General features: G+C 40.7%; 44 protein-coding genes, 7 tRNA genes and 1 other annotated feature (1 of these 52 running past the window's edge). Of the genes, 49 read left to right on the forward strand and 2 right to left on the reverse strand.

Features of this window, described 5'->3' with window-relative positions:
* The first annotated feature begins 88 nt into the window (after positions 1 to 88).
* Positions 89 to 299 (forward strand) — a binding site (T-box leader).
* A 182-nt stretch (positions 300 to 481) separates the two neighbouring features.
* The 41 genes from VER_RS05925 (at position 482) to VER_RS06130 (ending at position 45595) form a co-directional block, all read left to right on the forward strand.
* Positions 482 to 1924, forward strand: a complete 1443-nt coding sequence (locus VER_RS05925) for a sodium:solute symporter family protein (protein ID WP_162099956.1) — start codon at positions 482 to 484, stop codon at positions 1922 to 1924.
* A 369-nt stretch (positions 1925 to 2293) separates the two neighbouring features.
* On the forward strand, positions 2294 to 4105 hold the full coding sequence (locus VER_RS05930; RefSeq protein WP_162099957.1) for a radical SAM protein: 1812 nt from the start codon (positions 2294 to 2296) through the stop codon (positions 4103 to 4105).
* Positions 4106 to 4115: 10 nt separating this feature from the next.
* A complete protein-coding gene (pgeF, locus tag VER_RS05935; RefSeq protein ID WP_162099958.1) occupies positions 4116 to 4976 on the forward strand; it encodes a peptidoglycan editing factor PgeF in 861 nt (286 codons plus the stop codon).
* 176 nt (positions 4977 to 5152) lie between these two features.
* Entirely contained in the window at positions 5153 to 5839 is a 687-nt protein-coding gene (locus VER_RS05940) for a YggS family pyridoxal phosphate-dependent enzyme (protein WP_162099959.1), read from the forward strand.
* A gap of 31 nt (positions 5840 to 5870) precedes the next feature.
* Positions 5871 to 6359, forward strand: a complete 489-nt coding sequence (locus VER_RS05945) for a cell division protein SepF (RefSeq protein WP_162099960.1) — start codon at positions 5871 to 5873, stop codon at positions 6357 to 6359.
* 11 nt (positions 6360 to 6370) lie between these two features.
* Positions 6371 to 7171 carry a pyrroline-5-carboxylate reductase gene (gene proC, locus VER_RS05950; RefSeq protein WP_162099961.1) on the forward strand — a complete coding sequence of 267 codons (801 nt, stop codon included), beginning with the start codon at positions 6371 to 6373 and terminating at the stop codon, positions 7169 to 7171.
* A gap of 10 nt (positions 7172 to 7181) precedes the next feature.
* Positions 7182 to 7967 (forward strand): RNA-binding protein, encoded by a 786-nt coding sequence (locus VER_RS05955; protein ID WP_162099962.1) that lies wholly within the window; start codon positions 7182 to 7184, stop codon positions 7965 to 7967.
* Positions 7968 to 7980: 13 nt separating this feature from the next.
* Positions 7981 to 8616 (forward strand): DivIVA domain-containing protein, encoded by a 636-nt coding sequence (locus VER_RS05960; protein WP_162099963.1) that lies wholly within the window; start codon positions 7981 to 7983, stop codon positions 8614 to 8616.
* Between the two features lie 107 nt (positions 8617 to 8723).
* Entirely contained in the window at positions 8724 to 9359 is a 636-nt protein-coding gene (locus VER_RS05965; RefSeq protein WP_162099964.1) for a bifunctional precorrin-2 dehydrogenase/sirohydrochlorin ferrochelatase, read from the forward strand.
* The gene (hemA, locus tag VER_RS05970; protein WP_162099965.1) at positions 9328 to 10614 is read left to right on the forward strand and encodes a glutamyl-tRNA reductase; all 1287 of its coding nucleotides are present in this window, start codon (positions 9328 to 9330) and stop codon (positions 10612 to 10614) included. Before VER_RS05965 ends, hemA begins: the two co-directional genes overlap by 32 nt.
* Complete coding sequence (hemC, locus tag VER_RS05975) at positions 10611 to 11549, forward strand: hydroxymethylbilane synthase (RefSeq protein WP_162099966.1); 939 nt, start codon at positions 10611 to 10613, stop codon at positions 11547 to 11549. The genes hemA and hemC overlap by 4 nt, the downstream gene beginning before the upstream one ends.
* Positions 11546 to 13093 (forward strand): uroporphyrinogen-III C-methyltransferase, encoded by a 1548-nt coding sequence (gene cobA / locus VER_RS05980; protein WP_162099967.1) that lies wholly within the window; start codon positions 11546 to 11548, stop codon positions 13091 to 13093. The genes hemC and cobA overlap by 4 nt, the downstream gene beginning before the upstream one ends.
* A 78-nt stretch (positions 13094 to 13171) precedes the next feature.
* Positions 13172 to 14143 carry a porphobilinogen synthase gene (hemB, locus tag VER_RS05985; RefSeq protein ID WP_162099968.1) on the forward strand — a complete coding sequence of 324 codons (972 nt, stop codon included), beginning with the start codon at positions 13172 to 13174 and terminating at the stop codon, positions 14141 to 14143.
* Between the two features lie 82 nt (positions 14144 to 14225).
* Positions 14226 to 15515: a glutamate-1-semialdehyde 2,1-aminomutase gene (hemL, locus tag VER_RS05990; protein ID WP_162099969.1), complete on the forward strand. Its 1290-nt coding sequence runs from the start codon at positions 14226 to 14228 to the stop codon at positions 15513 to 15515.
* A gap of 21 nt (positions 15516 to 15536) precedes the next feature.
* Positions 15537 to 15884 carry a hypothetical protein gene (locus VER_RS05995; protein WP_162099970.1) on the forward strand — a complete coding sequence of 116 codons (348 nt, stop codon included), beginning with the start codon at positions 15537 to 15539 and terminating at the stop codon, positions 15882 to 15884.
* Between the two features lie 95 nt (positions 15885 to 15979).
* Positions 15980 to 17332: an MATE family efflux transporter gene (locus VER_RS06000; protein WP_162099971.1), complete on the forward strand. Its 1353-nt coding sequence runs from the start codon at positions 15980 to 15982 to the stop codon at positions 17330 to 17332.
* A 53-nt stretch (positions 17333 to 17385) separates the two neighbouring features.
* Positions 17386 to 18249 carry a prephenate dehydrogenase/arogenate dehydrogenase family protein gene (locus VER_RS06005; protein WP_162099972.1) on the forward strand — a complete coding sequence of 288 codons (864 nt, stop codon included), beginning with the start codon at positions 17386 to 17388 and terminating at the stop codon, positions 18247 to 18249.
* 9 nt (positions 18250 to 18258) lie between these two features.
* The gene (gene cobT / locus VER_RS06010) at positions 18259 to 19299 is read left to right on the forward strand and encodes a nicotinate-nucleotide--dimethylbenzimidazole phosphoribosyltransferase (RefSeq protein ID WP_162100012.1); all 1041 of its coding nucleotides are present in this window, start codon (positions 18259 to 18261) and stop codon (positions 19297 to 19299) included.
* Positions 19296 to 20360 (forward strand): nicotinate-nucleotide--dimethylbenzimidazole phosphoribosyltransferase, encoded by a 1065-nt coding sequence (locus VER_RS06015; RefSeq protein WP_162099973.1) that lies wholly within the window; start codon positions 19296 to 19298, stop codon positions 20358 to 20360. The genes cobT and VER_RS06015 overlap by 4 nt, the downstream gene beginning before the upstream one ends.
* A gap of 121 nt (positions 20361 to 20481) precedes the next feature.
* On the forward strand, positions 20482 to 21330 hold the full coding sequence (locus tag VER_RS06020; RefSeq protein WP_162099974.1) for a LarC family nickel insertion protein: 849 nt from the start codon (positions 20482 to 20484) through the stop codon (positions 21328 to 21330).
* A 251-nt stretch (positions 21331 to 21581) separates the two neighbouring features.
* Positions 21582 to 21656, forward strand: a tRNA-Gly gene (locus tag VER_RS06025).
* Positions 21657 to 21663: 7 nt separating this feature from the next.
* Positions 21664 to 21739 (forward strand) — tRNA-Asn (locus VER_RS06030).
* A gap of 34 nt (positions 21740 to 21773) precedes the next feature.
* Positions 21774 to 21848, forward strand: a tRNA-Gln gene (locus tag VER_RS06040).
* Positions 21849 to 21858: 10 nt separating this feature from the next.
* A tRNA-Lys gene (locus VER_RS06045) sits at positions 21859 to 21934 on the forward strand.
* A 5-nt stretch (positions 21935 to 21939) separates the two neighbouring features.
* Positions 21940 to 22014, forward strand: a tRNA-Glu gene (locus VER_RS06050).
* Between the two features lie 6 nt (positions 22015 to 22020).
* Positions 22021 to 22096 (forward strand) — tRNA-Val (locus tag VER_RS06055).
* A 594-nt stretch (positions 22097 to 22690) separates the two neighbouring features.
* Entirely contained in the window at positions 22691 to 34021 is an 11331-nt protein-coding gene (locus tag VER_RS06060) for a YadA-like family protein (RefSeq protein WP_162099975.1), read from the forward strand.
* Between the two features lie 373 nt (positions 34022 to 34394).
* Positions 34395 to 35045: a tRNA (guanosine(46)-N7)-methyltransferase TrmB gene (trmB, locus tag VER_RS06065; protein WP_162099976.1), complete on the forward strand. Its 651-nt coding sequence runs from the start codon at positions 34395 to 34397 to the stop codon at positions 35043 to 35045.
* Between the two features lie 3 nt (positions 35046 to 35048).
* Complete coding sequence (locus VER_RS06070; RefSeq protein WP_162099977.1) at positions 35049 to 36320, forward strand: FtsW/RodA/SpoVE family cell cycle protein; 1272 nt, start codon at positions 35049 to 35051, stop codon at positions 36318 to 36320.
* Between the two features lie 184 nt (positions 36321 to 36504).
* Positions 36505 to 37785 (forward strand): uracil permease, encoded by a 1281-nt coding sequence (gene uraA, locus VER_RS06075; protein ID WP_162099978.1) that lies wholly within the window; start codon positions 36505 to 36507, stop codon positions 37783 to 37785.
* Positions 37786 to 37878: 93 nt separating this feature from the next.
* A tRNA-Arg gene (locus VER_RS06080) sits at positions 37879 to 37953 on the forward strand.
* A 264-nt stretch (positions 37954 to 38217) separates the two neighbouring features.
* Positions 38218 to 38508: a hypothetical protein gene (locus tag VER_RS06085; RefSeq protein ID WP_162099979.1), complete on the forward strand. Its 291-nt coding sequence runs from the start codon at positions 38218 to 38220 to the stop codon at positions 38506 to 38508.
* Positions 38509 to 38539: 31 nt separating this feature from the next.
* Positions 38540 to 39229 carry a Fic family protein gene (locus VER_RS06090; RefSeq protein WP_162099980.1) on the forward strand — a complete coding sequence of 230 codons (690 nt, stop codon included), beginning with the start codon at positions 38540 to 38542 and terminating at the stop codon, positions 39227 to 39229.
* A 170-nt stretch (positions 39230 to 39399) separates the two neighbouring features.
* Positions 39400 to 39990, forward strand: a complete 591-nt coding sequence (locus VER_RS06095; protein ID WP_238390161.1) for a LemA family protein — start codon at positions 39400 to 39402, stop codon at positions 39988 to 39990.
* Positions 39991 to 40146: 156 nt separating this feature from the next.
* Positions 40147 to 41067, forward strand: coding sequence for a M48 family metalloprotease (locus VER_RS06100; RefSeq protein ID WP_162099981.1), 921 nt, complete (start codon positions 40147 to 40149; stop codon positions 41065 to 41067).
* Between the two features lie 96 nt (positions 41068 to 41163).
* Positions 41164 to 41535 (forward strand): type II toxin-antitoxin system RelE/ParE family toxin, encoded by a 372-nt coding sequence (locus VER_RS06105; protein WP_162099982.1) that lies wholly within the window; start codon positions 41164 to 41166, stop codon positions 41533 to 41535.
* Positions 41532 to 41807 (forward strand): helix-turn-helix domain-containing protein, encoded by a 276-nt coding sequence (locus VER_RS06110; RefSeq protein ID WP_162099983.1) that lies wholly within the window; start codon positions 41532 to 41534, stop codon positions 41805 to 41807. Before VER_RS06105 ends, VER_RS06110 begins: the two co-directional genes overlap by 4 nt.
* 249 nt (positions 41808 to 42056) lie before the next feature.
* Positions 42057 to 43352 carry an SLC13 family permease gene (locus VER_RS06115; RefSeq protein WP_238390162.1) on the forward strand — a complete coding sequence of 432 codons (1296 nt, stop codon included), beginning with the start codon at positions 42057 to 42059 and terminating at the stop codon, positions 43350 to 43352.
* Between the two features lie 12 nt (positions 43353 to 43364).
* Positions 43365 to 44174 carry an amidohydrolase gene (locus tag VER_RS06120; protein WP_162099985.1) on the forward strand — a complete coding sequence of 270 codons (810 nt, stop codon included), beginning with the start codon at positions 43365 to 43367 and terminating at the stop codon, positions 44172 to 44174.
* Between the two features lie 306 nt (positions 44175 to 44480).
* Positions 44481 to 44705 carry a hypothetical protein gene (locus VER_RS06125; protein ID WP_162099986.1) on the forward strand — a complete coding sequence of 75 codons (225 nt, stop codon included), beginning with the start codon at positions 44481 to 44483 and terminating at the stop codon, positions 44703 to 44705.
* 218 nt (positions 44706 to 44923) lie between these two features.
* On the forward strand, positions 44924 to 45595 hold the full coding sequence (locus VER_RS06130) for an NAD(P)H-dependent oxidoreductase (protein WP_162099987.1): 672 nt from the start codon (positions 44924 to 44926) through the stop codon (positions 45593 to 45595).
* A gap of 76 nt (positions 45596 to 45671) precedes the next feature.
* Here VER_RS06130 and VER_RS06135 read toward each other — a convergent pair whose 3' ends face one another.
* A complete protein-coding gene (locus tag VER_RS06135) occupies positions 45672 to 46391 on the reverse strand; it encodes a LysE family translocator (RefSeq protein WP_162099988.1) in 720 nt (239 codons plus the stop codon).
* Between the two features lie 309 nt (positions 46392 to 46700).
* Here VER_RS06135 and VER_RS06140 point away from each other — a divergent pair, with 309 nt between their 5' ends.
* Entirely contained in the window at positions 46701 to 47945 is a 1245-nt protein-coding gene (locus tag VER_RS06140) for a M20 family metallopeptidase (protein WP_162099989.1), read from the forward strand.
* A gap of 97 nt (positions 47946 to 48042) precedes the next feature.
* On the opposite strand, the gene VER_RS06145 is transcribed toward VER_RS06140, so the two are convergent.
* Positions 48043 to 48948, reverse strand: coding sequence for a YihY/virulence factor BrkB family protein (locus tag VER_RS06145; RefSeq protein ID WP_162099990.1), 906 nt, complete (start codon positions 48946 to 48948; stop codon positions 48043 to 48045).
* Positions 48949 to 49256: 308 nt separating this feature from the next.
* On the opposite strand from VER_RS06145, the gene VER_RS06150 reads away from it, so the two are divergent.
* The 7 genes from VER_RS06150 to VER_RS06180 all read left to right on the forward strand — a co-directional run.
* The gene (locus VER_RS06150; RefSeq protein WP_162099991.1) at positions 49257 to 49931 is read left to right on the forward strand and encodes a transcriptional regulator; all 675 of its coding nucleotides are present in this window, start codon (positions 49257 to 49259) and stop codon (positions 49929 to 49931) included.
* Between the two features lie 115 nt (positions 49932 to 50046).
* Positions 50047 to 51249: a diaminopropionate ammonia-lyase gene (gene dpaL, locus VER_RS06155; RefSeq protein ID WP_162099992.1), complete on the forward strand. Its 1203-nt coding sequence runs from the start codon at positions 50047 to 50049 to the stop codon at positions 51247 to 51249.
* Between the two features lie 57 nt (positions 51250 to 51306).
* Complete coding sequence (locus tag VER_RS06160; protein WP_162099993.1) at positions 51307 to 52617, forward strand: YgeY family selenium metabolism-linked hydrolase; 1311 nt, start codon at positions 51307 to 51309, stop codon at positions 52615 to 52617.
* A 17-nt stretch (positions 52618 to 52634) separates the two neighbouring features.
* On the forward strand, positions 52635 to 53828 hold the full coding sequence (ygeW, locus tag VER_RS06165; protein ID WP_162099994.1) for a knotted carbamoyltransferase YgeW: 1194 nt from the start codon (positions 52635 to 52637) through the stop codon (positions 53826 to 53828).
* Positions 53829 to 53847: 19 nt separating this feature from the next.
* Positions 53848 to 54783, forward strand: coding sequence for a carbamate kinase (arcC, locus tag VER_RS06170; protein WP_162099995.1), 936 nt, complete (start codon positions 53848 to 53850; stop codon positions 54781 to 54783).
* 15 nt (positions 54784 to 54798) lie between these two features.
* Complete coding sequence (gene ssnA, locus VER_RS06175) at positions 54799 to 56190, forward strand: putative aminohydrolase SsnA (RefSeq protein ID WP_162099996.1); 1392 nt, start codon at positions 54799 to 54801, stop codon at positions 56188 to 56190.
* Positions 56187 to 57671, forward strand: partial view of a selenate reductase gene (locus VER_RS06180; RefSeq protein ID WP_162099997.1) — the 5' portion only. It continues 204 nt past the right edge of the window; 1485 of the gene's 1689 nt are visible here — the first part of the coding sequence; its start codon is at positions 56187 to 56189; the stop codon falls past the right edge of the window. Before ssnA ends, VER_RS06180 begins: the two co-directional genes overlap by 4 nt.

Here is a 57671-nt window from a genome sequence, read left to right on the forward strand (position 1 = left end):
CAAAATAAATTATAGAACCATTTTTCTCTTGACATGGACAAATGTATTTTATATAATGATTTCAATCTTAAAAATGTGCTAAGCACAGATAAAAGTGATGATGAAAGAAAGTAGCCCTATAAGGCACGCGCAGAGAGCCGTTGGTTGGTGTAAAACGGTAGTGATTATAGTGTGAAGTTCCTTTCTGAACTGCAAAGCTGAACAATAGTAGGCTGCGCCGGCGTGGTTGTCGTTAGAAGAACTATGAGTTGGTCGATTCGAGATAATGAGGGTGGTACCGCGGAATTTCCGTCCCTTGGTGCTACGCTCTTTTTTTATTATCCAAAATCGTCAATGAGGGTGGTACCGCGATTCGTCATCGTCCCTTTTTTAGGGGCGATTTTTTATTTCTAACTTTTGAGAGTGAAGAGAGTATGTTAAGTCTAGTTAGGCGGACGGGCCGGTGATATGCCCCAATCACCATAGCGAAAGGAGCGAAAAAATGACTATTTCAACTGTGATTGTAGGGCTGTATGTGGTATTACTCTTTGTGATTTCTTGGGTATCGCGTCGTTTAACAACTGGAAAGGCTGAAAATTATGTATTGGCCGGACGTCGTATGACAACGCCATTGATTACTGTTTCAATTGTAGGCTTAGCCGTAGGTGGGGCTTCTACTATTGGGGTGGCGGAACAGGCTTATATGAAAGGTATCTCCGCCGGCTGGTACACCGCCGCTTGGGGGCTTGGGGCCATTGTTATGGGGCTTACGGTAGCTAAACGGTATCGCCGTTTACAAATTACTACAGTGCCTGAAATGTTAGAACGATATTATGATAAGAAAAGTCGAATTGCAGGCATTGTAATCCAGATCTTGGTGCAACTTTGTGTCATGAGTTTGCAGTATGTAGCGGGTGGTACCATTTTAGCGGCCTTATTACCAGAAGTATTCACCGTAACAACCGGTATGATTATGAGTGCCATCGTATTCATTAGCGTTACTATGATGGGAGGTATGTGGTCTGCCAGTATTTCTAATTTATTAAACGTTACACTTAAATATATTGGTATTGCCGCCGCTGCCTATATGGCTGTTCATTTAATGGGGGGCACTGCCGCTGTAGAGGCGCAAGCACCGATGCCTCATATGTTTGATCTCGTTGAAGGCGTTGGAGGCTTAACGATTTTGACATGGGTGGTGACACTGATTACCGTTAATTTGTCTTTACAAAGTATTATTCAAATTTCCTTAGGTGCTAAAACGGTAAGGGTGGCTCAAAAGGGCTTCATTCTTGGTGGTTTAATTATGTTGCCGATTGGCTTTGTTAGTGCTTATTTAGGCGTTATTGCGGCTGAATTATATCCTAGTTTAGCACCGGCGTTAGCCTTACCTAAGTTAATTGTTTCTTTACATCCTTTATTAGCAGGATTAACTTTAGCTGCTCTTTGGGCCGCTGATGTGAGTACCGCTTGCAATCTATTATTGAGTTCTGGCACTTTATTCTCTCAAGATATTTATAAACGTTTCATCAATCCAAATGTAACCGATGAGCAGTATACGTTGATTACCCGAATTGCTATTGTTGTCATGGGTTTATTAACCTTCACATTTGCTTTGACGATTAGCGGTATTATTGCTACTTTAATGCAAGGCCTAAGTTTAATGGCTGCGTTTGCTGTAATTGTGTTGATGACCTTGTTCGCGCCAAAATATTGCAGTCGAATTGGTGCTTTCTACACGTTGGTGGCCGCTGTGATTACTTTGATTTTATGGAATGTAGCACCAGTTGTACGTATTGTACCGCATGTAATTTATTTAGAATGGATTGTGTGTGCTGTTACATTTGGTGTTTGTACTTTAGTTAGCAAGCGTTCTATCGTTGTTGATGACGCTTTGCAAGGGGAAGCGGCTTCTGAAAAGGGGATGGTTGGTGTAGATATTTAGACTAAGTAATTTTAGTCGATTTTGGGGAATTTAATAGTAAGGGTTAAGATAAAAGCCATTTAATGCAAATCGTTGGGCGTTGAGAAACCACGAATTGTGATTAAATGGCTTTTTATTTTTATATTGTAAGGAATAGGTTTTAAAAACTATGCGGCGAAAAACAAGTGAATTTTTATTTTGTGGCTTAAAATTTTAGAAATAATGGGAGCCGTTAATATAGATAGAAGTAACAATAGAATACGGGCATATCGCGATAATGAAGGAGCGTTCTTACTGATTAGGAGAGCGCTCTTTTACCATGTTTATTTAACGGGATATTTCATGCTATAATAAATAATTAAGATGTTGATTGCTCAAGGAGGTTGTGCCGTGACACGAAACGATATATTAAATGGCTTACAATCGCTTAGAGTGAAGGAAGTAAGTCGAATTGAAAGCAATCCTCACAAACCATTTAAAGTGGGGTTAGTGTATCCAAATACATATTTTGTAGGCATGAGTAATTTAGGTATACAAATTATTTATGAAGAAATAAATAAACGTCCTACCAGCTGTGGGGAGCGATATTTTTTACCACCTAATTCAGAATTGCGGGATTATGAAAAACACCGCTTACCTTTGATGAGTGTGGAAACACAAAGGCCCCTTAATGAGTGCGATGTAATAGGCATTGATATTACGTTTGAAATGGATTATTTTAATATTCCTACCTTGCTTAAATTAGGGCGAGTGCCGGTGAAACGCATTCATCGCATTGAACGGGATCCTATTGTTATTGCAGGTGGTCCCTGTGCTACGTTTAATCCAGAGCCTGTGTCTGACTTTATTGATGCCTTTATTATTGGCGAAGGGGAAGAATTAGTCCCTAGGGTGCTAGATATAATTGAACAAGGACGCAATGAACAGTGGTTGCGTTCAGACATTTTGCAGGCTTTAAGTAAAGAACCTGGGGTATATGTGCCAGCGCTGTATGAACCTCAATTTGATGAAAGTGGGCGGTTTACAGGCTATCGTTTTGTTGAAGATATAAGCAGTAGTACGTTCTCTGTTGCGGTTACAGCGACAGAGAACGTAAAAAATACTAATCCGGCTGTTAGTACAGGTTGTGCTATACCAAAGGTAACACGCCATTGGAAATCTCTGGATACAGTTGGTGAAACAGTCATTGCTACGGACTTTACTGAATTTGGGGCGATGTATATCGTTGAAGTAGCTCGTGGTTGTGGTCGACACTGTCGTTTTTGCATGGCTGGCTATTGCTATCGGACGCCGCGCGTACGTCGTCTTGACTTGTTAAAAGAGGGTGTTGATAGAGCGGCGGCATTAAATAAAAAAGTGGGGCTTATGGGGGCGGCTATTTCTGATTATCCTGACATTGATGAATTAGTGATGTATATCCGCTCTAAAGGGCTTCGTTATTCTTGTGCCTCTTTGCGAGCTGACTCATTGACTCAGGCTGTGGTTGATGGTTTGGCTGCTAGTGGTCAGCAAACGATTACCATTGCCCCAGAAGCGGGGAGTGATCGTTTACGTCGCGTCATTAATAAAGGAATATCTAATGAAGATATGGCTAAGGCGGTGAAACTGGCGGCTAATGCAGGAATCCCTCATATTCGTCTATATATTATGGTTGGCTTGCCAACGGAAACTGAGGACGATATATTGGCGATTGTAAGCATGGCTGAAGATGTGTATCGCTATATGCAAGAGGCTGGCTGTAAAGGGCGTTTGACGTTAAGTGTTAATCCATTTATTCCGAAGCCTTTTACGCCGTTTCAGTGGATGCCGATGGCCCATCAAAAAGAGGTGACTAAAAAGTTAAATACGATTAAGAAAGCGTTGAGTAAGAATCGCCGGATTGAAGTATTGGTAGAGTCGCCTAAAGAAGCGTATATTCAAGGTGTATTGGCTCGGGGCGATCGCCGGCTAGGCGAGATTATCTTGGCAGCGGTTGAAGCCGGTGGGCCTAAGCAGTTTAAAAAGGTTTGTAGTGATTTTGGTTATGATATGGAGGCGGCTCTATATACGGAGCGGGCGCTGACAGACCCTTTACCTTGGGATATGTTAGATATGCAGTTAGCTGATGGCTATTTGGCGGCCGAATGGCAGCGTAGTTTGACAGAAGTGTATACACCGCCTTGTCAGACGGGCTGTAAACGTTGTGGTGTTTGTGTGGGATGAGGTGAAACCTATGGCACGACAGAATAGAACGGTAATTCGTGAAGGTGGCGGTTTTCCTGGTCGACCTTTTGAATTTGAAGCGGCTACCGCATTGACGGGCTTTCCTCTTATGCATGGTGTAACTCGCCGTTTTGGTGGCGTTTCGAAAAAGCCCTTTGATTCTTTTAATCTGGGCTTACATGTAGGTGATGATATAGAGCATGTATGGGAAAATCGTCGGCGCTTGGCTAAGCATTTGCGCGTAGGCCCTGAAATGTTGACTTGTGCACAACAAGTGCATGGGACACAGATTTCAGAAGTGACGAAAGAAAACGTGGGTGCCGGTGCATTTCAGATGGATAAAGCTATTCCTGATAGTGATGCTTTATTCACTAATTTAATAGGCGTTCCTTTATTGTTGTTGGTGGCGGATTGTGTGCCTGTTTTAGTATATGATCCTAGGCATCATGCGATGGCAGTCATTCATGCCGGTTGGCGTGGTACGATTGGTCATGTGTCAGGTCTTACTTTGGAGGCTATGCATAGAGCTTATGGTACAGAGCCCGCAGAATGTCACATTTATTTAGGCCCATCCATTCAATATGCTTCCTTTGAAGTGAGTGAAGAGTTGGCTGATACTTTTAGGAAAGCTTCGCGTATTCCAGATCAAATTGTGGGCTATCGCTATCGTGCTGATAAGGGGATTCAAACGCCTCATGTAAATTTACAACAATTTATTGTTCAGGATTTACGCCAACTTGGTGTGCCTTTACAACAGATTACGGTCTCGCCTACTGATAGCATGACCGCACCTGCTTGTTATTCCTATCGACGGGAGTTTGGCAAGACGGGGCGTATGGCATTGTTTGCGATGTTAACTAAGCGAGAGTAGTCTTATATCTTATTTAGTTAAAAATATGAGAAAACCCTAAAAATAACCTTAATATATATAGTGTTTGTCATATTTTCATTGGCATTTTACTTAAAGTATTATATAATATTATCGCATGAAAGTAATTTTTTGACATGCACTGACAAGAGTTAGCTGGTGCATATAGGGGGTAAGCTATGATAAAAGATGCGTTAGAAGCTGTGCAAAAGCGCATGCAAGAAGCCATGGCACAAGCTGGTCGAACAGACTCAGTGACGCTCATAGCAGTGACTAAGAACCATCCTGTAACAGCGGTGGAAACGGTGGCTCAACTTGGTATTCGGACGGTTGGAGAGAACCGAGTACAAGAAGCAAAGGAAAAGATTTTGACCTATAACGGGCCGGAATTGGAATGGCATTTAATCGGTCATTTGCAAGATAACAAGGTTCGACAAGCAGTGCCACTATTTTCCTTGATACACTCTGTTGATAGCAAGAAGCTACTAGATGAAATAAATAAAGTGGCCGCTAAATGTGATAAAGTACAAGATATTTTATTGCAAGTAAATGTGGCCCGAGAAGAAAGTAAATCGGGGTTGACGGTGGAAGACTTTCCAGAAGTGCGCGATTATGCGAAGACATTGCCAAATGTTAGAGTCAAAGGGTTGATGTGTATGGCGCCTTTTTTCGAAAATCCGGAAGAAGCTCGTCCTATTTTTCGAGTAGCCCATGCACTCTATGAAGATATGAAATCGCAATTCCCAGAAGGACAGATTTCGTATTTGTCAATGGGGATGACCCATGACTTTGAAGTGGCTTTAGGAGAAGGCGCGAATATGATTCGCGTTGGCACCGCAATTTTTGGTAACCGAGTATATTATTAAATAGCTTAGCGCAATGTAGGAGGGTTTATTAATGAGCTTGAATTGGAATACCATCAAAAATATGTTTTTGATAAATGACCGTAACGAATATGATGAAGAAGAATTTGAAGATAATCTAGGTCCTGATTATGATGAGCCGGTGCAACATACACCGCAGACTAATTCTACAAGTTCCGCATTTCGTCCCGCAAAAACAGGAGGATATAATACAGTGGCACAGCGTCCTAATGCAATGAAAGTAGTAATTGTTGAACCAACCGTATTTGAAGATTCTGAAAAAATTACTAACGAACTTCGTGATATGCGTCCCGTGGTTATTAATTTTGAAAAAACAGACCCTCATGAAGCAGCTCGTATTGTCGATTTTGTTAGCGGTGCAACTTTTGCGTTAGATGGCAAATTAGAAAAAATCGGTAAAGATATTTTTATTTGTGTACCTGTTAATGTATCGGTAGATTATAACGATAAGAGTTATAATGATTTATCTGAAAAACTTGCTTGGAAAGATCCACAAATTTAGTAGGTGTTACTATGTTAGGACAGATTCTATTTGTGGGAGCTGGTGCTATGGGAGGCGCTATATTGCGTGGCGCCTTACAGGCCGGCTTAATGGCGCCTAAACAGGTGCAGGTGCTTGTTCGCACAGAAGCAAGCGCCAAAGCGTTGCAAACTGAATTAGGTGTTGTAGCCAGTGTTGAACTACCTGATTTGAGTCAGTTTAACACGATTATTTGGGCTGTGAAACCACAAGTATGGCCACAAGTGGTACCACAATTTCAAAGGATTCCAGTTGGTGTAACATGTTTGTCCGTAGCGGCTGGTATTAATTTAGCTACTTTAGAAGCAGCCTTGCCACAAGCGGATTGGTACCGTGCTATGCCTAATACACCGGTAGCCGTAGGCGCTGGCTTAACAGCATTAGCGGTGGGCACTAAGGGTACGACTGAGGCAACGGAGGCATTTGCTCAGTTATTTGGTGCCATTGGTGAAGCGGTGGTTGTATCAGAAGCCGATTTAGAACGACTGACAGCCGTTTCAGGCTCAGGTCCTGGCTATGCCTTTGTCATTATGGATGCCTTAGCTGATGCAGGCGTGCGCCTTGGTTTAACTCGTCCGTTGGCCATTAAAGCGGCCGCTTATACTTTATTTGGTGCTGGTAAGATGGCCCTTGAAACAGGGACTCATCCTGCGATTTTACGGGATCAAGTAACATCTCCTGGTGGCACGACAATTGCAGGAATTGCAGCTATGGAAAAAGCTGGTATTCGCACAGCTATGCAAGAGGGTGTAGTGGCTTGTTATGAACGCTCCTTTGAGTTAGGTAAAAAATAAAGGAGGATTTGTGAAAGATAAAGAGAAATTAATTCGTTATTTTGAAGCGTCAGGCAATGGTGAAGAAGCTCGTCGTATGCTAGATTTAGCTGAGCAAGTAGTGGGGGGCAAACCATTTCGAGTGACTGAATTTATGTCCCCGGCAGGTCTTGTCATTGCCGATGCAATTAAAGCTAATTTGCCACAGTTACGTGTGGAGTTTGGCGGTGGCTATGAAGGAGCCGAGCGCATACGGGTAGCATTTGTAGCTGCAGATTTTCAGGGCACGGTTGATTTAGGCATTAGTGCATTAAAGGTTTCCTGGGATCCGCGGTTCCGTTTGTTAACGCATCGCGATGTGTTGGGCTCGCTCATGGGGCTGGGCATTGAGCGTACAAGTTTTGGTGATATTATTATGCAAACTGGTGGCGCCCAGTTAATTGTTGATTCAGCGATGGCAGACTATGTGAAACAGAATTTTACCAAGATTGCTATGGTGTCTGTATCGGTTGAAGATATGGATTTAGCTGAAATCCAACCAAAGGAAGAAAAAATTAAAGAAATACGAACTACCGTAGCTTCTTTGCGGTTAGATGCGATTGCATCCTCTGGGTTTAGTGTATCTCGCACTAAAGTGGTGAGCTCTATTAATGCAGGACTCGTTCAAGTGAATTGGCAACCTGCTAAAGGGCCGGCGCAAGAAGTTAAAGAAGGGGACATTATTTCACTTCGCGGTCGTGGACGAATGAAGATTGAGGCCATCACAGGCACATCTCGTAAAGGACGTATTGGGGTATATCTCAAACGTTTCATGTAATAGGAGGTAAGCTATGATTACACCAATGGATATTCACAATAAAGAGTTTGAAAAGGGCTTTCGTGGGTACGATACAGCATCGGTCGATGCATTTATGGCTGAATTAGTTCATGACTATGAAACACTCTATCGCGATAATCGCGAAATGACAGATAAAATTGAGCAATTGGAAAAACGCATTGCTCAATATGAACAAATGGAAGCGACTATGAATAATACGTTAGTATTAGCGCAAGAAACGGGCGAAAATGTTAAAAATGCAGCTCGTAAGGAAGCGGATCTTATTATTCAAGAAGCTGAACAACAACGTAAATTGATTTTAGAAGACGCAGAACGCAGCTTGCGGGAAGGACAAGAAAAATACTCCATTATTCGCAATGAAGTAGCTGTATTTAAAGCGCGTATGGAATCAATTCTTAACTCTCAATTACAATTATTAGACGGCTGTGTGCTAGGGGATAGCTCAGTACCTGTTGAGTCTGTTGATATTGATGAAGTGATTGCAGCGGTAGCAGAAGATAACTCTACCATTCACGAAAATGCTGGTGTTGATGAAGCCGTGCTGGAAGCCAATGCTGCTGGTGAGGCGGCTAATGAAACTAGCGAGCCAGTTAGTGAAGACGCTGATAAAACAGACGCAAATAAATAATTATATACCGCATAAGGTAGTATCAATCGGCTTGATCTTATATCAAGCCGTTTTTGATATAAGGAACATATGAAAAATATTCATAGCTAATAGGAAGAGAGGTCCTTATGATTACGATGGCGGTACGCCTAGCAGGGAAACGCTGTATTGTCATTGGCGGGGGCCCTGTGGCGACTCGACGGATAGGCCTATTTTTAGCAGAACAGGCCAAGGTGACGGTAGTAAGTCCGTCAGTGACCTCTGAAATTTCGACTTGGGCTGCTGAGGGACAATTAACGTGGCTTTCAGAAATGTATTCGGATACAATCGATTTACATGCTGATTTTGTGTTATTAGCTACCAGTGATAGTGTGTTAAATGAAGCGGTAGCCAAAAGGGCGCGGGCTTTAGGAGCTTTAGTTAATCGAGCGGATAATCGGGACGATTGTGATTTTACCTTCCCCGCTAGTGTAACTGTAGGGGATTTACAGTTTGCTATTTTTACAGGCCGAGTGAGTCCTCGTCTTAGTCGCTTGATTAAGGCAGACCTAGCGAAACGGTATGAGCCTGTGGCTCAGATGTTACCCGTTTTAAAAGTGTTACGACGAGAAGTGCGGCAATTGTTACCAAGCCCAGCTGAACGGGAAGCTTTTTGGCAAGCTCAGTTAGGTGAAGAACAGTTGGCGATGATTATAGATGGTGAATGGAAACGTGTGGAGGAGATACTAAACAATGCAATTAGTAGTATTAGGCTTAAACCATAGAAGCGCACCGGTTAATGTGCGTGAAGTGTTTTCCTTTGATAAATCAGAAGTAGGTGATGCATTAAATCATGTGTACGAACATGAGCAAGTAGCTGAATGCGTGCTTTTATCGACTTGCAATCGTACAGAATTATATGCGGTGTTAGATGATGTGGCTAAACCAAAAGAGTTTATGCTTCATTTATTACAACATTTAAAGGGCTGTGAAGACATGACCATCGAAGAGGATTGGTTCTTTGTGTATGAAGGTCGCGACTTGTTGTCTCACTTATTCAATGTAGCCTCTAGTCTTGATTCCTTGGTGCTTGGGGAAGGTCAGATTTTGAGCCAATTAAAAGTAGCTTATATTACAGCCTATAGTCGTGGTTTAACAGGCCCTATTTTCAATATTATTTTCCAGCGGGCTATTAGTGTGGGGAAAAAAGTAAGGACCCAAACGGGGATTGCTAATACTCCTGTATCCGTCAGTTATGCAGCCGTTAATTTAGCGGAAGACTGCTTAACGAAGCCTATGTCCGAAGCGAAGGTGCTTGTGCTAGGTGCTGGTGAAATGAGTGAATTAACAGCCACTCATTTACAATCTAAAGGGGTAAAAAGTATTTTCGTTTCTAATCGTACCTATCATAAAGCGGTAGATTTGGCTAAACGCTTTGGTGGCGAAGCGATTCCGTCTGATAAATTTATTGAGCAATCGAAAGAAGCGGATATTTTAATTACCTCCACTGGGGCCCCTCATTATATCATTGGTCCTGAGGAAGCCACTAAAATTGCGGCTAACCGTAAAGGTAATCCGATTGTTATGATTGACATTGCCGTGCCACGTGATATTGATCCTGATGTATCCGATATTGAAGATGTATATCTCTTTAATATTGATTCCTTGGAGAGCGTGGTAGAAGCTAATAAACATCAACGCGAATTGGAAGCAGAAAAAGCGAAACCAATTATTGCAGAGGCCATTGAAGAATTGGAAGAAAAATTAGGCTATTTATCGGTGCGCCCGATGATGGTCTTATTAAGCGATAAAGCGGAACGAATCCGCAAGCGTGAACTTCATCGTGCCTTGGCGAAATTGCCTGATGCTGATGATCGGTTACGTAAAATTATGGATAATATGAGTCGTATGATTGTCCGCAAATTATTACGGGATCCTATGATTCGTTTTGGTGAAGTAGCGGGTAAAGACGAAGAGAATGAATACTGGAAATTATTCCATGATATGTTTGACCTAGCAAAGGAGAGAAAATCCTTATGAGAGATATAATCCGTATTGGAACACGAAGTAGTGCCTTAGCTTTGTGGCAAGCTGAATTTGTAGGGGCAGAATTACAACGTTTATTTCCTGGTTGTCAGGTTGAACTGGTACATCATAGTACTAAAGGTGATCGGATTTTAGAAAAGCCTTTGGCTGAAATTGGTGGCAAGGGTTTATTTACTGAAGAATTAGAAGCATCCATGCGTGAAGGCTCTATCGATATTGCCGTTCATAGCTTAAAGGATATGCCTACCGATTTGCCAGAAGGCTTGACCTTAGGGGCCATTACGAAACGGGAAGTTCCTTGTGATGCGCTCGTTTCACCAAAATATAAGACCTTAGATAAATTACCTCAAGGTGCTAAAGTGGGGACTAGCAGTTTACGTCGGCAAGCTCAGTTATTACATCATCGCCCCGATTTACAAATTAACGTGTTGCGCGGTAATGTACAGACTCGTTTGCGCAAATTAGAAGAAGAAAACTTTGATGCTATCGTGTTGGCACAGGCCGGTTTGAAACGATTAGGCTTAGCGGATCAAATTACGCAAGTGTTTACGGCGGATGAATTAATTCCTGCCGTAGGGCAAGGCGCTTTGGCTATTGAATGCCGTAGCGATGATGAAGATATGTTGGCTATGTTGGCCAAATTAAATGATGAAGATACCATGTGGTGTACTCGTGGCGAACGGAGTTTCTTGCGTCAATTGCAAGGGGGCTGTCAGGTACCAATGGGGGTACATGGCACAATTCATAAAGGCCAATTAACCTTAAAGGCTATTATTGCGTCTTTGGATGGTAAAAATTGTTACGAAGGGGAAATGACAGGGCCTAAACAAACGGCAGAGATTATTGGTCGTAATTTAGCAAAAGCACTCTTTGAAGAAGGGGGCAAACATATTATTGAAGAGTTGGTTCAGGAGGGAATTTTGCAATGACCGGTATGGTATATTTGATTGGCGCAGGTCCAGGGGATTACAAATTAATTACAGTAAAAGGCCGCGAATGTATTGAAAAGGCTGATGTTATTGTATATGACTATTTAGCTGATGAGCATTTATTGCGTTGGGCACGACCTGACGCAGAGCTTATTTATGCAGGCAAACAATGTAAACATCATACCTTACATCAATATGAAATCAACGAATTGCTCGTAAAATTTGGCAAGGCTGGTAAAATCGTAGCTCGTCTTAAAGGGGGGGATCCTCTTATCTTTGGGCGTGGTGGCGAAGAAGCCTTGGAACTAGCTAAAGCAGGGGTGCCTTTTGAATTTGTGCCGGGGGTTACCTCTGGTATTTCAGCACCAGCTTATGCGGGGATTCCGGTGACGCAACGTGCTATGGCTACGTCGTTTGCTATTGTAACGGGGCATGAAGATCCTACTAAAAACGAATCAGGCATTAATTGGCAAGGTTTGGCTACGTCTGTTGATACCATTAGTTTTGTTATGGGGGTAGGCAATTTGCCTATGATTTCTCAGAAACTCATGGAATATGGCCGGTCTAAAGATACGCCAGTAGCCGTGATTCGTTGGGGCACTAAACCCATTCAAGAAACGTTGATTTCCACCTTAGAACATGTAGCCGAGGATGTAAAAAAAGCGGGAATTAAACCGCCATCCATCATTACAGTGGGGAATGTAGTTAATTTGCGTGAATCCTTACGCTGGTTTGATAATAAACCTTTGTTTGGTAAAACAATTATGGTGACGCGGGCCCGCGCTAAAGCGAGTGTACTTAGCGAACAATTAGAAGCGTTAGGGGCTAATGTAATCGAAGCGGCCGCTATTAAAACACAGGCGTTACCCTTAGAACGGAAGACAGAAGATGTGTTGCTCAAAGCACATAGCTTTAAAACCGTTATTTTCACGTCCGCGGAAGGGGTGCGCTATTTCTTCCAAGCTTTACAAACTATGGGTAAGGATAGCCGTGTCTTAGGACAAGCTAAACTTTGTGCTATTGGTAGTGCTACGGCGAAAGCCTTACAAGCTAAAGGCTTATTGGCCGATATTGTGCCAGCCGATTACAAAGGCGAATCCGTAGTAAAGGCATTACAGGCTGTTTTAAAAGAGGGGGATAAGGTACTTCTCATTCAACCTAAAGTAGCTCGACAAGTCATTTATAATGGCTTGACGGAAGGGGGCATTGACGTTACCGTAGCGCGCCTCTATGAAACTTTAGTGGATGAATCACAAGCAACTACGTTGCAAGAAGCATTACAAACGGATACGGTTGATTACATTACGTTTACTAGTTCTTCAACGGTAACCAATACTTTGAAATTGTTGGGACCTAAGGGTAAAGAGTTGCTTAAAAAAGCAAAAGTAGCTTGCATTGGTCCGATTACGGCAGCCACTTGTGTAGAACAAGGTATCGAGCCGGATTTAATTAGTGATACGTTTACCATTCCCGCTATGGTGGCTATGATTCAAGCCGATGCTACTAAGGATATGGCCACTAAGGATATGCCAGCTAAGGCCTAAACGTATTAAGAGGTAGCCTTATTAGCCAATTCGTACTACAATAGAAAGGTAGTATATAATAAAAGGAGACGAGGATTTATGTTAGATTTAACTTACCGTCCGCGCCGTTTGCGGACAACACCAGCTATGCGTGCTTTAGTGCGTGAGACAACTTTACAAGTAGAGGACTTAATTTATCCTTTATTTATAGTTCCAGGCACTGGTGTTAAGGAAGAGATTCCATCGTTACCTGGTCAATATCATCTATCCGTGGATGAAGCAGTTAATATGGCAAAAGAAGCGCATGCTTTAGGCGTTTTAGGCGTTGAAATATTTGGCATTCCTACCTATAAAGATGAACAAGGATCTTCTGCTTGGGATATGGAACAACCGGTGCAACAAGCGATTATGGCGATTCGCAAAGAAGTACCTGAACTCGTTGTTGTTTCCGATGTATGTCTTTGCCAATATACAAGTACCGGTCATTGTGGCTGTGTAGAAAATCACGAAGTATTAAATGATGAAACCTTGCCTTTATTGGCGAAAGTAGCTGTGAGTCATGCGAAAGCAGGGGCTCATATGGTAGCGCCTTCTGATATGATGGACGGCCGTGTGGCTGCCATTCGTGAAGCACTAGATGAAGCAGGTTTCACCAATGTATCCATCATGAGCTATGCGGCTAAATATGCCAGTGCTTACTATGGTCCTTTCCGTGATGCGGTTCATTCAGCACCTGAATTTGGCGACCGCAAGGGCTATCAGATGGACGAAGCTAATCGTTTAGAAGCAATGCGTGAAATTGAATTAGACATTCGCGAAGGGGCCGATATTATTATGATTAAGCCAGCCCTTTCTTATTTGGATATTGTGCGCGAAGCCCGCGATAACTTTGATTATCCCTTAGCTGTATATAATGTAAGTGGCGAATACGCTATGGTTAAAACAGCGGCCGCCCAAGGCTTAGTGGATGAAAAACGAATCGTTTTAGAAACTTTATTATCCATGAAACGAGCTGGGGCTAAAATTATTATTACCTATCATGCCCTTGACGTAGCGCGCTGGGTGCGGTAAGATACACTCTCAAGTCAAATTAGGAGTGCTTGATAGTTAGGATGCACGTAGTCATTGTTATTCATACTATGAGGAGAGAATTATGTATACGTTAGAAAAATCGAAACAAGCCTTTCTTGAAGCAAAGGCTTATATGCCGGGCGGTGTAAATAGTCCGGTCCGTTCCTATCGTAGTGTAGGCTCTGAACCGCCTTTTATCAGTTCGGCAGCAGGCGATCGTATTTATGATATTGACGGTAATGAATACATTGATTACGTATTGTCTTGGGGACCTATGATTTTAGGCCATGCTAAATCTGAAGTGGTAGCGGCTTTACAAGAAGCGGTACTGCGTGGTACTAGCTATGGGGCACCTACTTTATTGGAAACAGAAGTGGCTAAAAAAATTCAAGCCTTCATGCCTCATATGGAAATGGTGCGCATGGTAAATTCTGGCACAGAATCCACTATGAGTGCTTTGCGCGTAGCTCGTGGCTATACGGGTCGTGATAAAATTGTAAAATTCGTAGGTTGTTACCATGGTCATAGTGATTGTTTACTCGTTAAAGCCGGCTCAGGGTTGGCTACGTTTGGTGTGCCCGATAGTCCTGGCGTACCAGCGGGCGTGGCAGCGGATACCTTGACGGTACCTTACAATGATATAGATGCCATTCGCGCCTTATTCCAAAAAGAAGGGCATTCGATTGCGGCTGTAATTGTAGAGCCTGTGGCTGGTAATATGGGTTGTGTACCACCTGTGTCAGGGTTCTTAGAAACTTTGCGTGAGCTTACTACGGCGCATGGAGCCTTATTGATTTTTGACGAAGTTATGTGCGGTTTCCGTGCAAGCTCAGGCGGTGCGCAGAAGAAATACGGCATTAAGCCCGATTTAACTTGCTTAGGCAAAATTGTAGGCGGCGGGTTGCCTATGGCTGTGTTTGGTGGCTCCCGTGAAATTATGAATCACGTAGCGCCAGCAGGTCCTATTTATCAAGCGGGGACCTTAAGTGGTAATCCTATTGCCATGACAGCGGGCCTAGCAACGCTTAGCATTTTACAGCAAGATCCAACGGTATTTAAGCGCATCGAACAAGCAACTGATATGCTTTGTGAAGGTTTGCGCGAACGAGCGGCTAAGTATAATATTCCTGTGCAAGTACAGTCAGTAGGTTCTATGTTTACCCTATTCTTTAGCGCTAAACCAGTTCTTAATTTTGACGATGCTTCAGCCTGCGACATGGAAGCGTTCAAAAAATTCTTCCATTATAATTTAAGCCATGGCATTTATTATGCACCAAGCCAATATGAAAGTAATTTCATGTCAGCTATGCATTCGCCACAGGATATTGAAAAGACCTTGGCTGTAGCAGAAGAAGCCTTTGCTACCTTGTAGTAGTGACTAGGAGATAGAGCGATGACTGAGTTAACACCAGAAACGTTAGCGGCGGCACGTAAAAGCTTGCAGGAGTGTTTAGCAGATAGTGTTGTGCCTCGTGAATATTGGGATGAAATTGCCCATTGGTTAGAGGCAACGCGCGTAGAAAATTTATATTTAGTAGGGCGTGATGCCATTGGTGCTTGGTGGGCAGCCAAAGAAGTGCGCAAGTTAGGGTTTGCCATTAACTTTGCCAAAAGTGGCTGTATGCCAGGTAATTGGTTTCCCGAAGGTGAAAATTGGGACCTAGCACAGGCGAATGCTAAATATAAGTTGGTAGCGGATTGGCAGTGTTTGATTGACCATGAAGCGTTGACCAAGATTTAGAGTGAAGGGTGACCGGAGGTATACATAGATGATAGCGTATCACTTAGGTCACCCCTTTTATATAGGGGTTGAGGATTAAAGATTGAGGTTGATGTATGAGATCCTTTAAAAAGAGTGCCAGCTTATCGGTTGTAACATTAAGCTGGCCAATTTTTATCGAAATTTTCTTACAAATGTTGATTGGTAATATTGATCAGTTTATGATGAGTCATTATTCCCAAGAAGCCGTAGCGGCCGTAGCGAATGCAAATCAGATTATGAATATTTTCATTTTCCTGATTACGGTTATGAGTACGGCCTGTACCATCTTAATAGCGCAATATTTAGGGGCTAAAAACCCAGATAAAATTAATGAAGTGTGTACAGTTAGTGTAGCCTTTAACTTTGTTTTCAGTAGTTGTGCCGCTGCGTTTATTCTAGTCTTTCACCGCCTTTTATTTGAATGGTTAGGCGTGCCAGAAGAAATTATTGAAGAAACGAGTCTATATATGACGATTGTGGCCTGTAGTATTCCTATTACGGGGATTTATACGGCCTTTGTAGCTACCTTTAGAGGCTTTTCACTACCTGTTATTACTATGTGCGTAGCGTTAGTCATGAATGTAGTCCATATTTTCAGTAACTTAGTATTAATTTATGGTTGGGGTCCGATTCCGTCTTTAGGGGTACTCGGTGTATCCGTATCTACCACATTAAGCAAAGGGCTAGGCTTATTATTAGTATATTATCTTTTCCGTACACAATTGTCAGTGAAATTATCCTGGTCCTATTTGAAACCATTCCCGAAGGAAACGCTGAAACGTTTGCTTCACATTGGAGTGCCTTCTGGTGGCGAAACCTTATCGTATCAGCTGTCGCAGACAACAATTATGAAAATGGTTAATATCTTTGGGATTGTGGTGATTAATACTAAGGTATATGCATATATTATTTCCATGTTCTGCTATATGTATACCATTGCCCTTGCCAATGCGGCGCAGATTATTGTAGGCTTCTTAGTAGGCGCCGATCGAGAAGATGAAATATCGTCGCGCGTATGGCGTACTATGTGGCTTGGTATGGCTATTAGTATTGGTTTATCTACTACATTTTATCTTCTAAGCGATTATATTTTTGCGTTCTTTACCACGGACCAAGAGATTATAGCGCTAGGTAAAACAATCTTGTTTATTGAAATCTTTTTAGAAATTGGTCGCTCTGTGAACATTATTATGGTACAATGTTTGCAGGCTGCCGGTGATATTCGGACGCCAATGATTGTAGGTATCTTTGGTATGTGGCTCTGTGCCGTTAACTTGTCTTATATCCTAGGCATTTGGCTAGGTTGGGGGCTAGTGGGGATTTGGATTGCTATGGCCATTGATGAAGGAGTGCGCGCTATTATTTTTGTATGGCGTTGGCACAGTGGTAAGTGGAAGAATCGCAAGCTCATTGAAGAGACTGCGTAGTAGGGAGTTTTGTGAAAATTTTCTTTCACAAGGCTCAAGGAAGGATGTACGTTATGAAACGGATTGTAGGCATTATTGGACTTGGATTATTAGGTGGTTCACTAGCAAAAGGATTAGCGTCGCATCCCGATTACGAGGTAATTGGGTATGCACGGCGCTCACATATAGGGGCTCAAGCGGTAGCAGACGGCGCAGTAACAGCGGCGTATACAGACGCGCGAGTCGTGGCGGCACAAGCAGATATTTTAGTCTTTGCCCTGCCGCCAGATACAAATGCGAGGCTGTTTAAGGAGTTAGCTCCTTATATACGGCCTCGTACTCTTATAACTGATGTGTCCAGTACGAAGGCGAATTTTGCTCGTACAGTGAAACAAAATAGGCCCGTAGGGACTCATTTTGTTTCGATACATCCTATGGCAGGCTCTGAAAAAGGTGGCTATGCCATGGCTCATAGTGATTTATTTAAAGGCTGTACTTGGATTGTATTAACTGATGAAGCCGAGCCTAGTTGGAGCGAAGCGGGCGCTCGTGAATTAATTGCAATGGGCGAATTTTTAGGTGGCCGTGTTGAACAAATTGCCTTGGCGGATCATGATGGGTTTATGGCAACGGTGAGTCATATGCCGCATACTGTGGCTGCTATGGTAGCTACCATAGCTGGCGGTGATGAGCAAGGTGATTTGCGACTGCGCTTAGCGGCTGGTGGTTTCAGAGATATTACGCGCGTAGCCGGTGGCAATCCAGCTATGTGGCGAGAAATTATTACGAGCAATCGCCAAGAAGTAGTTAGAGCGTTATCACAATTAGATGAGCAGATATTACATATTAAAAATTTACTTTTGACCTCAGATGATGATACACTAGAGACGTATTTGAAAGTCGCTAAAACAATTCGCGATGACTTTTCCCACTTATAGGAGGATATGATGGGCTTATTTGAAGAGACTTGTAAAAAAATTACCCCCAAAGACACGAGCATTGGGGAAGCAGTACAAGCAGTATGGGATCGTGAAACACCTTATGGTAGTTATGGTAAATTAGTGGATATGGTGAAACAATATGCCATGGTAACACGGCAAGTATCGCCAGAAATTCCTAAGCGTTGCATGATTATTGCGTGCGCCGATCATGGCGTAGCGGAAATGGGTGTCAGTGCCTATCCTATCGATGTAACAGTAGGGATGACGCAAAACTACTTAATTCCTAAAGGGGCTGGCGCTAATGCGTTGGGCAATTATTGTGGTACCGATATGGAAGTCGTGGATGTAGGGATTAAAGCAGATATGACTTGGGTACCCGGTTTGCGTCATAATAAAATTCGCATGGGTACGCGCAACTTTTTAAAAGAACCAGCCATGACTAAAGAGGAATGTATTCAAGCCATGGAAGTGGGGATTGCCCTAGTTAATGAAAAAGTAGCCGAAGGGTATAATGTGTTCCTCGTTGGTGAAATGGGGATTGCCAATACTACGGCTAGTGCCGTTATGACTGCTAAATTTGCGGGGATTACCGCAGAACAGGCGACTGGACGAGGCACTAATATTTCTGATGAACGTTTGAAAGTAAAACAAAAGGTTGTTCATGATGCATTAGTAAAATATGCTGACATCGATAAGAATGATGGCCTTGGAATTTTGCATTCCGTTGGTGGTTTAGAGTTTGCTTGCATTACGGGCATTATTTTAGGGGCAGCCGCTGCGCATGCTATGGTTATCATTGATGGCTTTAACACGACAGCCTGCGCTTTAGTGGCTCATACGATGGCACCAGCCAGCATGGATTATGTTATGGCCTCTCATTTATCAGCTGAGAAAGCCCATGTACAGGCTTTAAAAACCTTGGGGCTAGAAGCGTATGTTAACCTTGGCCTTTGCTTAGGCGAAGCTTCGGGAGGTTCTATTCAAATGGGCATGTTAGACTTAGCGATTCGTATGTATCAAGAATTAGAAGGAGGGCACCAAGCATGAGAACGTTTACGATTCAACCCTTGAATAAAGCGTGCATGGAGGCATGCCAACTTCGTGTAGATAACTTGACTAAGCCAATTTATAGTTTGGCTCAATTAGAAAAGATTGCTGTTCGATTGGCTGGGATTTACAATGTGGAACAGCCAAACCATATTTCCAATAGTGTACTTATTTTTGCTGGTGATACAGCCGTAGATGGCATGCAGAATCATACGAAAGGACAAGAAAGCTTACAAGCAGTAACTCGCCTTGGTAGTGGTCATAGTGCGACTGAAGCGGCGGCTAGAAAATTAAAGGCTTCTGTTCATATCGTAGATGTAGGGCTTGAACAGTCGACTGAGACCGTAAGTGGTGTCATTAATAAAAAGGTAGCCCCTGGCGCTAAATTCTTTGGCAAAGGGCCAGCTATGACAGTTGCTGAAATGGAAGACGCTCTCGAAGTAGGCTTTGCTATGGCTAAAGAATTGGCTAGTAAAGGCGTGCAAGCGGTAGCCTTAGGCAATGTAGGGGAACGTACTTTATTGAGTGCCTTAGCCGTAACGGCAGCGATTACACAATATCCTATGATGGAATTGTTGACCGACAATGAATGTACCTTGTCTATTCAAGAAAAGGCGGAGCGCTTAACCGCTACATTAGCTAGATATGAGTTAACACCTGAAAAACCATTGCAGATTTTGCAATGTGTAGGTTCGCTTGATATAGCGGCTATGGTAGGCTTTTATTTGGGGGCGGCTGAAAATCGTTTGGCTGTTGTCTTTGATAATGCGGTTACCGGTGCTGCTTTATTAGTAGCTCATGCTATAAATCCGGCTGTAATGGATTTCGTATTCCAATCAGCGGCGTATAATGAGCCAGTTCACAAGGCTCAGATGAAATTCTTAGAAATTAGTCCATATTTATACTATAATCTCGAAATAGATGAAGCTTTGGGTTCGGTTATGGGCTTATCCGTAGTGGATGCAGCACTTCATATGTTAAATGATATGAAGACGTTTGGTGAAGCTACTGTAACAGTGGCCGAAGATGGGCCTGGTAATAAACGCCAAGATGGTCGTTAAGTAGAAATAGATGTATATGTATATGTATATATAAGGTGATTATTAAGTCTACTTAGATGAGAGCTGATTACTAAGTAGACTTAGATTAGCGAATGTAAGAGTTTGAGATGAGGGAATGAGAATGAGTACGTATTTACAAGGCCTATGTGCCTCAGGCATTAGTGGCAATATGATGATAGGGGCGCTGTTAGATTATGGCGTGCCGTTTCAATATCTACAAGATGCCTTACAGCCTTTAGGTCTTAGTGATTTTGAGTACCTCTGTGAGCCTGGTGAGAAGTTAGGCGTGGCAGGCACCTATTTTGATGTAAAACTTCATTCCCATTCCCACGCTCGACCTCGTTGGTTTAATCCGTTTAGTTGGCATAGCCACAAAGGGCGTCGTAATTATCCAGACATTAAGGTCTTAATTGAAGGTTCTTCATTGAGCCCCTGGGTCAAAGAGAAAGCCTTAGAGGCTTTCTTATACTTAGGTCAAGCGGAAGCTAAGGTTCATGAAACCACCCTTGAAAAAGTCCATTTTCACGAAGTGGGCGCTATTGATTGTATTATTGATATTGTAGGCACTATGTGTTGCTTAGAGTATCTGGGCGTAACGGGGATTCGGTTCTCGCCCCTTCATGTGGGGCAGGGGAAGGTGCGTTGTGATCATGGTTTAATGGATATTCCTACACCAGCGACGGCCGCCTTACTAGAAGGATTTCCTACGTATGTGACGCCTGTTACTGGAGAATTGGTGACACCTACTGGAGCGACGTTAGTTAAAACGTTAGCAGTGGATAGTGTCTCTGAAAATGAAGGTCAGTTGGCTAATGGTACTGCCATTGTGAAGCCTACGATTAATGAAACCAGGATTCAAGAGTTGGTTATGATCATGATGTCAAAAGCGGATACAGCCTCTAAAAAGGGCGTAGGCTTAGGTTCTATGGATTTACCAATCCCTAATGTATTTACCGTATTTGAAGCGTAATACAGAGCCGTATAAGCTTCTTGGTCAGACAGTTTAAGCGTGTTATATTACGCATTATAAAAGGAATAAGCAGGGCTTTGTAAGGTGTGTAAAATTTTTGCCAAGAAATTTTTACAAAAGTGTTGACAGGTACTAGCTCTGTCTGTTATTATTATTAAGCGGTCAGGGACAAGACACTTTGAATGGTGTCAAGTTAAAAAATATCTTGACAAAATATCGTTAACGGTGTAGAATTGTTTCTGTTGTGAAATGCGGAAATAGCTCAGCGGTAGAGCACCGCCTTGCCAAGGCGGGGGTCGCGAGTTCGAATCTCGTTTTCCGCTCCACTTTCATTCCTCGATAGCTCAGTCGGTAGAGCAATCGGCTGTTAACCGATCGGTCGTAGGTTCGAGTCCTACTCGGGGAGCCATTTTATTAACACAGGCTTGGTCCTTTGTATATATAGGGGTATCGCCAAGCGGTAAGGCAACGGACTCTGACTCCGTCATTCAAAGGTTCGAATCCTTTTACCCCTGCCATTTTTTACATGACTCACTAGCTCAGTTGGCAGAGCACCTGACTTTTAATCAGGGTGTCCCGCGTTCGAGTCGCGGGTGAGTCACCACTTTTGGCCCGTTGGTCAAGCGGTTAAGACACCGCCCTTTCACGGCGGTATCGGGGGTTCGATTCCCCCACGGGTCACCAACATATGGACGATTAGCTCAGCTGGGAGAGCGCCTGCCTTACAAGCAGGATGTCGGCAGTTCGATCCTGTCATCGTCCACCAAATTGCTGATTTTTGAAAGTGCTGTACTAAGTAGCTTATCAATTCAATAGAATATATGATTTTGAAAATATAACTATTAAGAGTAAAGGTTTAGCATGCCTTTACTCTTTTATTTTATGAGTGATTAATGATACGAAAATTTAGTGTTATTATCATCTCTAATTCCCATATTAACAATTAGATATAAATTTAAGTGACTACCTCATCAATAAAATGTTAAAAATAAAAGAATTTTTAAGAAAATAAACGTAAGAAAATAGTAGAGAGTGTATAAAAATAATAATTAAAAATTTTAAAATAATTTGATTTAATTTGACAAATATGTCATTATAATGATATAAGTGCAGAATAGTAATATTTAATATGTTTTAAATGCAAAAGACTGTATAGTTTCTTTACTACTTGGGAGGGTTTAGTGAAGGTTGTGCAGGTTTTACGCAAGTAGGGGAACTATTAATGACTGCTTACATGAAAGGGGCGTGTTAGTATGGATAAAAAAACAAGAGCACTTTTAGTGGCCACATTAGCTACTACGTCTGTTTTGTATACTGGGGGGGACTTTTAGCTGCTGACTTAACAGAAGATCAGCAAGCCGTGTATGATGCGGTGGTGGCGAAGTTTGGCAAAGATATTACCGAGTTACAAGGGTGGACAAGAGATTTATATATTAAGAGTGAAGCTATGCCAACGCCTGGCACAGGAAAAGGCGTCGCATTAGGCAAAGACTCTGTAGCGAAAAGTGAATCAGCTGTTGCCATTGGTAATGGGGCGAACGCGAGTGAAGAAGAGTATGCTAATATAGCGATAGGTTCTGCTGCTCAGGCCTTAGGTGGTAGTACTGTAGCTATAGGTAGTGGAGCCCAATCGATGACGGGAGGAGCTGTCGCTATTGGCACCAATGTAACGTTAACAGACGAAAATAGCCATGGGAGTACAAACTCCATTGGTATTGGTCACAGCATACATAGTAATGGCATACGTTCTATTTTAATAGGTGAAGATATAGGAAGAGATGCACCTAATGAGTATGGCTATATGGTTGGCATTGGTTATAAAGTCAATCCAAGTTATGATTCAGTGGCTATTGGTAGCTTTTCAAGTACTAAAGGCAGTGGCGTTGCTATTGGTGCGGGATCTCACACATTAGCTGATAATGGTGTGGCCATTGGGTTTACAAGTTTTTCAGCTAGTCCGAACTCTGTAGCATTAGGACATAATTCCTATGCTTATACTGGTAATGCAGCAGCTAAGTCGTATTTAAGTAATGAAGATTTTAGTGCTGAGAATGGTGTAGTAGCCATAGGCAATAATTTTGAATTAAATTTGGGAGATGAGAAGGCACCTATCAATCATCGCCGGATTACTGGTGTAGCTGGTGGTGCTGATGAATACGATGCAGTTAATGTGAAACAACTTCAGGCATTGAGTTCAGATGTAGACACACGAATTGCCAATAAAATGAGTACCATTAGCGGTAGTGGTGTAGAGTACATTGATATTAGTTCCAATGAAGACGGTAATAAAGATAACTCCGGTGCTACTGGTACAGATTCTATCGCTATTGGCCCTAATGCAACGGCTAAATCTACTAATACGGTAGCAATTGGCTCTAAGGTCACAGCGGCTACTGACAATGCTATTGTAATTGGTAGCAATATTACTGATGGCAATGGTGTTGTTATTGGGGTAAGCTCTGCAGCAACTTCAGATAATAGTATTGCTATTGGTGTAGAAGCGGATGCATCTGGTAGTGCTAGAAATACAGCGGTAGGTTGGAAATCTAAAGCTACTGGTGACTATAGTGTGGCCTATGGTCAAAATAGTAAGGCCTTAGGAGAGTCTTCAGTTGCACTCGGTACAAGTGTAACCGCTAATGGTAAAGCTGGCATTGCTATTGGTAATGCGGCTGTAAGCAACACGGAAACTAAAACGGAATCTTCGATTGCCATTGGTGATAGAGCGACTGCTGAAAGTAATGCAGGGGTTGCTATAGGGAGTAGAACAACTGGTTCTGGTGACAGAAGTACAGCTTTAGGATTTTTTGCCACATCAAGCGGTAAAAATGCTACTGCATTAGGGGCAAATTCTGAAGCAGCAGGGCTCAGTAGTGTGGCTATGGGTTCTAGTGCTAAGGCAGAAGCTGAACGTTCCATTGCTATCGGTTCGAGTTCTGTTGCTGATAGAGCGGCCGGTACATTTGGTTATTCACCTGAGACTGGCACATTTGCAGATGAGGGTGAAGTAATCGTCTATTTAGGCAAAGTTGATGAATACAATGAGTTGACAACAAAAGCTTTGGCTAAACAGGAAGAAATGCTGCAGAAAAAAGCAGCCGCTGATGCTAATCCTAAAGATAAGGCATTATATAAAGCTGCTGTTCAAGCTCGAAATGAACTCTATGCGATTTTAGATGAACAAGATAAATTAAGTAGAGCTTATAAAGCTGGCTTAGGAGCTGTTTCCGTAGGTAATGACTTAAAGACACGTCAGATTACTAACGTTGCAGCTGGCACCGAGGATACTGATGCAGTTAACGTGGCACAGCTTAAAGCGTTGAATAATAAAGTAGATGCGAATGCAATTGAATATGTATCTATTAAATCCACTGAAGCAGGTAACAAGGACAATTCTGGTGCAACAGGCACTGACTCTTTAGCGATTGGTCCTAATGCAAGCGCTAGTGCCAATAATACGGTAGCCCTAGGATCTAATGTAACAGCAGGGATTAATAATGCCATTGTAATAGGTAGCGATATTACTGATGGCAAAGGTGTTGTTATTGGGGTAAGCTCAGCAGCTGCATCAGAACTTAGTGTTGCCATTGGTAAAGGGGCTGTAGCTGGTGATGCACAGCAAGCCGATGTAGCTATTGGTAACTATGCTAAGGCTAGAGGACTGAGTGTGGCTATTGGTGATGGTGCAAATGCTTTTGACATTAGTGATTCAACAAGTGATGCGAATGGCCTTTCTGTAGCTATTGGTTCCAAGGCGAAGGCTACAGGGCAAGGTGGTGTAGCTGTAGGTAATTTGGCATCTGCAGCATTCCAATCTAATGCTATGGGCGGACAAGCTAAAGCGATTGGCCGAAATACAGTGGCTATTGGTGATACCTCTGAGGCTAGTGGTGCAGGAGCTATGGCACTTGGCACTCGTAGTAAAGCATCAGATACATTTGGGGTGGCTTTAGGCATGGAAGCAGAAGCCACAAAATCTAGTAGTATTGCGATTGGGGCCCAAACAAAAGCTAATGGTGGCTGGTCACTAGCTGTAGGTAGAAGTACAGTAGCTAGTGGGGAAATGACAACTGCTTTAGGTTATAAAACAACTGCAGCTGGAGCTCGTTCTATTGCTATTGGTCCATGGGCTAATACCTCAGAAGGCAGTTATGGTACAGCTATAGGTTATAATGCAAAAACTAAGGGAACCAATACTATTGCTCTAGGTGGCTATACGGAAGCTTTTAGTGATAAAGCAATGGCTTTAGGCTATTCTTCTGAAGGTAATGTTGAAGATGGTGTAGCTCTAGGCGCATATTCGGTAGCTGATAGAGAAGAAGGTATACTTGGTTATACAGTAGATGGTGTAACTTTTAATAAACCCGCAGATATAGCTTCATATTTAGGGAAATCGGCAGAATATGAGGCTGCCACAAAAGACTTTAATGAAAAAGTAGCAGCGTATAACGCTAAATTTGAAGAACTAGAAAAAGACCCTAATAATGAACAACTAAAAGGTGAAGTAGCCGCATTAAAACAAGCGGCTTATGCTAGTCAGAATGCTAGAAATGCTATTATTTCACCATATTTATCTGGCTTAGGCGCTATTTCAGTAGGTACTGCATCTGGCACTCGCCAGATTACCAATGTAGCTGCTGGTACCGAAGATACTGATGCAGTTAATGTGGCACAGCTTAAAGCGTTGAATAATAAAGTAGATGCTAATGCAATTGAATATGTATCTATTAAATCCACTGAAGCAGGTAATAAGGACAATTCTGGTGCTACTGGGAATAACGCGATTGCTATTGGGCCTGATGCGAAAGCGATTGCAAAAGGTGGGGTAGCTATTGGTAATTCTGCAGAGACAAAGGCAAATGATACAGTGGCATTAGGTTCTAGAGCAAATGCCCAAAATACTAGTGACACTGCCCTTGGAACTGAAGCAATTGCTTCAGGTGGGTGGAGTGTTGCTATTGGTCAAAACTCTGCATCTAGTGGTGAAATTTCATTAGCTGTAGGCTTTGATGCACAGGCGACTGGTATGCACTCGCAGGCTCTAGGGATTATTTCTAGAGCAAGTGGTGAGGCAGCCAATGCATTTGGTAGACAGGCCAGTGCTAGTGGGGTAGCAGCTAATGCTATTGGCTTAGAAGCAAATGCAGCTGGCAATGATTCTATTGCAATTGGTCGTAATGCTACAGCGCAACTTCAAGGTGTTAATGGCATCGCTATTGGTATATCGTCTTACATAGGCAAGAAAACAGAAACTGGTGGAACTCCAGAGCAAGGTATACCGGACAATTCGCTTGTGATTTCTGAAGATGATACTACTTCAGGTGATCCAAATCAAGAGTATAAGAACTCTATTGCAATTGGTAATACGGCGAAATCATTTGGCTATCAGAATACAGTTTTAGGGGCAGGTGCTGAAGCTCATGATACAAATGAAGTGGCTGTTGGTACTGCAGCTAAGGCAAGAGGTCACTATGCAGTAGCACTTGGCCAGCAGGCTAATGCCAATGGTAAAAATGCAACCGCATTAGGCCACTGGGCTCGTGCGTATGGTGAAAGTACAGTCGCTATTGGTGACTATGCAATTACTAATACACTAGACGGTAAAGATTCAGTTACTAATGCTATTGCAATAGGATCCCTTGCGCGTACAGCTTCAAATAACTCTGTCGCATTAGGCTCAAATTCTCTTGCCTATATTGCTGACGATGTAAAAACAAAATCATACTTATCAGATGAAACCTTTGCTAAAGAAGATGGTGTAGTGTCGGTAGGTAATGTTGAATATACTATTGGTGACACTACAGTAGAGGCTAATCGTCGCCGCATTACGAATGTTGCTGGTGGTGCCGATGATTATGATGCGGTTAATGTTAAGCAATTAAAAGCATTAAATTTGAGCATTGTTGGAGATAATAAAGTTGAAGATGTACCAGTTGAAGGAAAGATAAATTTAGCAACTCAACAATTGGCTATCAATGGTGATGATAATATTGCAACTACTGTAGCTAAAGATGGTCAGTCGGTAAAGCTTGCATTATCTAAAACTGTAATAGATAAATTAGGGGCGGTAAAATATTTATCAGTAAATTCCACTGTAGAAGGCAATAAAGATAATACCGGCGCTCAATCAGACCATGCTATAGCTATTGGCCCTAATGCGGCTGTTATTCCAGGCGAACCAGCGCCAGGTAAGGTCAATGGAGAGAGTTCGCAACATGGCGTAGCTATTGGTTATAATTCGAAGGTAATAGGCTCTATGTCAGGTGTAGCTATAGGTCCTGAAAATGAAGTGAATAATTCTAATACAGGGATAATAGTTGGTAGACAGACGAAAATAATAAACTCTAAAGAGAGTGCTGCTTTTGGTTATAAAATAGAGATTAACAATTCGGAATACAGCTTAGCGTTAGGTGAACGAGCTAATATTAAGAATGCAGTTAACTCTATTGCTATGGGGTATCGAGCTGAGGTTGATAAAGGCAATTATGGCATTACAATGGGTAGTGATGCGAGTGTAAAAGCGGATTATGGTGTTGGTTTAGGCGCATTAACTTCTGTTACTGTTGCTAATGGTGTTGCTTTAGGGGCTAAGTCTGAAGCGTTTACAGAAGGAAAGGTATTAGGGTACAATCCATTAACTGGCTCTCAATTTACTTCTCTTGATGAAGTGGCAAAAGTTGTAGGTTTAAGTGATCAATATAATGTATTAAAGGGGCAACGTGAAACGATGGCCTCAACAGTAGCGACTCAACAAGCTGAATATGATCGATTGAATGCCATTTATGAGCAAGATCCTACTAATAAGGCGGCGAGAGATGCTAAAAATGCTGCAGGTGATAAGTTAGATGCGTCTATGGTTCAATTAAATAATGTAGATGCAGCGATTAATCATATTGTATCAGCCTTTGTATCTACCGATGGAGCTGTATCGGTAGGTCGAGATGCATCACAAAAAGGTAAAAAGATTAATAGTGAAGTAACTCGTCAAATTACTCATGTAGCGGCTGGCACAGAAATGACTGATGCGGTTAACGTAGCACAGTTGAAACAGGTGGAATCATTAGCTAACAATCATACAGCCATCAAGGTAAATGATGTAGCGCCAGTAGCTGGTGCCGATGGTGCCTACGGCAAGTATGTAGATGCTAATGGTTTATCTGTAGCAGTTAAAGATGCTGAAGGACAAAAGATTTACGACTTTAAATTAAGTAAAGACATTACTGTTGGTACACCAGGTAAGGATGGCAAAGATGGTACGCCTGGTAGCATTACGATTGTCGGCGAAAAAGGTAAAGATGGTGCTGATGGAACGCCAGGTAAGAATGCAACCGCTGAAATTACTGTCAAAGAAGGTACACCAGATGTTGATGGTAAAGACGGCGAAACTATCACTCGTATCGTTTATGAAACTGGCGAAAAAGACGAAAATGGTAACCCAATCGTTACAGAAGTAGCTACTCTCAATGACGGCATGAAGTTTGCTGGCGATGATAGTACTAAATATGTAGCTAAGAAACTTAATGAACAGCTAGATATTAAAGGTGGCGCTGCAGCGGATGCGTTGAGTGACAATAATATTGGTGTAGTTGCTGATGTAGATTCTAAGGATCCTAGCAAAGTAACTGGTTTACGCGTTAAATTAGCGAAGAACGTAGTTCTTGCTGACGGTAGTGTAGCATTTGATGAAGCCGCAACTGATGATGCAGGTAATAAGTTAGTAAAAGGTCAAGATGGCAATTGGTACACAGATTTAACTGATGCGGTATATGATGAAAATACTAAGTCCTATACTAAAGACAATGCAGCTTTATCTCCAGTGGAAACGCCAAATGTAGGCACTGTAAAACTATCCTCCACAGGTCTAGACAATGGCAACCAACGGATTACTAATGTAGCTGAAGGTACAGCCAATACAGATGCTGTTAACTATGGTCAGTTAAAAAAACTCATCTCCGAAACATCTGATACCCTTGGTGGTAAACATACAGCCATCAAGGTAAACGATGTAGCGCCAGTAGCTGGTGCCGATGGTGCCTATGGTAAGTATGTAGACACTAACGGCTTATCTGTAGCGGTTAAAGAAGTTGAAGGACAAAAGATTTACGACTTCAAATTAAGTAATAAGCTTACTGTCGGCACACCAGGCAATGATGGTAAAGATGGTACGCCTGGTAGCATCGGCATGGTAGGCCCTGCTGGTAAAGATGGTAAGAACGCAACAGCTGAAATTACTGTTAAAGAAGGCACACCAGGCGTTGATGGTAAAGACGGCGAAACTATCACTCGTATCGTTTATGAAACTGGCGAAAAAGATGATAATGGTAATTCAATCGTTACAGAAGTAGCCACTCTCAATGACGGTATGAAGTTTGCTGGCGATGATTTTGTTGATGATGGTACTAAATATGTAGCTAAGAAACTTAATGAACAGCTAGATATTAAAGGTGGCGCTGCTGCAGATGGCTTAACTGATAATAACATTGGCGTAGTTGCTGATGTAGATTCTAAGACTAGTGAAATTACTGGTTTACGTGTTAAATTAGCGAAGAACTTAGCTCTTGCTGACGGTAGTGTAGCATTTGATGAAGCCGCAACTGATGCTGCTGGTAATAAGTTAGTAAAAGGCCAAGATGGTAACTGGTATACAGATTTAACTGATGCTGTATATGATGAAGGTACTAAATCGTATACTAAAGACAATGCAACATTAACTCCAGTAGAAACCCCAAATGTAGGCACTGTAAAATTATCTGCTACAGGCCTAAACAATGGCAACCAACGGATTACCAATGTAGCTGCTGGCACAGCCAATACCGATGCTGTTAACTATGGACAATTAAAAGATTTAAATACTGAAATTAATACGAAGATTGATAATATTAGTAGCAGTACAGCTAAAAATAAAACTAAGTACGTATCTATTAACTCTACATTAGAGGATAATTCTGAGAATAATGGTGCTACAGGTACAGAAGCAATTGCTATTGGTGGGGGTGCCAATGCAATAATGATGAACTCTGTTGCTTTAGGAGTTAATTCGAGAGCTTATGGAACAGAAGCAGTAGCTATTGGTAAAGATGCATATGTAGATTATATGAATGGGACAGCGATAGGTGAGTTTAGTAAAGCTAATGGTACATATGCAATCGCAATTGGTGGTGCGGAAAAAGAAGAAGAAGCGACTACTGCAAGTCATTATGCAATTGCTATGGGTGAACAAACTAAAGCTTTGGGTAAAGGCTCTGTTGCATTAGGTCAAAGGGTATCTATCGATGAAGCTAGTAAGTTCTCTATGCATATTGGAAGTTGGTCATCTACTATAAATTCGTCTAACTCAGTTGGGGTTGGTCCAGCTATTAGAGTGAACAACTCAAATTATGCAGCTGTATTTGGTTCGAATGCTAAGGCTGTTGAGGCAGAAAAAGGGGTAGCACTTGGCTATAGTGCAGAGGCTCAAAAAGCAACGACTGTTGCATTAGGAGCTGGTGCTAAAGCTAATCGTGAAGCTGGTGAAGAATACGGTTATGTACCGGGGGTTGAAGGTGAAGCACTAGAAACGTTCAAGACTGAAAATAAAGATTCGGTAATTTGGAACAGTACATTAGGTGCTGTAAGCATTGGCGAAGATGGTAAGCAGACTCGTCAACTTACTAATTTGGCTGCTGGTACAGAGATGACTGATGCGGTTAACGTAGCACAGTTGAAACAGGTGGAATCATTAGCTAACAATCATACAGCCATTAAGGTAAATGATGTAGCTCCAGTAGCTGGTGCCGATGGTGCCTATGGTAAGTATGTAGATACTAACGGCTTAGCTGTAGCAGTTAAAGACGTTGATGGTCAAAAGATTTACGACTTCAAATTAAGTAAAGACATTACTGTTGGTACACCAGGTAAGGATGGTAAAGATGGTACGCCTGGTAGCATTACGATTGTCGGCGAAAAAGGTAAAGATGGTGCTGATGGAACGCCAGGTAAGAATGCAATCGCTGAAATTACTGTCAAAGAAGGCACTCCAGGCGTTGATGGGAAAAACGGCGAAACTATTACTCGTATCGTTTATGAAACTGGCAAAGATGCTAATGGTAATCCAATTGTTACAGAAGTAGCCACTCTCAATGATGGCATGAAATTTGCTGGTGATGACAACACTAAATATGTAGCTAAAAAACTTAATGAACAGTTAGATATTAAAGGTGGCGCGGCAGCAGATAGCTTAAGTGATAATAACATTGGCGTAGTTGCTGATGTAGATTCTAAGACTAGTGAAATTACTGGTTTACGTGTTAAATTAGCGAAGAACTTAGCTCTTGCTGACGGTAGTGTAGCATTTGATGAAGCCGCAACTGATGCTGCTGGTAATAAGTTAGTAAAAGGCCAAGATGGTAACTGGTATACAGATTTAACTGATGCTGTATATGATGAAGGTACTAAATCGTATACTAAAGACAATGCAACATTAACTCCAGTAGAAAAACCAAATGTAGGGACTGTAAAACTATCTGATACAGGCTTAGACAATGGAAACCAACGTATTACTAACGTAGCAAAAGGTATAAATGGAACAGATGCTGTTAACTATGATCAGTTGATAGAGGAGATTGGTAAGGCAGAATCTACCGTTGGTAGTAACCATACAGAACTTAAAGTTGATGGCACCCCAGCTGTTAAGGATACGTATGTTGGTGAAGGAAACTTACAACTTGGCTTAACTGAAGTTAACGGTAAGAAGGTATATGACCTCAAGCTTAATAGTGAGGTAACAATCGGTACACCAGGTAAGGATGGCAAAGATGGTACGCCTGGTAGCATTACGATTGTCGGCGAAAAAGGTAAAGATGGCGCTGATGGAACCCCAGGTAAGAATGCAATCGCTGAAATTACTGTTAAAGAAGGCACACCAGGTGTTGACGGTAAAGACGGTGAAAGTATTACCCGTATTGTTTATGAAACAGGCAAAGATGCTAATGGTAATCCAATTGTTACAGAAGTAGCCACTCTCAATGATGGCATGAAGTTTGCTGGCGATGATTCTACTAAATATGTAGCTAAAAAACTTAACGAGCAGCTAGATATTAAGGGTGGCGCTGCAGATGATGCTTTAAGCGATAATAACATTGGCGTAGTTGCTGATGTAGATTCTAAGACTAGTGAAATTACTGGCTTACGCGTTAAGTTAGCGAAGAACATTAATTTACCTGACGGTAGTGTTCGTATTGGTGGTACTACCGATGAAGAAGGAAAGCCAGCAGGCGGTCTTTATATTGCTAAGCAAAAACCTACGCCAAAAGTTGCCGGTGAAGATGCACCAGATAAAGCTGTAGAAGGTTTATACATTACTGGTTTAAGTAATACCGATTGGGATCCTGATACTACTGGTATCGTTGAAAATCGAGCAGCTACTGAAAAGCAATTACAAACAGCAATTAGTAATATTAGCTCACAAGTTGGCCAAGCTGGTGTATGGACATTGCAAGTAAATGATGTAACACCTCGGAGTATTACTAAAGGTACAGCCGTACGTTTTGTAAGTGGTGACTATGTAGAAGTTAAACAGTTAACCACTAATGATATACAAGTTGATGTTAAAGAAACGATTAAAAAGAAAATTGATAAGATTGATGGCCTAGGCACTAAGGTTACAAACTTAGAAGAAAAAGTTACTAACATCACTAACAATGGTATTGTTACTAAAGTTGAAGGCGATGCTACCGGTGTAAAAGTAACTCCAGTTGATGCGTCTGAACCGTCTAAAGGCGTAAAAGTGAGTCTTGATGAAACAATCAGAGTGGGCGGTATTACTATCGATGGTACGATAGCAAAAGAGGGGGAACAGCCTAATAACACAATTACAGGGTTAACTAACAAAACTTGGGATGGTGAAACCTTTGAAACTGGTCGAGCTGCTACCGAAGATCAACTTCATGCTGTAGACGGCAAAATTACGAATATTATGGATAATATCAGTAATATTGCTGGTGCTACCACAATTAAAGAAGGGGATGGCAACATTTTAGCGCCTAAGACTGATGGCAAGAATGAATACACGTTATCCTTGAACAAAGATCTTAAAGTGGGGAACAGCATTGCTATTGGCGATAAAGTGTATATTACTAAAGAGGGTATCAATGCAAATGGCAAACCAATTAGTAATGTTGAAGCAGTTCCGTTAAGTGCTGATGGTAATTATGCAGCGACAACCGGCCAAGTATTTAAAGTGCAAAAAGAATTAACAGACCAAATTGATGGAGTAGCCAATGTAGTACAAAATAATGCGCGTCAAATTTCACGTTTGGATACGAAGATTAATAAATCAGGTGCCGGTCTTGCTGCATTAGCTGCCTTGCATCCACTTGACTATGATCCAGATAATAAGTGGAATTTCACCGCTGGTGTTGGTACTTATCATGGTTCTAGTTCAGTAGCATTAGGTGCGTTCTATCGACCAAATGAAAATACTATGTTTAGTGTAGGTGGTACCTTAGGCAATGGCGAAGATATGATGAACTTTGGCGTAAGCATGAAGTTTGGCGAATCTAATCCATATGCTGGCATGAGCAAAGGTCGTTTAATTGAGTATGTGGAAAAACAAACAACTGAAATTGACGATTTGAAAGCTCAAAATGAAAGTCAAAACGAACGTATTAAGAAGTTAGAAGAATTAGTACAATCGTTGATGATTAGTAAATAGACATATTGGTCGAAGACGGTCGTTTTAGAAGTAACAAAAAAAACTAGTAGGTTAATGAATTAAGATTGAAGAAGTAAATCAAGTTTTACAATCGAATAGCATCCTCAACATATGAGGGAGCCTATACTTATAGGTGTCGCTATATGGGGTAGCGCTTATGAGCTAGCTGATGAGTTAGCTCATGACCTAGTAGCTATAGTTATATGTTGGGGATATCCTACGACGAAGGCTGTTCTTAGGTGTTCATACTATCGCCAAATACTGGTGAGATGTTTCAAAATGGGCATTTTAGGGACAGCCTTTTGTTGTGCAAATGACAGCTATACTATATAATTAATTAAATAGAGATTTTTATAGAATTAAAGGAGATAGTATGCGATTACGTAGAAAACCTTGGATAGATGAGGCGATTCACGAGTATGATTCACATGTGATTTTGGAGAACCATGAGGCCCATAAGGGGACGTGGCGTGAATTATTCGTAGACCCTACTAAGCCGTTATATTTTGAATTAGGAACTGGCAAAGGACGTTTCATAGCAGGTATGGCTGAAACTCATCCAGAAGCTAATTTTGTTGGTTTTGAAGTGCAGTTAGGCGTGTTATATTATGCCGCCCAGAAGGTCTTTGAAGGGGGCTTGCCTAATGCTAAAGTCACTCTCTTTGACATTGCTGGCATTGAAGATGTGGTGGAGCCTGGCGAAGTAGATCGTTTTTATATTAATTTCTGCGATCCTTGGCCTAAAGCTCGACATGCTAAGCGTCGTTTGACCTATCGTACATTTTTAAATCGATATGCTCGCTTGTTAAAACCACAAGGTGAAATTCATTTTAAAACGGACAATGAAGGCTTATTCTTATTCTCTTTAGAGGAGTTTAAGGAGTGCGGTTGGACGTTAAAAAATGTAACTTATGATCTACATAGTACGGATATGCCGAATGTGATGACTGAATATGAAGAAAAATTTAGCAAAAAAGGACAGCCAATTTTCCGCCTAGAAGCAATCAAACCTGAGGAGGCGTAAATCATGGCGAAGGAAGCAAAACGAGCTGAAGATAGTTGGTTACAGCGGCTCGTACGCAATGATGCGCAAGGCATTATCTTGGTTGTTGCCATTTGGATTTTTATCGGTAGCTTAAATATTTATAGTGCTACTTCCGTTGAAATGGCGCAACAAGGTACTATTTTAAAAAGTAATATTGTAAAACATATTGGCTTTTTAATACTAAGTCTTATGGCAGGGAGCTATTTCTATCACTTAGATTATAGACGTTTGAAAGAGCCTAAATTCATTATGTGGATTATGGTGGCAGTGTTGTTATCCCTCGTTTGGGTCGGCTTTTTTGGTACCGTGGTCAATGGCGCTCGTCGTTGGATTAGTTTGCCCTTTGGGCTATCGGTACAGCCTTCGGAGTTTGCTAAATTAGCAGGTGTTATTTGGGCGGCGCAATGCATTGAAGAGTGGCGCAAACGCTTTCCTACGGTATCTTTATTTGAATCCAGAGAGGCCAATGGCCAACCTCGTAAATATCCTGTGCCTGCTAAGGCGTTATGGGCCCCGCTGGCGTTTGGAATTATTACGTTGGTTCAGCCAGATACAGGGACGGCCGTGTTGATAGTTGGCTTTCCTCTTATCTTGATGGTTATGGCCCGATTGAATCGACGTAGTTTACGGCAATTAGGCGGTGTAATGATTGTGGGCCTTATTGGATTTGCTGTTATGATTTGGCATTCGCCGTATCGTTTAGAACGTATTTTAGCGTGGCTAGATCCGTGGGGCCATGCGCAAACGCTTAGTTATCAAAGTGTGCAGAGTATGCTGGCCATTGGTTCCGGTGGCATATTTGGACAAGGCCTTGGTGAAGGCACTGCCAAATATTTTTATCTTCCGGAAGCACATACGGACTTTGCCTTTGCGGTGTGGGCCCAAGAAACGGGGCTATTAGGGGCGGCTATACTTAGTTTGGTAGTGTTAGCTTTTGTTTATTTTGGCTTCCGTGTAGCTATTGATGCTCGTGATTTCTTTGGCAAATTAATGGCTTTAGGGATTACTTGTATCATAGGGGGCCAGGCTGTATTTAATATGCTTATGGTATGTGGCATGTTGCCTGTTACTGGGGTACCATTACCATTTGTATCCTATGGTGGTTCCTCCCTCTTGATGAATGTAGTGGCTGTAGCCATTTTACTTAGCATTTCACGGACTAATGAAGAAGCGAATCGTAAGATTGGCAGTCAAGGTGTTATGCCATCGCTACGAGAGGAAACGCGCAGTCGTTTCAGACCTTCCAATGGGTAAGAATAATAACTCCAGTAGTGCATAGGGATACGTAAAATAATTTTGTTAGTGTACAGAGCAAGGTACAGCATAGTAGTCATAGATTCAGTAAAAATCTTGTTAGAGTAGGGCTATGTGATTTTCGCTGTGTATCGAGAGAAAAATAAATATTGTGTTTTGTGTAGTAAGAAAGGATTTTGAGGACATGAAAGACTTCATTGATGTGTCTGAACGGCCGTCCAATGCGGCTATGTTGCCATTAAGTTTTCAGCATTTATTTGCCATGTTTGGGTCGACGGTATTAGTACCGTATTTATTGAAAGCTGATCCAACGACAGCATTATTTATGAATGGGATTGGAACTATTTTGTATCTATTCATTTGTAAAGGTAAAATTCCTTCTTACTTAGGTTCTAGTTTTGCTTTTATTGCCCCTGTATTATCCGTTATGGCGGCGGGGATGTCCTATGAAGCGGTACAAGGGGGCTTTATCGCCTTTGGCTTAGCTTTTATTGTATTGTCCTTCATTGTTCGTGCCGTAGGGATTGGTTGGATTGATGTATTGTTCCCGCCGGCTGCCATGGGGGCTATTATCGCCGTTATTGGTTTGGAACTTGGTCCCGTGGCTATGGGGATGGCTGGGATTACCGGTGATAGTTGGCAAACGTTGGGCATGACGCATGCTCAGGTATTGACGATTTCCTTATTTTCCTTAATTGTTACGATTTTGGGAACGGTTGTATTCCGTGGGTTCTTTGCTGTTATTCCTGTGTTGATTGGCGTTGTGTCAGGCTATATTTTAGCAGCTTTTATGGGCGTAGTGGACTTTTCAAAAGTGTCAGAAGCAGCGTGGTTCTCCTTACCTCACATGAGCGCGCCTGTCTTCAATATTAACGCTATTTTGATGATTATGCCGGCTTTGTTTGTCGTATTTGCTGAACATGTAGGCCATTTAGTAGTAACGAGCAATATTGTGGGGCGTGACCTTATGAAAGAGCCAGGCCTTCAACGTTCGTTATTAGGTGATGGGATTGCCAACGTGTTGTCTGGGTTCTTCGGTGCCACACCAAATACAACGTATGGTGAAAATATCGGCGTATTAGCGATTACACGTGTATTTAGTGTGTATGTAATTGGTGGGGCTGCTGTATTGGCTATTATTTTCTCCTTTATTGGTAAAATTGCTGCGTTAATTCATGCGATTCCTGTACCAGTTATGGGTGGTGTAAGCATTCTGTTATTTGGTATTATTGCAGCATCTGGTTTGCGTATGCTAGTAGAACGTAAAGTAGATTATACACGGCCTGATAATTTGATTTTAACCTCCGTAGTTATGATTACTGGTTTGAGCGGCGCTCAAGTATCTTTGGGACCTGTAGTTCTTCAAGGGATGGGGTTAGCTACGGTAGTGGCCATTGTACTTAGCCTTTGCTTTACTATTTTCCGTAAAACGGGCCTTGGTAATAAACAGTTGAAGCATGATTAAAGTGATTCGATAGTTATTTGACAGGCTATAATCAGCACTGTTATAATGATTGGGTAGCCTTTGTGCATTTTGTGTATAAGGTTGCCCATACATGCGCCTATAGCTCAGGGGATAGAGCGCCGGTCTCCGGAACCGGGTGCGCAGGTTCGAATCCTGCTAGGCGCACCATTGATGTTTACTGACTTTTTAGAAATAAATAATTAGAAAAAATAGGTTTGTCAGCCAATTTGTCAGCCAGTTTTTTAGGAAAAGGTAGAAAATGAATGCTCATTTTCTACCTTTTTTGTTATAAATTAAATTCTTAAATTTTATTGTACAATTAACCATAATATATAACTGTTATAGGATAGAAAAAAGTCCCACAATTGACTTTTCTTAGTAGGACTTTGTATTATAGGGTTATAAATTTACGAATGAAAGAGATGATTTAAAGTGAGTAATCAACAAGATATATTTAAAGGCAAAACGTTTTTACTAATGCATAAAGATATACCTACTGTTAAATTTCATTTTTATCAGTATGAAATGTGGGCTAATGTTGATGAGGTGTTAGATAGACATCATGCACCAATTAATATGGTGGGACATTACAAAGGCGTTGATTCTTATTTAAATAAGTTTTTAAATCACCGTATAATACCGAAAGGTAGACCGAATGTTGCTGATATTCTTAAATATTTTGATAGTAAATCTTCACTAGAGTTATCTCTTAGATTTAATTAGAACATTTTCTAATATTTGAAAGGAAATACAAATGAAAGAATCTACTATAATAAAAGAATTTACAAATGATTATTTAGCTGATTTAGCTGTTAGAATGGCGCATCATAGTACAGCAATTGAAGGAAATACATTATCTTTAGGAGAAACAAAAAGTATTATTGTTGATAATTATATTCCTAAAGCTATGAATGAACGGGAATACTATGAAGTAAGAAATTATAGAAATTATATGCCATATTTAATTAATAACATCAATAATGAGATAACAATTGATGTTATTAAAGAAACACATGCTATTTTGTTAGATAATTTACGTGACGATAAAGGACAATTTAAAGTATCTCAAAATGCTATATTAGGGGCTATGTTTGAACCAACTAAACCATATTTAGTGACTAGTGAATTAAAAAATTCATTAGATAATTTATATTTTAGATTAGAGAATACTAATATAGAAGATAAAAAGATTGAAGCAATTATGGATTTTCATTATGTTTTTGAAAGAATACATCCATTTCCAGATGGAAATGGTCGAACTGGTAGGGCTTTAATTGTTCATGCATGCATTCAAAATGACATTCCACCAATTGTAATAACAAAAGAGAATCGGGATGTTTATATTAATGCATTAAATACGGATAATAAACAAGCCTTATATGAATTTGCTAAAGCTGCTAAAAATTATGAAAAAATTAGAATTGAACAATTTTCTAATAGTTAAAAACAACAATTAATTGTATTGGAACGGCTCATTAGGTCCAACCTGAATGCCATAATCCAAAGATAAAACTACTTGGCGAAAGTCTCAAATTTATAGGGATATATAAATAAAACTTTGTAAATAGTAAAGTTTTTGCTATAATGAATAAAAGTAAGGAGAGGAGTTTTATAATGAGTTTTTTATTAACTGTAATTTTAATTGTACTTATTGTATTTTTTATTAAAAAATACAATCGACTTCAGAATTTAAATCAGGAAATTAAAGAAGCAAGATCTAATATTAAAGTTGTAGTAGAACGCAAGGTGGCTATTGTTAATCAGTTTACTGAGCTTGTAAATAGCTATGGGGAATATGAAAAGCTAATGCAACTTCAAGTGTCTGGCAACTACGTAGAAATGGCAAAAGCATCTTCAGAAGCAGTTACTTCCATTCAAGCATTGGCTAATACATATCCTGAATTAAAAGCAAACACTAATTATAATACATTTTTACAGAATATTGCGCAGAATGAATCTATTTTGACTGAAAAGCGAGAAGCTTATAATAGCGTTGTAAAGGGCTATAATAGTGAAATCGCACAAATACCAATGGTCTTTGTTGCTTCTGTGTTAGGGTTTAAAGAAGCCCCTTATTTTGATCCTAATAACGAAACCGAGTTTAATTCTTTTAGTGGTGCGAATACGGAAGCCATTAAAGAATTAGCGATTAAAGGCACGGAAAAGTTGAAAGACAAAACTGAACAAATTAAAGGTAAATTTTAACATATCATAAGCTGTGATGAGTAAAACCGCTGGTTGGACTCATTGCAGCTTTTATAGTATGTAATAAGTGAATGATAAGAAAAGAAAAAATAATAAAAATAATAGAAAAAATAGAAGATAATAAGATACTAAGAAAGTATTAAGAAAGGAGCGGCCATGGGAATTTTACTTGTTATTTTAACGGCTTTTGCTTATGGGATAGTTGCTGCCGTTGTATTACATTTTATAAATAGTATTTTAGTTGTATTCGGCATTCGAAATTTGCTGGAACAATCTTTTATTCTTGAATTTTTACGAGCCTTTAATTTACCAGAACATAGCTTTGCTGTATCCTGCGTTTGGATTGGCTTGTTGTTCGTTGCATTTATTATTTTATATCAATTACCCCCGATTCAGAGCTTGCATCTATCTTTTGCAGGCATAACGAAGCCAAAAGGGGACTTGGGTGATTATTTAATAGCTTGTTGGGATGATGTATGTCAACGGGCAGGCGTTAATCCGCAGCGATATCGTTTATATGTGGGCCAAAGCGGTGAGATAAATGCCTTTGCTATGGGGCATGACCGTGTAGTTGTGTATGCTGGCCTATTAGCTGAAATGGAGCCGGCCGAATTAAAAGGCGTGCTTGCTCATGAGTTGAGCCATTTAGTTCATCGCGATACGACGTATGGAATGACTTCGTTTGCTATTGGTTCGGCTTACAATTTAGTCCTTCGCCTTTTTGGTATCATTATTTGGTTCATTGTATTTGTACATAATATCATCAGATTTATACCCTTTATTAATATTTTGTCATTGTTCTTTACGTTAATTATATTAGCTCTGAATTTTATTGTTAGAATTATGAACTCCGCTGTTAATACGGCGTTTGTTTTATTAAGTCCTTTTGGCTCACGAATTGCTGAATATCGTGCTGATCGCTATGCCTATGAATTGGGGCTAGGCGCAGAGTTAGCATCGGCCCTAGCTAAGTTAAGCCGTTATGGAGATACGCATGGATTTATTAATCAGTTATTTAGTGATCATCCGCCATTATATAAGCGGGTGGCGAAGTTGCAACAGTTAGCCAGTAAATAAATAGACGGGATGATGTATGGGGCTAGATATTTAATAGTGTTTGTAAATTGATAGCGTATATGCTATCATTAGGTTAGGGAATGTAAGGTGATGTAAGTGTATAATATTGAATTTTATGAGAAAAGTAATGGGGAGTCAGAAATATGGGACTTTTTAGAACGGTTACGTCTTAAAGGTGAAACAAGTAAAGATGCAAGAATTCAATATAAACAATTAATGTTTTATATTGACTTACTTTCAAAGAATGGGACCAACTTACCTAATAATATTACTAAACATATTGTAGAGGATATTTGGGAGCTAAGGCCAGGTAATAATAGAGTTTTTTATTTTTCTTACGAAAAAGAGCAATATGTATTATTACATTATTTCCGTAAAAAATCACAAAAAACACCTCGAAGAGAAATTGAAATTGCTAAGAGGAATAAGAAGAATTATTTACAGCAAAAAAAAGGGGATAATAAATGAGAACTTGGGAAGATTATAAAAAACATGTTAAAGCAATTGATGAGCAGAATCGAATTGATATTGAAGAAATTGAAGAATTGAGTTCTTTAGTGACATCAATTATTAAGCGCCGCAATGAGTTAGGGTTAAGTCAACGTGCGTTAGCAGAACAATGTGGGATTCCGCAATCTTCAGTAGCACGTATAGAATCATTTAAAACAATACCGAAAGTTGATACATTATTAAAAATTATGCAACCTTTAGGTTTACGATTACAAATTATTAGTATATAAAATAGTCCGCTAAGTACTTCTATTTCCCCTAATGTTAATTTTATTTAGATTTAACATTAGGGGATTCGTGTATTTGGCGGCTTTTTATTTAAATAATAACTTATTATTATTTAACCCTGGTATAAATTTAATTTATTCCTGATGTAAAGTAATTGATATTTGTTGCATATGATTTATAGTTATATACTATATGTGAAATTGTAATTACAATAATCTATTAGGTATTTATGGTAGTTAGGGGGTTAAATGATGGTTAATATTTTAATTTTATGTGCTATTATTGTGGCAATTGCGTTAGGGTATAAAACTAAAATTAATACAGGCTTTTTTGGAATTGCATTTGCATATATCATTGGCACCTTTTTTCTTGGAATTAAGCCTGGTGATGTAATTAAGATGTGGCCTATGAGTATTTTCTTTGTTATTCTAGCTATTTCTTTGTTTTATAATTTTGCCATGACTAATGGAACTTTAGAGAAGCTAGCACAGCACATGCTATATCGGACACGGCGTATTCCAAAACTATTACCATTTGCTATCTTTGTGGCTGCTACTATTTTAGCTGCTTTAGGAGCAGGATTCTTTGCTGTTATGGCGTTTTTTACTCCGATTACTATGCTGTTGTGTAAAAAGACGGGATTAAGTCCTTTGATTGGTGCACTAGCTGTTAATTATGGAGCCTTATGTGGTAATAACTTTATGATTAGTCCTGGTGGAGTTGTATTTATTGGGTTAATGCAACAGGCTGGTTATGAAACAGCTGCTTATGGGTATGAGTTTCAAATCTTTCTCGCTTCATTTATAGTGCCTCTACTTGTTTTAGGAATTATGATTCTTTTGAATACACGTAAAGCAGACGGTAGTGAGTTAGTTGATATAACTTTGCCAGAAGCATTTGATGATAAACAGCGTAGAACACTATATCTAGTAACTGCTATGATTTTTGTTGTATTAATTTTCCCAATTTTATTGATTTTCTTCCCGCAGGTAGAGATTTTAAAAACTTTAGAAAAGTCAATTGACGTAGGTTTAGTGGCTATTGTTTTTGCACTTTTAGCATTACTGCTTAAATTAGGTGATGAAAAAGAAGTTATTAAAATGGTTCCATGGGGAACATTAATTATGATTTGCGGAGTAGGTATGCTTATTTCAGTAGCTATTAAAGCCGGTACAGTTAAAATGATTGCTAGTTTTGTTAGTGATACAATACCAGAACCGGTTGTGCCAATTGTTATGGCGGCGATAGGTGGATTTATGTCATTCTTCTCTAGTACTATGGGGGTAGTAACACCTGCGCTATTCCCTCTAGTACCAAGCTTATCTGAAGCTACAGGAATAGATGCTATAGTTTTATTTTCTGCCATTGTTATTGGTGCTCAGGCTACGGCTATTTCTCCATTTTCTTCTGGTGGCAGTTTAGTTTTGAGTACTGTAAAAGAGGAAGAACGTGTAGATATGTTTAGTAAACTCATATTTAGAGGTGTACCAATTTGTTTAGGTGCTGCTATTATTTATGCATTTATTATTAATTTGATTATTCGTTAGGGAGGCTACAGTATGAAAGTAGATACACATGCACATGTATTTTCACCCAATTTACAGCTAGCTAATGATCGACGTTATGCTCCGACATATGAAGCGTATATTGAAGATTTTATAGCTAATTTTGAATCAAAAGGGTTAACCGCAGGGATGTTAATTCAACCAAGTTTTTTAGGCTTTGATAATAGTTTTATGATAGAGGCTATTAAAAAATATCCTAATAAGTTATATGGGGTAGCTGTTGTAAATACTGATATTACTTTAGAAGAGTTAGAGAAATTGTCAAAGTGTAATATTGTAGGGATACGGCTTAATTTGTATGCAAGAGAAATTCCAAATTTGCGTGAAGGAGAATGGCCTCGCATTTTGAAATATATAAAGCAATTAGGTTGGCATGTGGAACTTCATATTGATGCGGTGCAGCTACCACCATTAATTGATGCATTATTAGAAGCTGGGGTAAGAGTGGTTGTTGATCATTTTGGAAAGCCAACAAATGATATAGCGGTAGAGGATGAAGGATTTAAATATTTATTATCTGTTGGTCAAACTAAACAGGTATGGGTTAAAATATCAGCTGCGTATCGATTGAAGAGGGAGAAAAGTTTGGCAGAGAATGTAATAATTGCTAGAACTTTAATTCCTAAATTATTAGAGGCTTTTGGCCCTCAACGTTTATTGTGGGGGAGTGATTGGCCTCATACACAGTTTGAATCTACCATTACTTATGATAAAGTTTGGAGCGCATTTTGTGAGTTAATTCCCGAGGAAACTACTAGAACTATTATTTTAAGTGATAGTTTTTCGGAATTAATAAAAAAATAAGATGACTTATTATTCTAATTAGTTATCGATTTATCAATTTCAATATAACAACTGGTCATAGTAGTAATAAAAACAAGTATTGGTTGCTGATGTAATAAAGGTTTATAAGTACTCTTGAATACTACATTGTTATAGTGTGAGTAGATGGAAGGAGCTATCTTTTTGGAGCGATTTTGTGATAAAACACCATAACTATTATTTATTAGTCAAAAATTTTTGGGTTATTTTTTCTTGACTTTTATGTCTATTGTATTATGATATATGTCATACAGAGGAAGAAGTCCTGATTAAGAGGAGGAGAGACTTATGACATATTCATTTAACTTAGTAGACGTTGAGAAAAAATTAGCTTGTAATTATGCCGTATTACAGGGGATGCCAGTTCAAGAAATTGAAGAAAAAGTTATGGCTGATACGGATAGCTCTCATTATGATTTAGTTGAAATTGAAGGCCTTCACGAAGAATACAAGAAGGATTTAATGCATCGTTTTGTAGCTAAAAGTAGCGTCTTAATGTCTATTTTTGGCTAATAATATATAAGCTTTATAGTGCAACAAAGTCTTATAACGACATAAAGTCTTGTAACGTAACAACTTTATATAACTTTTATAACCTTCACTACGGATGGCTGTAAGCGGGCATAGTAACGTTTACAGCCATTTTTATATCTAATTATTTCGATTCTTTTATTAAGAGTTAATCCGTGTTATACTAAACTTATAAGCAGTGAAAGGAAGGATGTATATATATGAATATTACAACTAAAGATATTTTAGATGCTTTTAATTTTAGATATGCTTGTAAGAAATTTAATAAAAATAAGAAAATTTCAGAATCAGACTTTAATACTATTTTGGAGGTCGCTCGTTTATCGCCAAGCTCTTTTGGCTTTGAACCTTGGAAATTTTTAGTGATTGAGAACCAAGCCCTAAAAGACAAATTATTTCCTATCTCTTGGGGAGCTCAAAATAGTTTGAACGGAGCGAGTCACTTTGTTATTTTACTAGCTCGTAAAAAGATAGATACACTAGCTGATGCTCCTTACATTACACATATTATGAAAGACATTAAACATATGCCTCAAGACGTAATGGACATGATGCGTCAAGCATATAGCAATTTTCAGCAAAATGACTTCAATTTGCTAGAAAGCGATCGTGCTATTTATGATTGGGCGAGCAAACAAACGTATATTGCCCTAGCTAATATGATGACTACGGCGGCTATGTTGGGTATTGATTCGTGCCCTATTGAAGGCTTTAATAGTAAAGCGGTGGAAGAATTGTTAGCAGCCGAAGGTGTGTTAGATAGTGAGCATTTTGGCGTTTCTGTAATGGCGGGCTTTGGGTATCGTGATGAAGCACCTCATCGTGAAAAGACACGACAGGCCTTAGCAGATATTGTAACTTGGGTTAAATAATTGAAATACTTAAAATAATTAAAAAGGATGTAACCACTACATGAGACAGGTTCATGTAAGGTTACATCCTTTTTGATTAAAAGAATAATAACAGGCCCCCAATGCATACTAAGACTACACCTTGTATACGGTTTAATAGTCGTTGAGAGTTAGGCCCTTGATGTAAAAAGCCACGTAATTTGCCGGCGTATAAGGCAATGAGTGAGAATAAGATAAAAGCTTGTAAGCTAAAGGTAGCGCCTAAGAAGGCAATTGCTAGGCTGGGGTTTTCGCTGTTAGGGCTTACAAATTGCGGTAAGAAGGCTAAAAAGAATAGTAAAACCTTAGGGTTCAGGATATTCATAATTAAGCCTTTGCGATAAATGGCAAGGCCTGATTCGGCCGATGCTGTATGGATAGAGTTTGAATTGTTGGTTTGCGTATTTGTAGCTATTGTCGTTTCAGTTGCTTTAGTTTGCGATTCTGGAGCTATCATGGTTTTAGTTACCGCTTCAGTTGGTGCGGCGTCGGCTACCTTAGCAGTAAAGGCACCCCATGCTAGATAAAATAAATAGGCGGCACCTACGTATTTCAAGAGGGCAAAGGCCATGGGGGAGCTTTTTACTAAGGCGGCTACGCCAAGGATTACTAACGTGGTGTGAAAGATGATGCCCGACGCAAGACCGCCCGCTAAGGTGATACCGCTTTTGGCGCCGTTAGCGATGCTCTTGGCTAGTAAATATAGATTATCTGGTCCCGGTGCTAAGGTTAAGAGAATTGATGAAATGAGAAAATAAGGGAATAAAGTATAGTCCATAAGTTAACCTCTTTTAGTTGTATATCATATAGTTATATAGATGCCTGATTATATAGGTGTATAGGCGTATAGCGATATAGCTATATAGGCGCATAGTTATCATAGATATATAGCGCATAGTTCGCATAGATATATAGCAACATAGTTTACAACGTTTACAACGTGTAAGTTATTCTTGTATATAGGGTACAGTATATCACAAAAACGTGTGAGTTGCTTAAAATTATATCATATCGTTTCAGTAGGAAAAACTTGACAAGAAGACTCAATTATTCTACTATGAAAGCCAAAGAGATTGGAGGAGAATATATGGAATCAACAAAATCAACAACAAAGAGTAATGAAAATAAAACATCTACTAGCACGGTAGCAGCGGTTAAACGACTACAAAAAGAGTACGAAGGGGATATTATTGCGTGGCGTCGCTATTTACATCAATATCCTGAAGTAAGTTTTGAAGAACAGGCCACTACTAAATATTTAGCTGGTGAATTAGATAAATTAGGGATTCCTTACGAAATTAATCCTGAAAAAAATACCGGTATTGTAGCCTGGATTGAAGGGGCTAAACCAGGTAAAACTATTATGTTACGCGCTGATATTGATGCTCTTAATGTAACGGAGCAGACAGGCTGTGAGTTTACCTCTAAACATGAAGGTAAAATGCATGCTTGTGGTCATGATGCGCATATGGCGGTATTGTTAGGTGCTGCTAAGATGCTTAAAACATTGCAACAGGAAATTGAAGGGAAAGTATTCCTCGTATTCCAACCGGCTGAAGAAAGTGCGGAAGGTGCTGAATACATGAAGAAATTTGGCACTTGGTTTGCCGAAACCGATAGCGTTTTTGGTGGTCATATTTGGATTGATTTACCGGCTGGCAAGATATCGGTAGAAGCAGGGGAACGTATGGCTGCGGCCCTTGAAATTGCTATCGAAGTAGAAGGGAAAGCCGGCCATGGGGCGCAACCTCACTTAACGGTGGATGCTACGGTGGTAGCGTCGGCGATTGTGATGAATTTACAGACTATTGTGTCCCGTCATTTCAGTCCCTTAGACTCTGTGGTAGTAACGATTGGCAAAATGACCAGTGGGGATCGTTATAATGTTATTTCTGGCCGTGCTAAATTAGAAGGGACCGCCCGTTATTTTAAACATGCTGTTGGCGATGAGTTGAAAAAGGCCATGGGGCAGATGGTAGAAGAAACAGCTAAAGCATATGGCGCGACGGCTAAAGCTTCGTTCCGTCAGATGGTACCACCAACGATTAATAAGCCAGCGTGTTCCGAATTAGCACACCGTGTAGGGGCTGAATTAATCGGTGAAGAGAATGTGGTGCTTATGGAAAAAACAATGGCTGGCGAAGACTTTGCTTATTATTTAGAAGAAAAACCAGGTTGCTTTGCTTTCTTTGGCATTGCTAATCCAGAGCTTGATGCGGTTCATTCCCATCATAGTAACTTCTTTAAAATTGATGAATCAGCCTTGCCAATTGGGGCCGCCATGTATGCTCAATATGCTTTACAGTGGTTGAAGGAAAATAAAGATAAATAAAGAAAAATAAAGAAAAATAAAGATAAATAAAGATAAAATAAGACTATATGAAAAGAAGCCTTAGCATGACAGATTGTTAGCTAAGGCTTTTTTGTATTTACTCCACTTCTTCAGCTTTTCGTTTTTTATCTTCTTCAAGTTCTTCGTTTTGTTTTTTTATGGATTCTTCTTTTAACTGTGGATCTAAGTCGCGGTTGCGTATAATTTCAGCACTGAGCAAGATGGTTTGTACGGATAAGTTAATCCAAATGAAGAGAATCATAATGCCCACTAATGGTCCATAAGTAGCGGAGCCACCAGCGAAATTAGTAATGTAGAAACGATAGCCTACGGTGAGCAGTAGCCACAGGATAGTGGCTAATAGGCCACCAGCAAAGGAACGTTTCCAACTAAGGACTTTGCCTCTTTCGTGGCGTGGTGCAAAGTGATAAAAGAGCGTCAAGGAAATAGTAAAGGATACTAATGGCAACAAGGTAGTGACGGCGGAGGCTAAGCGGATGATTTCTTGGGGAATGCCAAAGAAATTGCCAAATAGTTGTAAGAAGGATTGGCCGTATACGGAAAGGACAAGTCCTAAGAACCCAGTAATGGCCCCAATGAAAGTAAAGAATAAAGCCTTGCCATAGGTTATAAAAATATTCTCTTCGTTATAATCGAGATGGAACATGGTATTCAGGGCATTGATTAAGGAGCGCGTACTAGCCGATAAGGTCCAAAAGGCCATGAGAATACCTACTGAAAATAAAGTATTGCTTTGATTTTGCGTCAAATCGTCAATTAAATCTGTTACGGTATGCTGTGATTCTGGTGGCAAGAGGGCCACTAATTGATTCAATACATCAGTATTGTGGTTTAAAAATACCGTAATTCCCGTTAAGGCAATAATGAGAAAGGGAACGATAGATAAAATAATATAATACGTTGTTTCTGCTGATAACCGCGAAATATTATGACGGCTATAGTCATTTAAAATGGTGCGACACCAATTGATGATAGACTTCATAGTCCATAACTCCTTAGTTACATTAAAACAAAGTGAATGACAAATAGGGATTCAATTCTTTATATCATATTTTTATATTTTTGTAAAAATAAAACCAGTAAAGCCTATTGAAAAAGTAGAATTATAAATAATACTTATTATTTTATTTTTAGCTATTGCTATTTAGGAATACTTATGATACTATTAATTCATAAGAAGCATTATAAATTGTTAGGCTTACAGAAAAATAGTTAGGCTAACAAAAATGAAGAGTAAAAGAGAGTGACTATGTATCTTCTAATTTACATAGTTAAGTGAGGCGAAACAATATGAAATATGATTTAGAAGTATTGAAACAGATTGCTCATGGATTGGCACAACAGTTTGGTGAAACCTGTGAAGTGGTCATTCACGATGTGAGAATCCCTGAAATGGAAGGCACTGTCGTTTGTATTGAGAATGGTACCATTTCCAATCGCAAATTAGGTGATGGTCCATCCCATGTGGTCTTGGAGGCACTTAAAAATGGGGGCAAAGATGTATCCGACCGTTATGGGTATTTAACGCGTACGAAAGATGGCCGTGTATTTCGATCGAGTACCATGTATATGCGTGATGAAAACGGTGATATTGCCTATGTTTTTGGCATTAATTCAGATATTACGAATCTCATTCATTTACAGCAGATGGTCAATCAAGTGACCGAGTCTGTAGGGGTACCTAATCAGTCAACGGCGGCTAAAGAGTCAGCGGGAGCGGAACGGATAACTACCAGTGTGGCTGATTTATTGGATGATTTGATTGAACAAGCGGTACAGCAGGTTGGTAAGCCCGCTCAATTAATGAATAAAGCAGAGCGCATTGAAGCGTTAAAATATTTGAACGATTCAGGGGCGTTTCTCATTTCAAAGGCGGCTGACAAAATTGGTGAGTATTTTGGAATTTCACGGTTCACCTTATATAGTGATTTGAACGCGATTAAAGAAAAAGACAAAGAAGAATAAACGGTAGTGATAGGGGTTAAGTAGTAGATACATTAGGCAGTAGATACATTAGGCAGTAGATACATTAGGTAGTAGATAAATTAGGTAGTAGATACATTGTGTAGGAGGGATTCGTATGGAGGCTATTAAATGGCAAGTGAATCACTTACCAAAGAGTGCGCAAGATAATTTAGAAATTATGTCCGTAGCAGAGGCGAAAAAGGCGAGAGCTTTTCATCAAAGTTTTCCCCAATATGCTGAAACGCCGTTAACCGCGTTACCAGAATTAGCCAAGTTTTGGGGCCTTGGTCATGTATTTGTGAAGGATGAATCGTATCGCTTTGGTTTAAATGCCTTTAAAGTCCTAGGCGGTGCATACTCTATGGTGAAGTATGTGGCTCAACAATTAGGTAAAGATGTATTAGATTTACCTTATGATGTGTTGACGTCTAAAGAATTACAAGCTCAGCTAGGGGATGTAACTTTTTTCACCGCTACGGATGGGAATCATGGTCGAGGCGTAGCGTGGGCGGCCCGTCAATTAGGGCAAAAAGCTGTTGTCTTTATGCCTAAGGGAACAACGCAGTCACGGTTAGAACATATTCAGCGTGAAGGCGCCACTGTAACAATCGAAGCGTTAAATTATGATGATTGTGTACGCAAAGCGGTAGCGGAAGCAGCAAAGGTTAAAAATGGTGTTGTGGTACAAGATACCGCTTGGGAGGGTTACGAAGAAGTACCAAGTTGGATTATGCAAGGCTATGGCACGATGGCCTTAGAAGCGGGCGAACAGTTAGTCAAAGAACAAGTTATGCCAACGCATATTTTCGTACAAGCTGGGGTAGGGTCTTTAGCAGGTGCGGTTACAGGATACTTTAGAAATTTATATAAAGAGGCACCACAACAACCGAAGATTATAGTGGTAGAAGCCCAAGCGGCGGATTGTTTGTACCAAGGTGCTGTAGCAGGTGATGGTAAACCACGTATAGTGGGGGGCGATTTACAAACGATTATGGCCGGTCTTGCTTGTGGGGAACCGAATACGATTAGTTGGGAAATTTTACGAAATCATGCAGATGTCTTTGTATCAGCACCTGATTGGGTAGCGCAGTGGGGGATGCGCATTAGTGCGGCCCCACTTAAAGGAGATACCTCTATCATTTCAGGGGAATCTGGCGCAGCACCACTAGGAACGGTGGCAGCCATTATGACTTGTCCTGAATATGAGGAATTGAAAGAAGCGCTAGGTCTTGATGGACAATCTCAAGTTCTTTGTTTCTCCACAGAAGGGGATACGGATCCTATTCGTTATAAAGATATTGTTTGGTACGGTAAATAATAGGCAAATAATAGGTAAATAATAGGTAAATAATAGGTATATAAGGAGGTTATTGGTATGGATTTTGAAGCAATTAAAAAAGCAGCGCAGGGATATGAAGCAGCTATGACAAAATGTTTGCGTGACATCGTGGCTATTCCAGGGGAAAGTGCTGATGAAAAAGGACATGCTGATCGAATTGCTGAAGAAATGCGCGCAGTCGGTTTTGATGAAGTTATCATCGATCCGCAAGGAAATGTGCTTGGCTATATGGGCACGGGTAAAACTTTAATTGCTTACGATGCGCATATTGATACCGTAGGGATTGGTAATCTTGAAAACTGGAAATTTGATCCTTATGAAGGCTATGAGTCGGCTACTGAAATTGGCGGTCGAGGTGTTTCCGACCAATTAGGTGGCATCGTTTCCGCCATTTATGGCGCTAAAATTATGAAAGACTTAGGTCTTTTAAATGATGCCTATAGAGTGTTAGTGACAGGTACCGTGCAAGAAGAAGACTGTGATGGCCTTTGTTGGGAATATATCATTAAAGAAAGCAATATTCGGCCAGAATTTGTTGTATCTACCGAACCAACAGATGGGGGGATTTATCGCGGGCAACGAGGACGCATGGAAATTCGTGTCGATGTAAAAGGCGTTTCCTGTCATGGGTCAGCCCCCGAACGTGGTGATAATGCCATCTATAAAATGGCTGATATTTTACAAGATATTCGTGCACTCAATGAAAATGATGCAGCGGCGGATACTAAGATTAAAGGCCTCGTTAAAATGCTAGACAAAGAATATAACGAACAATGGGAAGAAGCACAGTTCTTAGGGCGTGGCACTGTTACTTGCTCGGAAATCTTCTTTACGTCCCCAAGTCGCTGTGCCGTAGCTGATTCGTGTGCAATATCCTTAGATCGTCGTATGACAGCTGGTGAAACTTGGGAAAGTTGCTTAGATGAAATTCGGGCCTTGCCAGCGGTTCAAAAATATGGTGAAGATGTAACTGTATCTATGTATCAATATGATCGCCCATCCTATACTGGGCTAGTATATCCTATCGAATGTTATTTCCCAACTTGGGTTATTCCTAAAGACCATAAAGTAACGGTAGCACTAGAAGAAGCCTACAAAGGTCTGTATGGCACCGAGCGAATTGGCGATAGCACAACCTTGGCTATGCGCAAAGCACGGCCACTTACGGATAAGTGGACATTCTCTACTAATGGGGTATCCATCATGGGGCGCAATGGCATTCCCTGCATCGGTTTTGGCCCGGGGGCAGAAGCACAGGCTCATGCACCGAATGAAATGACTTGGAAACAAGATTTAGTAACTTGCGCCGCTGTGTATGCAGCCTTACCAACTATGTATTGTAAATAATAGAAAGGGATAGAACCATGGCAGATTTCAAACAAGCAATAGACGCATTAGAACAATTAGATTGCAAAGGCATGTATGGCGAGGATTTTTTCTTAACTTGGGAAAAATCCGATGATGAATTAAAAGCGGTGTGGGCTGTGGCTGATGCGCTAAGGGCATTACGGGAACAGAATATTTCAACCAAGGTCTTTGACAGTGGTCTTGGAATCTCCCTATTCCGTGATAATTCGACGCGTACACGGTTCTCCTTTGCATCGGCTTGTAATCTTCTAGGCCTTGAAGTACAAGATTTAGATGAAGGCAAATCGCAGATTGCCCATGGTGAAACGGTTCGTGAAACGGCCAATATGGTATCTTTTATGGCTGATGTAATCGGCATTCGTGATGATATGTACATCGGTAAAGGCAATGCTTATATGCATGCGGTAGCTGATGCGGTTACAGAAGGTCATGAAGATGGTGTCTTAGAACAGCGTCCGAATTTAGTTAATTTACAATGTGATATTGACCATCCAACGCAGGCCATGGCCGATGCGGCGCATATTATTCATGAATTTGGTGGCATTGAAAATTTAAAAGGCAAAAAAGTAGCTATGACTTGGGCTTATTCACCATCTTATGGTAAACCATTATCGGTGCCACAAGGGATTATCGGCTTATTCACACGCCTTGGTATGGAGGTAGTGTTAGCTCATCCAGAAGGGTATGAAGTAATGCCAGAAGTAGAAGAAGTAGCGAAGCAAAATGCCAAGGCATCTGGTGGCTCTTTCAAACGGACTAATGACATGAAAGAAGCTTTTAAAGACGCAGACATTGTATATCCAAAGAGCTGGGCTCCTTTTGCTGCCATGGAAAAACGGACCAATTTATATGGCGAAGGCGACTTTGCAGGGATTGATACCTTAGAAAAAGAATTATTAGCACAGAATGCAGAGCATGTAGATTGGGCTTGTACGGAAGATATGATGAAACTTACGAAAGGCGGTAAGGCCTTATATCTCCATTGCTTGCCAGCCGATATTACCGGCGTAAGCTGTGAAACTGGGGAAGTGGATGCGTCCGTATTTGATCGGTATCGTGTGCCTTTATATAAAGAAGCTAGTTATAAACCCTATGTAATTGCAGCTATGATTTTCTTAAGCAAATTTGAAAATCCAGTAGCTCGTTTAAAAGCATTAGCAGATGCAGGCAAAGAACGCCTCGCTAAATAGTATTCATGAGGTATGAATTATGGCAAAACGTGCAGTCATTGCCTTAGGTGGCAATGCGTTGGGCAATACCCTGCCGGAACAGATGATAGCAGTAAAGGGCACGTCCAAGATTATAGTAGATTTAGTAGAGCTAGGCTATGAAGTGGTAGTTACCCATGGCAATGGTCCTCAAGTGGGGATGATTAATAATGCTATGGCCGCTTTATCACGAGAGAATTCTAAACAGCCTAACACGCCTTTATCTGTGTGTGTGGCAATGAGCCAAGCTTATATAGGATATGACTTACAAAATGCGTTGCGCGAAGAATTATTGAATCGTGGGATTACTAATTTAGCCGTATCTACCATGGTAACGCAGGTGCGGGTGGATGAAAATGATCCTGGTTTTAAGAATCCTACGAAGCCTATCGGTCATTTCATGAGCGAAGCGGAAGCGCGCTATGCAGAAGAACATTATGATTATAAATGTGTAGAAGATGCTGGTCGTGGCTGGCGCCGTGTAGTGGCGTCACCGGCGCCTGTAGAAATCGTTGAATTAGAAGCGATTAAACAGCTTGTAGGGAAGCAACTCGTCATTTGCTGTGGCGGCGGGGGAATTCCAGTGGTGAAAAAAGATAATCACCTTAGTGGTGCCTCAGCCGTAATTGATAAAGATTGGACTAGCAGTGTATTAGCGCAGGCCATTGAGGCCGATGTATTCATCATATTAACGGCAGTGGAAAAAGTAGCGATTCACTTTGGTAAACCAGAGGAGCAATGGCTAGATGAAATGACGGTGGCAGAAGCGAAAGCCTATGCGTTAGCAGGTGAATTTGCAGCTGGATCCATGCTACCTAAGGTGGAAGCAGCGATTGATTTTGCTGATAGTAAACCAGGTCGTGTGGCCATTATTACCTTATTAGAAAAAGCTCGTGAAGGGATTGAAGGTAAAACGGGCACCCGTATTCATAAATAGAAAGGAGGGCTCCTTATGATTCTCCTCGGTGAAGGTACGGTTATTACACGCAATCCGGCGCAACCCTTTATAACACGAGGCGCCGTGGTGATGGAGGGCACTCAGATTGTAGCGGTGGGCGCGTATGATACCTTGCGCCAACAGTATCCAACGGCGACGCAGATTAAGGCTCATGGCAAGCTGATTATGCCCGCTTTTATTAATGCTCATCATCATATTTATTCTGCCTTGGCTCGTGGTTTGAGTCTGCCTAATTACGATCCAAGCAATTTTAATGATATATTAGAAGGCTTATGGTTTTATTTAGATAGTCAATTAACCCGTGAATCCGTGTGGGCTAGTGCAGTAGCAACCTATATAGAATGCATTGAGAATGGCGTTACTTCTATTTTTGATCATCATGCAAGCTATGGTGAAACGGAAGGAAGCCTTAGCGTTATTGCTGATGTGGCTAAACAACTGGGTGTACGTTCTTGCCTATGTTATGAAGTGAGTGATCGCCATGGCCGTGAGGCTATGGAAGCAGCGGTGGCTGAAAATGTCCGCTTTGGTAAAGAAATAGGCGCATCATGTCGTAATGGAGCACTACAGACAGGAGCCAAAGTAGCACCTAGCCATACGGAATCGTCGGCCATAGAATTAGCCGCTATGTTTGGACTCCATGCATCGTTTACCTTAAGCCCTGCAACACTAGCTTATGTGCGTGAGCAAAATGTAGATAAGTTAGGCTATCATATCCATATTGCAGAAGGCCTTAGCGATGAAACGGATAGTATTACTAAATATAAGAAGCGCACCGTAGAACGCTTATATGACGAAGGCATTTTAGGGCCTAATACCATAGCGGGTCACTGTATTCACATTGATGAAGCGGAGCTAGCACGGCTTCGTGAAACGGACACGTTGGTGGTTCATAATCCAGAAAGTAATATGGGCAATGCCGTAGGGGCACCCGATATATTAGCTTTGTATCAAGCGGGTATCCGCCTTTGTTTAGGCACCGATGGTTATACCAGTGACATGTTGGAGTCCTATAAAGTAGCGAATTGTCTAGTAAAACATCGCAGTGGTTTGCCTAATCAAGGTTGGGTAGAAGTGCCTACCATGTTATTTGACAATAACCGTAAATTAGTGGAACAATTCTTTGGTATTTCCGTAGGACAATTGCGACCAGGAGCGGTAGCCGATGTTATCGTTATGGATTATGAACCAACGACGCCACTGACAGCGGCTAATACTAATGGTCATCTTCTCTTTGGTGCTAATGGTGGTCATGTTATTACCACTATCAGCAATGGGGTAGTTCGTTATCAGGATCGACAGTGGCAAGGCATTGATAAAGCTAAATTGTTAGCAGATGTTCGCGAAGTGGCTAGTCAATTATGGCAAAGGAGTGTGTCCTCATGAGCGATTGTATGTATCCCGTAAGTTTTGAAACGCTAATGGAACATATTTTGCGAGAATATGAGCAACATCAGCGCATTTATAATGTAACAAACGTTCATCAGTATACAGGTACTGACCGATTAACTTTATTTGGTAAACAATTAGAGAACCCCTTAGGGCCAGCAGCAGGGCCACATACTCAATTGGCACAAAATATAGTAGCAGCCTATGTAGGGGGCGCTCGTTTCATAGAATTAAAGACTGTCCAAACGATGTATGGGGAAGATCTAGGTATCCCAAGACCTTGTATTTACTCCAATGATGAGTCATATAATGTGGAATGGTCTGCTGAGTTTCGGGCCGATGAGGCGATGGCTGAATATATTAAAGCGTGGGTGGCTATAAAATTACTTAGCAAGGAGCTGGGGCTTGGAGATCCTAATGGTTTTATTTTCAATATGAGCGTGGGCTATAACCTAGCAGGCATTCAAGATCCTTTGATTGATTCATTTATTGAAAACTTAAAAGATGCTAGCCAGACTAGCACGTGGCAAGTATGTAAGCAATGGGCTCTCGATAATTTAGCTCGTTTTAAACACATCGATGAAGCCTATGTAACGCAGTTAGATGCCCATATTTGTCAGTCTATTACCTTATCGACGATGCACGGCTGTCCGGCCAATGAAATTGAAGCAATTTGTTCTTATTTATTGAAAGAAAAGGGCTTAAATCTATATCTCAAGTGTAATCCTACTTTGTTAGGCTATGACCGAGTTCGTCGATTGTTGGATGACACTGGTTTTGACTATGTTGTATTTGATAAACATCAGTTTGAAGTAGACCCGACGATGGCTACGGCTGTTCCGATGATTCAACGGTTACAGGCCTTAGGCGAAGCGTGTGGTAAACAATTTGGGGTAAAATTAACGAATACTTTCCCCGTTCAAATACAATCAGCGGAATTGCCTGGTGAGCAAATGTATATGGCGGGCAAGGCTTTATTGCCACTGACTATTACCTTAGCGGCGGAATTAAGTGAGGCCTTAGCTGGTAAATTAGCCATTTCCTATAGTGGTGGTGCCGATATGAAGACCATTAAGGAGATTTTCAGTGCCGGCATTTGGCCAGTTACAGTCTGTACGACCTTGTTACAAGGGGCGGGCTATGATCAGTTAGGGGGCTTAGCAAAACAAGTAGAGGCCGTGCCGTATGAGGCAGTTCAAGAATTACAAGTGGCGCAGATTAAAGCCTTAGCCGCGAAAGTAGCGACTTCGGAAAGTTTACATAAAACGGCGGCTATGCGTCTAAAACGGGAAAAACAACCGGGGTTTCAAGGGGCACGCAGTGAAGACTATCATTGTCGCGTAACGTGTGGCAATTGTGTGCGAGTTTGCCCAAATCGAACGAATGAAATGTTAGAAGTAAATGGTGAAAAGTTGATTATTCATATAGATGAGTCTTGTAATGAATGTGGTAACTGTGCCTGCAATTGTATTGAACCG

This window comes from Veillonella sp. R32 (assembly GCF_010093125.1).
Lineage (GTDB): Bacteria > Bacillota > Negativicutes > Veillonellales > Veillonellaceae > Veillonella_A.

Excerpts from the sequence above, each read along its gene's own strand:
- VER_RS05925 (WP_162099956.1), top strand. The coding sequence starts at position 482 with ATGACTATTTCAACTGTGATTGTAGGGCTGTATGTGGTATTACTCTTT.
- pgeF (WP_162099958.1), top strand. The coding sequence starts at position 4,116 with ATGGCACGACAGAATAGAACGGTAATTCGTGAAGGTGGCGGTTTTCCT.
- VER_RS05940 (WP_162099959.1), top strand. The coding sequence starts at position 5,153 with ATGATAAAAGATGCGTTAGAAGCTGTGCAAAAGCGCATGCAAGAAGCC.
- VER_RS05945 (WP_162099960.1), top strand. The coding sequence starts at position 5,871 with ATGAGCTTGAATTGGAATACCATCAAAAATATGTTTTTGATAAATGAC.
- proC (WP_162099961.1), top strand. The coding sequence starts at position 6,371 with ATGTTAGGACAGATTCTATTTGTGGGAGCTGGTGCTATGGGAGGCGCT.
- VER_RS05960 (WP_162099963.1), top strand. The coding sequence starts at position 7,981 with ATGATTACACCAATGGATATTCACAATAAAGAGTTTGAAAAGGGCTTT.
- VER_RS05965 (WP_162099964.1), top strand. The coding sequence starts at position 8,724 with ATGATTACGATGGCGGTACGCCTAGCAGGGAAACGCTGTATTGTCATT.
- hemA (WP_162099965.1), top strand. The coding sequence starts at position 9,328 with ATGCAATTAGTAGTATTAGGCTTAAACCATAGAAGCGCACCGGTTAAT.
- hemC (WP_162099966.1), top strand. The coding sequence starts at position 10,611 with ATGAGAGATATAATCCGTATTGGAACACGAAGTAGTGCCTTAGCTTTG.
- cobA (WP_162099967.1), top strand. The coding sequence starts at position 11,546 with ATGACCGGTATGGTATATTTGATTGGCGCAGGTCCAGGGGATTACAAA.
- hemB (WP_162099968.1), top strand. The coding sequence starts at position 13,172 with ATGTTAGATTTAACTTACCGTCCGCGCCGTTTGCGGACAACACCAGCT.
- hemL (WP_162099969.1), top strand. The coding sequence starts at position 14,226 with ATGTATACGTTAGAAAAATCGAAACAAGCCTTTCTTGAAGCAAAGGCT.
- VER_RS05995 (WP_162099970.1), top strand. The coding sequence starts at position 15,537 with ATGACTGAGTTAACACCAGAAACGTTAGCGGCGGCACGTAAAAGCTTG.
- VER_RS06000 (WP_162099971.1), top strand. The coding sequence starts at position 15,980 with ATGAGATCCTTTAAAAAGAGTGCCAGCTTATCGGTTGTAACATTAAGC.
- VER_RS06005 (WP_162099972.1), top strand. The coding sequence starts at position 17,386 with ATGAAACGGATTGTAGGCATTATTGGACTTGGATTATTAGGTGGTTCA.
- cobT (WP_162100012.1), top strand. The coding sequence starts at position 18,259 with ATGGGCTTATTTGAAGAGACTTGTAAAAAAATTACCCCCAAAGACACG.
- VER_RS06015 (WP_162099973.1), top strand. The coding sequence starts at position 19,296 with ATGAGAACGTTTACGATTCAACCCTTGAATAAAGCGTGCATGGAGGCA.
- VER_RS06020 (WP_162099974.1), top strand. The coding sequence starts at position 20,482 with ATGAGTACGTATTTACAAGGCCTATGTGCCTCAGGCATTAGTGGCAAT.
- trmB (WP_162099976.1), top strand. The coding sequence starts at position 34,395 with ATGCGATTACGTAGAAAACCTTGGATAGATGAGGCGATTCACGAGTAT.
- VER_RS06070 (WP_162099977.1), top strand. The coding sequence starts at position 35,049 with ATGGCGAAGGAAGCAAAACGAGCTGAAGATAGTTGGTTACAGCGGCTC.
- uraA (WP_162099978.1), top strand. The coding sequence starts at position 36,505 with ATGAAAGACTTCATTGATGTGTCTGAACGGCCGTCCAATGCGGCTATG.
- VER_RS06090 (WP_162099980.1), top strand. The coding sequence starts at position 38,540 with ATGAAAGAATCTACTATAATAAAAGAATTTACAAATGATTATTTAGCT.
- VER_RS06095 (WP_238390161.1), top strand. The coding sequence starts at position 39,400 with ATGAGTTTTTTATTAACTGTAATTTTAATTGTACTTATTGTATTTTTT.
- VER_RS06100 (WP_162099981.1), top strand. The coding sequence starts at position 40,147 with ATGGGAATTTTACTTGTTATTTTAACGGCTTTTGCTTATGGGATAGTT.
- VER_RS06110 (WP_162099983.1), top strand. The coding sequence starts at position 41,532 with ATGAGAACTTGGGAAGATTATAAAAAACATGTTAAAGCAATTGATGAG.
- VER_RS06115 (WP_238390162.1), top strand. The coding sequence starts at position 42,057 with ATGGTTAATATTTTAATTTTATGTGCTATTATTGTGGCAATTGCGTTA.
- VER_RS06120 (WP_162099985.1), top strand. The coding sequence starts at position 43,365 with ATGAAAGTAGATACACATGCACATGTATTTTCACCCAATTTACAGCTA.
- VER_RS06125 (WP_162099986.1), top strand. The coding sequence starts at position 44,481 with ATGACATATTCATTTAACTTAGTAGACGTTGAGAAAAAATTAGCTTGT.
- VER_RS06130 (WP_162099987.1), top strand. The coding sequence starts at position 44,924 with ATGAATATTACAACTAAAGATATTTTAGATGCTTTTAATTTTAGATAT.
- VER_RS06135 (WP_162099988.1), bottom strand. The coding sequence starts at position 46,391 with ATGGACTATACTTTATTCCCTTATTTTCTCATTTCATCAATTCTCTTA.
- VER_RS06140 (WP_162099989.1), top strand. The coding sequence starts at position 46,701 with ATGGAATCAACAAAATCAACAACAAAGAGTAATGAAAATAAAACATCT.
- VER_RS06145 (WP_162099990.1), bottom strand. The coding sequence starts at position 48,948 with ATGAAGTCTATCATCAATTGGTGTCGCACCATTTTAAATGACTATAGC.
- VER_RS06150 (WP_162099991.1), top strand. The coding sequence starts at position 49,257 with ATGAAATATGATTTAGAAGTATTGAAACAGATTGCTCATGGATTGGCA.
- dpaL (WP_162099992.1), top strand. The coding sequence starts at position 50,047 with ATGGAGGCTATTAAATGGCAAGTGAATCACTTACCAAAGAGTGCGCAA.
- VER_RS06160 (WP_162099993.1), top strand. The coding sequence starts at position 51,307 with ATGGATTTTGAAGCAATTAAAAAAGCAGCGCAGGGATATGAAGCAGCT.
- ygeW (WP_162099994.1), top strand. The coding sequence starts at position 52,635 with ATGGCAGATTTCAAACAAGCAATAGACGCATTAGAACAATTAGATTGC.
- arcC (WP_162099995.1), top strand. The coding sequence starts at position 53,848 with ATGGCAAAACGTGCAGTCATTGCCTTAGGTGGCAATGCGTTGGGCAAT.
- ssnA (WP_162099996.1), top strand. The coding sequence starts at position 54,799 with ATGATTCTCCTCGGTGAAGGTACGGTTATTACACGCAATCCGGCGCAA.